The 56,750-nt window shown below is 66.7% G+C and carries 54 protein-coding genes and 1 tRNA gene (2 of these 55 cut by a window edge); 18 read left to right on the forward strand and 37 right to left on the reverse strand.

Features of this window, described 5'->3' with window-relative positions:
- The 4 genes from DFR49_RS18625 to DFR49_RS18640 form a co-directional block, all read right to left on the reverse strand.
- On the reverse strand, window positions 1-572 hold the beginning of the coding sequence (locus DFR49_RS18625; RefSeq protein WP_245968634.1) for a hypothetical protein. 982 nt of this gene lie to the left of the window's left edge; only the first 572 of its 1,554 coding nucleotides appear in the window; its start codon is at window positions 570-572; the stop codon falls past the left edge of the window.
- Window positions 573-642: 70 nt separating this feature from the next.
- Window positions 643-1,863, reverse strand: coding sequence for an argininosuccinate synthase (locus DFR49_RS18630; protein ID WP_119037141.1), 1,221 nt, complete (start codon window positions 1,861-1,863; stop codon window positions 643-645).
- Window positions 1,864-1,899: 36 nt separating this feature from the next.
- Complete coding sequence (locus tag DFR49_RS18635; RefSeq protein WP_245968635.1) at window positions 1,900-3,231, reverse strand: MATE family efflux transporter; 1,332 nt, start codon at window positions 3,229-3,231, stop codon at window positions 1,900-1,902.
- A 105-nt stretch (window positions 3,232-3,336) separates the two neighbouring features.
- A complete protein-coding gene (locus DFR49_RS18640; RefSeq protein WP_119037142.1) occupies window positions 3,337-3,810 on the reverse strand; it encodes a DUF6456 domain-containing protein in 474 nt (157 codons plus the stop codon).
- Window positions 3,811-3,904: 94 nt separating this feature from the next.
- Between DFR49_RS18640 and DFR49_RS18645 the strand changes: the two genes are divergently transcribed.
- Window positions 3,905-4,477, forward strand: coding sequence for a helix-turn-helix domain-containing protein (locus DFR49_RS18645; RefSeq protein WP_119037143.1), 573 nt, complete (start codon window positions 3,905-3,907; stop codon window positions 4,475-4,477).
- A 95-nt stretch (window positions 4,478-4,572) separates the two neighbouring features.
- Here DFR49_RS18645 and DFR49_RS18650 read toward each other — a convergent pair.
- Window positions 4,573-4,648, reverse strand: a tRNA-Val gene (locus DFR49_RS18650).
- Window positions 4,649-4,819: 171 nt separating this feature from the next.
- Here DFR49_RS18650 and sciP point away from each other — a divergent pair.
- A complete protein-coding gene (gene sciP, locus DFR49_RS18655; RefSeq protein WP_119037144.1) occupies window positions 4,820-5,131 on the forward strand; it encodes a CtrA inhibitor SciP in 312 nt (103 codons plus the stop codon).
- Window positions 5,132-5,187: 56 nt separating this feature from the next.
- On the opposite strand, the gene DFR49_RS18660 is transcribed toward sciP, so the two are convergent.
- The 7 genes from DFR49_RS18660 to DFR49_RS18690 form a co-directional block, all read right to left on the reverse strand.
- Window positions 5,188-5,769: a hypothetical protein gene (locus tag DFR49_RS18660; protein WP_119037145.1), complete on the reverse strand. Its 582-nt coding sequence runs from the start codon at window positions 5,767-5,769 to the stop codon at window positions 5,188-5,190.
- Window positions 5,770-5,928: 159 nt separating this feature from the next.
- On the reverse strand, window positions 5,929-6,855 hold the full coding sequence (locus DFR49_RS18665) for a winged helix DNA-binding protein (protein ID WP_119037146.1): 927 nt from the start codon (window positions 6,853-6,855) through the stop codon (window positions 5,929-5,931).
- A gap of 11 nt (window positions 6,856-6,866) precedes the next feature.
- On the reverse strand, window positions 6,867-8,357 hold the full coding sequence (locus DFR49_RS18670; RefSeq protein ID WP_119037147.1) for an NAD(P)(+) transhydrogenase (Re/Si-specific) subunit beta: 1,491 nt from the start codon (window positions 8,355-8,357) through the stop codon (window positions 6,867-6,869).
- 102 nt (window positions 8,358-8,459) lie between these two features.
- Window positions 8,460-8,759 carry an NAD(P) transhydrogenase subunit alpha part 2 gene (locus tag DFR49_RS18675; protein ID WP_119037148.1) on the reverse strand — a complete coding sequence of 100 codons (300 nt, stop codon included), beginning with the start codon at window positions 8,757-8,759 and terminating at the stop codon, window positions 8,460-8,462.
- A 4-nt stretch (window positions 8,760-8,763) separates the two neighbouring features.
- Window positions 8,764-9,153 carry an endonuclease domain-containing protein gene (locus tag DFR49_RS18680; protein ID WP_245968636.1) on the reverse strand — a complete coding sequence of 130 codons (390 nt, stop codon included), beginning with the start codon at window positions 9,151-9,153 and terminating at the stop codon, window positions 8,764-8,766.
- Window positions 9,154-9,224: 71 nt separating this feature from the next.
- Complete coding sequence (locus DFR49_RS18685) at window positions 9,225-10,352, reverse strand: Re/Si-specific NAD(P)(+) transhydrogenase subunit alpha (protein WP_119037150.1); 1,128 nt, start codon at window positions 10,350-10,352, stop codon at window positions 9,225-9,227.
- A 13-nt stretch (window positions 10,353-10,365) separates the two neighbouring features.
- Window positions 10,366-10,488, reverse strand: coding sequence for an aa3-type cytochrome c oxidase subunit IV (locus DFR49_RS18690; protein ID WP_119037151.1), 123 nt, complete (start codon window positions 10,486-10,488; stop codon window positions 10,366-10,368).
- 165 nt (window positions 10,489-10,653) lie between these two features.
- Between DFR49_RS18690 and DFR49_RS18695 the strand changes: the two genes are divergently transcribed.
- Window positions 10,654-12,075, forward strand: coding sequence for a sigma-54-dependent transcriptional regulator (locus DFR49_RS18695; protein WP_119037152.1), 1,422 nt, complete (start codon window positions 10,654-10,656; stop codon window positions 12,073-12,075).
- A gap of 5 nt (window positions 12,076-12,080) precedes the next feature.
- On the opposite strand, the gene DFR49_RS22065 is transcribed toward DFR49_RS18695, so the two are convergent.
- The 5 genes from DFR49_RS22065 to thiD form a co-directional block, all read right to left on the reverse strand.
- Complete coding sequence (locus DFR49_RS22065; RefSeq protein ID WP_170151053.1) at window positions 12,081-12,248, reverse strand: hypothetical protein; 168 nt, start codon at window positions 12,246-12,248, stop codon at window positions 12,081-12,083.
- A gap of 46 nt (window positions 12,249-12,294) precedes the next feature.
- The gene (gene folP / locus DFR49_RS18700; protein ID WP_119037153.1) at window positions 12,295-13,350 is read right to left on the reverse strand and encodes a dihydropteroate synthase; all 1,056 of its coding nucleotides are present in this window, start codon (window positions 13,348-13,350) and stop codon (window positions 12,295-12,297) included.
- Window positions 13,351-13,443: 93 nt separating this feature from the next.
- Complete coding sequence (locus tag DFR49_RS18705) at window positions 13,444-14,568, reverse strand: site-specific DNA-methyltransferase (protein WP_119037154.1); 1,125 nt, start codon at window positions 14,566-14,568, stop codon at window positions 13,444-13,446.
- A 294-nt stretch (window positions 14,569-14,862) separates the two neighbouring features.
- Complete coding sequence (locus tag DFR49_RS18710) at window positions 14,863-15,471, reverse strand: ribonuclease HII (protein ID WP_119037155.1); 609 nt, start codon at window positions 15,469-15,471, stop codon at window positions 14,863-14,865.
- Window positions 15,471-16,349, reverse strand: coding sequence for a bifunctional hydroxymethylpyrimidine kinase/phosphomethylpyrimidine kinase (thiD, locus tag DFR49_RS18715; protein ID WP_211325933.1), 879 nt, complete (start codon window positions 16,347-16,349; stop codon window positions 15,471-15,473). The genes DFR49_RS18710 and thiD overlap by 1 nt, the downstream gene beginning before the upstream one ends.
- Window positions 16,350-16,522: 173 nt before the next feature.
- Between thiD and DFR49_RS18720 the strand changes: the two genes are divergently transcribed.
- On the forward strand, window positions 16,523-17,527 hold the full coding sequence (locus DFR49_RS18720; protein ID WP_119037156.1) for a glycosylasparaginase: 1,005 nt from the start codon (window positions 16,523-16,525) through the stop codon (window positions 17,525-17,527).
- Window positions 17,528-17,647: 120 nt separating this feature from the next.
- On the opposite strand, the gene glmM is transcribed toward DFR49_RS18720, so the two are convergent.
- The gene (glmM, locus tag DFR49_RS18725; protein WP_119037157.1) at window positions 17,648-18,988 is read right to left on the reverse strand and encodes a phosphoglucosamine mutase; all 1,341 of its coding nucleotides are present in this window, start codon (window positions 18,986-18,988) and stop codon (window positions 17,648-17,650) included.
- Window positions 18,989-19,054: 66 nt separating this feature from the next.
- On the opposite strand from glmM, the gene DFR49_RS18730 reads away from it, so the two are divergent.
- The gene (locus tag DFR49_RS18730) at window positions 19,055-20,329 is read left to right on the forward strand and encodes a dicarboxylate/amino acid:cation symporter (protein ID WP_119037158.1); all 1,275 of its coding nucleotides are present in this window, start codon (window positions 19,055-19,057) and stop codon (window positions 20,327-20,329) included.
- Window positions 20,330-20,492: 163 nt separating this feature from the next.
- Here the strand turns inward: DFR49_RS18730 and DFR49_RS18735 are convergent, their stop codons facing one another.
- The 4 genes from DFR49_RS18735 to DFR49_RS18750 form a co-directional block, all read right to left on the reverse strand.
- The gene (locus DFR49_RS18735; protein WP_119037159.1) at window positions 20,493-21,824 is read right to left on the reverse strand and encodes a L,D-transpeptidase scaffold domain-containing protein; all 1,332 of its coding nucleotides are present in this window, start codon (window positions 21,822-21,824) and stop codon (window positions 20,493-20,495) included.
- 17 nt (window positions 21,825-21,841) lie between these two features.
- On the reverse strand, window positions 21,842-22,093 hold the full coding sequence (locus DFR49_RS18740) for a hypothetical protein (RefSeq protein WP_119037160.1): 252 nt from the start codon (window positions 22,091-22,093) through the stop codon (window positions 21,842-21,844).
- Window positions 22,094-22,383: 290 nt separating this feature from the next.
- On the reverse strand, window positions 22,384-23,076 hold the full coding sequence (locus tag DFR49_RS18745; protein ID WP_119037161.1) for an NnrU family protein: 693 nt from the start codon (window positions 23,074-23,076) through the stop codon (window positions 22,384-22,386).
- Between the two features lie 88 nt (window positions 23,077-23,164).
- Window positions 23,165-24,976, reverse strand: coding sequence for a peptide MFS transporter (locus DFR49_RS18750; protein WP_119037162.1), 1,812 nt, complete (start codon window positions 24,974-24,976; stop codon window positions 23,165-23,167).
- A 123-nt stretch (window positions 24,977-25,099) separates the two neighbouring features.
- Between DFR49_RS18750 and DFR49_RS18755 the strand changes: the two genes are divergently transcribed.
- The 3 genes from DFR49_RS18755 (at window position 25,100) to DFR49_RS18765 (ending at window position 26,419) form a co-directional block, all read left to right on the forward strand.
- Window positions 25,100-25,678: a nitroreductase family protein gene (locus tag DFR49_RS18755; protein WP_119037163.1), complete on the forward strand. Its 579-nt coding sequence runs from the start codon at window positions 25,100-25,102 to the stop codon at window positions 25,676-25,678.
- 41 nt (window positions 25,679-25,719) lie between these two features.
- Entirely contained in the window at window positions 25,720-26,076 is a 357-nt protein-coding gene (locus DFR49_RS18760; protein WP_119037164.1) for a GntR family transcriptional regulator, read from the forward strand.
- Window positions 26,077-26,203: 127 nt separating this feature from the next.
- Window positions 26,204-26,419: a hypothetical protein gene (locus DFR49_RS18765; RefSeq protein WP_119037165.1), complete on the forward strand. Its 216-nt coding sequence runs from the start codon at window positions 26,204-26,206 to the stop codon at window positions 26,417-26,419.
- Window positions 26,420-26,513: 94 nt separating this feature from the next.
- On the opposite strand, the gene DFR49_RS18770 is transcribed toward DFR49_RS18765, so the two are convergent.
- From DFR49_RS18770 to DFR49_RS18785, 4 genes are all read right to left on the reverse strand, one after another.
- Window positions 26,514-27,274 (reverse strand): IS5 family transposase gene (locus tag DFR49_RS18770; protein WP_425454964.1). Its coding sequence is split into 2 segments (ribosomal slippage): window positions 26,514-26,927 and window positions 26,930-27,274, totalling 759 coding nucleotides; the frame shifts between segments, so codons are not numbered across the junction.
- Window positions 27,275-27,437: 163 nt separating this feature from the next.
- Window positions 27,438-28,736, reverse strand: coding sequence for an MFS transporter (locus tag DFR49_RS18775; protein ID WP_119037166.1), 1,299 nt, complete (start codon window positions 28,734-28,736; stop codon window positions 27,438-27,440).
- Window positions 28,737-28,971: 235 nt separating this feature from the next.
- A complete protein-coding gene (locus DFR49_RS18780; RefSeq protein WP_119037167.1) occupies window positions 28,972-30,675 on the reverse strand; it encodes a M61 metallopeptidase family protein in 1,704 nt (567 codons plus the stop codon).
- Window positions 30,676-30,714: 39 nt separating this feature from the next.
- The gene (locus DFR49_RS18785) at window positions 30,715-31,131 is read right to left on the reverse strand and encodes a RidA family protein (protein ID WP_119037168.1); all 417 of its coding nucleotides are present in this window, start codon (window positions 31,129-31,131) and stop codon (window positions 30,715-30,717) included.
- Between the two features lie 206 nt (window positions 31,132-31,337).
- Between DFR49_RS18785 and DFR49_RS18790 the strand changes: the two genes are divergently transcribed.
- Window positions 31,338-34,559: a TonB-dependent receptor plug domain-containing protein gene (locus DFR49_RS18790; RefSeq protein ID WP_147373730.1), complete on the forward strand. Its 3,222-nt coding sequence runs from the start codon at window positions 31,338-31,340 to the stop codon at window positions 34,557-34,559.
- Between the two features lie 13 nt (window positions 34,560-34,572).
- The gene (locus DFR49_RS18795; RefSeq protein WP_170151054.1) at window positions 34,573-35,766 is read left to right on the forward strand and encodes an aminotransferase class V-fold PLP-dependent enzyme; all 1,194 of its coding nucleotides are present in this window, start codon (window positions 34,573-34,575) and stop codon (window positions 35,764-35,766) included.
- A gap of 17 nt (window positions 35,767-35,783) precedes the next feature.
- Here the strand turns inward: DFR49_RS18795 and DFR49_RS18800 are convergent, their stop codons facing one another.
- Genes DFR49_RS18800 through DFR49_RS18820 form a run of 5 tightly spaced genes read right to left on the reverse strand, consistent with a single transcriptional unit; the run spans window position 35,784 to window position 41,689 of the window.
- A complete protein-coding gene (locus DFR49_RS18800; protein ID WP_119037171.1) occupies window positions 35,784-36,899 on the reverse strand; it encodes a dipeptidase in 1,116 nt (371 codons plus the stop codon).
- A complete protein-coding gene (locus DFR49_RS18805) occupies window positions 36,896-37,960 on the reverse strand; it encodes a FecR domain-containing protein (RefSeq protein WP_119037172.1) in 1,065 nt (354 codons plus the stop codon). The genes DFR49_RS18800 and DFR49_RS18805 overlap by 4 nt, the downstream gene beginning before the upstream one ends.
- Window positions 37,957-38,514 (reverse strand): RNA polymerase sigma factor, encoded by a 558-nt coding sequence (locus tag DFR49_RS18810; protein WP_119037173.1) that lies wholly within the window; start codon window positions 38,512-38,514, stop codon window positions 37,957-37,959. The genes DFR49_RS18805 and DFR49_RS18810 overlap by 4 nt, the downstream gene beginning before the upstream one ends.
- Before the next feature lie 35 nt (window positions 38,515-38,549).
- Window positions 38,550-39,989, reverse strand: coding sequence for a CapA family protein (locus tag DFR49_RS18815; RefSeq protein ID WP_119037174.1), 1,440 nt, complete (start codon window positions 39,987-39,989; stop codon window positions 38,550-38,552).
- Window positions 39,986-41,689 carry a M61 metallopeptidase family protein gene (locus DFR49_RS18820; protein ID WP_147373731.1) on the reverse strand — a complete coding sequence of 568 codons (1,704 nt, stop codon included), beginning with the start codon at window positions 41,687-41,689 and terminating at the stop codon, window positions 39,986-39,988. The genes DFR49_RS18815 and DFR49_RS18820 overlap by 4 nt, the downstream gene beginning before the upstream one ends.
- 134 nt (window positions 41,690-41,823) lie before the next feature.
- Between DFR49_RS18820 and DFR49_RS18825 the strand changes: the two genes are divergently transcribed.
- The 5 genes from DFR49_RS18825 to DFR49_RS18845 all read left to right on the forward strand — a co-directional run bounded on the left by DFR49_RS18825 (window position 41,824) and on the right by DFR49_RS18845 (window position 47,954).
- Complete coding sequence (locus tag DFR49_RS18825) at window positions 41,824-43,335, forward strand: S10 family serine carboxypeptidase-like protein (RefSeq protein ID WP_119037176.1); 1,512 nt, start codon at window positions 41,824-41,826, stop codon at window positions 43,333-43,335.
- Between the two features lie 11 nt (window positions 43,336-43,346).
- Window positions 43,347-44,570: an MFS transporter gene (locus DFR49_RS18830; RefSeq protein WP_119037177.1), complete on the forward strand. Its 1,224-nt coding sequence runs from the start codon at window positions 43,347-43,349 to the stop codon at window positions 44,568-44,570.
- A gap of 251 nt (window positions 44,571-44,821) precedes the next feature.
- The gene (locus DFR49_RS18835) at window positions 44,822-45,562 is read left to right on the forward strand and encodes a 3-keto-disaccharide hydrolase (RefSeq protein ID WP_170151055.1); all 741 of its coding nucleotides are present in this window, start codon (window positions 44,822-44,824) and stop codon (window positions 45,560-45,562) included.
- On the forward strand, window positions 45,559-47,265 hold the full coding sequence (locus tag DFR49_RS18840; RefSeq protein ID WP_211325934.1) for a GMC family oxidoreductase: 1,707 nt from the start codon (window positions 45,559-45,561) through the stop codon (window positions 47,263-47,265). The genes DFR49_RS18835 and DFR49_RS18840 overlap by 4 nt, the downstream gene beginning before the upstream one ends.
- Complete coding sequence (locus DFR49_RS18845) at window positions 47,262-47,954, forward strand: gluconate 2-dehydrogenase subunit 3 family protein (protein WP_119037179.1); 693 nt, start codon at window positions 47,262-47,264, stop codon at window positions 47,952-47,954. The genes DFR49_RS18840 and DFR49_RS18845 overlap by 4 nt, the downstream gene beginning before the upstream one ends.
- Window positions 47,955-48,023: 69 nt before the next feature.
- Here DFR49_RS18845 and DFR49_RS18850 read toward each other — a convergent pair whose 3' ends face one another.
- From DFR49_RS18850 to DFR49_RS18865, 3 genes are all read right to left on the reverse strand, one after another.
- Window positions 48,024-48,986 (reverse strand): SDR family oxidoreductase, encoded by a 963-nt coding sequence (locus DFR49_RS18850; protein WP_119037180.1) that lies wholly within the window; start codon window positions 48,984-48,986, stop codon window positions 48,024-48,026.
- Window positions 48,987-49,102: 116 nt separating this feature from the next.
- Window positions 49,103-49,702 carry an NADPH-dependent F420 reductase gene (locus DFR49_RS18860; RefSeq protein ID WP_119037181.1) on the reverse strand — a complete coding sequence of 200 codons (600 nt, stop codon included), beginning with the start codon at window positions 49,700-49,702 and terminating at the stop codon, window positions 49,103-49,105.
- Between the two features lie 74 nt (window positions 49,703-49,776).
- Complete coding sequence (locus DFR49_RS18865) at window positions 49,777-50,511, reverse strand: SDR family NAD(P)-dependent oxidoreductase (RefSeq protein WP_119037322.1); 735 nt, start codon at window positions 50,509-50,511, stop codon at window positions 49,777-49,779.
- 265 nt (window positions 50,512-50,776) lie between these two features.
- On the opposite strand from DFR49_RS18865, the gene DFR49_RS18870 reads away from it, so the two are divergent.
- Window positions 50,777-51,685 (forward strand): LysR family transcriptional regulator, encoded by a 909-nt coding sequence (locus tag DFR49_RS18870; RefSeq protein WP_119037182.1) that lies wholly within the window; start codon window positions 50,777-50,779, stop codon window positions 51,683-51,685.
- Between the two features lie 80 nt (window positions 51,686-51,765).
- Here DFR49_RS18870 and DFR49_RS18875 read toward each other — a convergent pair whose 3' ends face one another.
- A complete protein-coding gene (locus tag DFR49_RS18875; protein ID WP_211325935.1) occupies window positions 51,766-52,629 on the reverse strand; it encodes a helix-turn-helix transcriptional regulator in 864 nt (287 codons plus the stop codon).
- Here DFR49_RS18875 and DFR49_RS18880 point away from each other — a divergent pair.
- Window positions 52,628-53,395, forward strand: a complete 768-nt coding sequence (locus tag DFR49_RS18880; protein WP_119037323.1) for a class I SAM-dependent methyltransferase — start codon at window positions 52,628-52,630, stop codon at window positions 53,393-53,395. The genes DFR49_RS18875 and DFR49_RS18880 overlap by 2 nt on opposite strands.
- Before the next feature lie 204 nt (window positions 53,396-53,599).
- Here DFR49_RS18880 and DFR49_RS18885 read toward each other — a convergent pair whose 3' ends face one another.
- Window positions 53,600-55,795, reverse strand: a complete 2,196-nt coding sequence (locus DFR49_RS18885; RefSeq protein WP_119037184.1) for a TonB-dependent receptor — start codon at window positions 55,793-55,795, stop codon at window positions 53,600-53,602.
- A gap of 80 nt (window positions 55,796-55,875) precedes the next feature.
- Complete coding sequence (locus DFR49_RS18890; RefSeq protein ID WP_170151056.1) at window positions 55,876-56,283, reverse strand: nuclear transport factor 2 family protein; 408 nt, start codon at window positions 56,281-56,283, stop codon at window positions 55,876-55,878.
- 380 nt (window positions 56,284-56,663) lie between these two features.
- Here DFR49_RS18890 and DFR49_RS18895 point away from each other — a divergent pair, with 380 nt between their 5' ends.
- Window positions 56,664-56,750, forward strand: the 5' end (the start) of a protein-coding gene (locus DFR49_RS18895; RefSeq protein ID WP_119037186.1) for a LysR family transcriptional regulator. 855 nt of this gene lie beyond the right edge of the window; 87 of the gene's 942 nt are visible here — the first part of the coding sequence; its start codon is at window positions 56,664-56,666; its stop codon lies off the right edge, out of view.

A 56,750-nucleotide genomic window follows, 5' to 3' on the forward strand; every position in this document is an offset into this window, starting at 1 on the left:
GAAAAGGCGAGCACACCGAGCACCCCCCAGCCATAGGTGTGACACAGCCAGATCAGGCACGAGAGCGGGACGAAAATCACCGCGCGCAGGCGAATCCGGTGCTGCCGCCCGAGCCGGAGCCACAGCGCGAATGCATTGAGCGCGAGCGCCATCGACAGCGCGAAATTGGCGAACCCGAAATGGAACGGATACGAATAGGCGATCGGCAGCGCGAACAAGGCGGTCGCGGGGACGTGCCCATGCACCTCCCGCGCGATCCACAACAGCCCGCTGACGGTGAGCACGGGAATCGCGATCACGATCAGCTTGACCGCGAGTTCGAGCCCCAGCAGCCGCCCCAGCGGCTCGATCAGAAGATCGATCCCGAGGTTACCGATCAGCGACCATTTGAACGCGTACCAATCATCGAGCCAACGATAGGTGCTGTAATCGAGTTGTACCCGGTAGCGCGCCATGTGCCCCGGCAGATCGACCAGCGGCGGCACCGTCGGCCAGAGCAGCGGCACCGCCGCAAGCGCCACCAGCGCCGCGAGCAGCCATCGCCGGTTCCACCATTGTCGCTGCTGTTCCATGCGTGTGCCTTACGGGTGGATCACGCTCAACCGCAACAAGGATCGCACGCTCCGGCGGCGCACGCTCCGTTCACCCCCGGTCGCGTCGCCCGAGCAGCCGCAAGCGCAGCGCGTTCAGCTTGATGAAGCCGGCGGCGTCGCGCTGGTCGTAGGCGCCTTCGTCATCCTCGAAAGTGACGACCTTTTCCGAATAGAGGCTGTGGGGCGATTTGCGGCCGATCACGTTGACGCTGCCCTTATAGAGCTTGAGCCGTACGGTGCCCGCCACCTTCTCCTGGCTGTGATCGATCGCGGCCTGGAGCATCTCGCGCTCGGGCGCGAACCAGAAGCCGTTGTAGACCAGTTCGGCATAGCGCACCGCGAGTTCGTCCTTGAGGTGCGCGGCACCGCGATCGAGCGTGAGCTGCTCGATGCCGCGATGCGCGCACGTGTAGATCGTGCCGCCGGGTGTTTCGTACATGCCGCGCGACTTCATGCCGACGAAGCGGTTCTCGACCAGATCGAGTCGGCCGATGCCGTGCTTGCGGCCGAGATCGTTGAGCGCCGCGAGCAGCGTGGCGGGCGACATCGCCTTGCCGTTCAAGGCGATGCCGTCGCCGCGTTCGAAATCGATCGTGATGATCTCCGGCGCATCGGGCGCGTCCTCAGGGTTCGCGGTGCGCGAATAGACGTAATCAGGCACCTCCTCCCACGGATCCTCGAGCACCTTCCCCTCGGACGAGGTGTGGAGGAGGTTGGCGTCGGTCGAGAAGGGCGATTCGCCGCGCTTGTCCTTGGGCACCGAAATCTGGTGCTTCTCGGCGAAGTCGATCAGCGCGGTGCGGCTGTGCAAATCCCATTCGCGCCACGGGGCGATCACCTTGATATCGGGGGCGAGCGCGTAATAGCCGAGTTCGAAGCGCACCTGATCGTTGCCCTTGCCGGTGGCGCCGTGCGCCACCGCATCGGCACCGACCTGACGCGCGATCTCGACCTGACGCTTGGCGATCAGCGGCCGCGCGATCGAGGTGCCCAGCAGGTACAGCCCCTCGTAGAGTGCGTTGGCGCGCATCATCGGGAAGACGTAGTCGCGGACGAATTCCTCGCGCAGATCGTCGATGAAGATGTGTTCAGGCTTGACGCCCGCGGCCTCGGCCTTCTTGCGCGCGGGCTCCAGTTCCTCGCCCTGCCCGAGATCGGCGGTGAAGGTGACGACCTCGCAATTGTAGGTCTGCTGGAGCCATTTGAGGATCACGCTCGTGTCCAGCCCGCCCGAATAGGCAAGGACGACTCGGTTGATCTTCTCGGACATGGTCGGCAGCTCCGTGGAGGGGAATCGAGGCGGGCTCTACGGCGCTGCCTTCGCGAGTGCAACAGAGCGCAGCAGCCCCGGCAGAAACGCGCCCAGCGCGACCGCGCGGTAGAGGTAGCTCAGCACCAGCGCGAGCCAGACGCCCCACACCCCCGCCGGGCGCAACAGCAGATCGGTTGCGACATAGGCCGCAGTGGCGAGGATCGCCGCGTTCCTGAGCGCGCGGCCGCGCGTCGCGCCGATGAAGATGCCGTCGAGCAGCCAGGCGGGCGCACCGATCGCAGGGACGATCGCGGCGAAGGGGAGCAACGCGGCGGCGGTGGCGCGCACCTCGTAGTTGGTCGTCAGCAGATCGATGAACGGGCGCCCGGCCGCCCAGAAGATCAGCGCGAACGCGACGCCCGCGGCAAGGCAGAATTCGCCGGTCAGCCGGATCGCGCGGCGCATCGCCTCCGCCGAGCCGCTGCCGATCGCCTGCCCGATGCGCGATTCGGCGGTGAAGGCGAAGCCGTCGAGCACGAAGGCGGCGACGCTGACGAACTGCATCAGCACCTGATTCGCCGCGAGCGTGGTCTCGCCCAGCCGCGCGCCGGCGTTGGTGAACCAGGTGAACATCAGGAGCAGCGCGATCGTGCGGATCATGATGTCGGCGTTGACCGCGAACAGCCGCCGCATCGCATCGCGCGCGAACAGGCGCTGGTCGCGCAGCCGCCCGAGCACCGCGAGGCCGCCGGTATAGCGGCCCGCGATCAGCAATCCGACGACGAGCGCGGTCCATTCGGCGCACGCGGTGCCGAGCCCGACGCCGCGCGCGCCCATGCCGTAATGCCAGACGAAGAGCACGTTGAGGCCGATGTTGACGAGGTTCATCACGATCTGGAGCACCAGCGCCGCACGCGTCCGCCCCAGCCCAAGCAGCCAGCCGTTGATCGCGAACACGGCGAGCGAGGCGGGCGCGCCGAGGAAGCGCGCGGCGACATAGCCCTGAGCCGCCGCGTCGAGCCGCGCGCCGCCGGCAAGCAGCGCGAAGGCGAGCGGGATCAGCGCGATCTGAAGCGCGAACAAGGCGAGCCCGAGCCCGACACCCAACGCGAGCCCCCGCAGCAGCATCGCCTCGACCTCGGCGGCGTCGGCCGCGCCCTCGGCCTGCGCGGTCATCCCCGTCATCCCCATGCGCAGGAAGCCGAAGGTCCAGAAGATGAGGTTGATGATCGTGGTGCCGAGCGCGACCCCCGCCAGCGCCGCCGCATCGCCGGTGTGCCCGATCACCGCGGTATCGACGAGCCCGACGAGCGGCACCGTCGTCTGGCCGAGCATGATCGGCCAGGCCTGCGCGAAGATCGAGCGGCGGGTGAGCACGTCGGTCACGCCGGCGGCATTGCCCGCGAAGCGGCGGGAATCAAGCGCCCTCTGCGTGGAAGGATCGCGAAAGGTGAGGCTAAGGTGAGGCCAAGAACGCGCCGTCGCCGACCGTCAGGGCAGGCGGTAATGATCGGCGAGGCGATCGAGCGCGAGGGTGAGAACGAGCTTGCCCGCGCGCGCCGGCCAGCCGAGCGCGCGTTCGGCCGCCGGCACCCCCTCGCCCGCGCACACCACGCGCCACAGGATGTCCGAAAGCCCTGAGCCCACGCCGGCGATCGCGACATCGAAGCGGCGCTTGGCGTCGATCTGCGCCGTGGCGGGATCGGAGGCTTGCGGCGTCGCGTGGCGCGCATGCGGCGTGGCATCCCAGCGCATCGTGACCCGCGCGCCGAGCGCGGCGCGTTCGTAATCGGCGCGCAGCCGCTCGCCCGCCTCGACCTGCCGCGCCGAGACGAGCCCGCGCGACGCCAGCCACGACAGCGGCGATTCGGCGAGGTTGACCGTGACGCTGCGCCGCCGCGGCGTGCCGGCGTCGCTACGCACCACGCCGTGCTCGTCGATGCGTCGTTCCGCCAGATCGCGCATATAATGCCTCCGTTCGCCGAGTCGCACGAAGGCCTTGCCACATCGGCATGTTTGTAGGACAGTGAAAAACCAATTCGGTTAAAGGAGCGAGCGAATGATCACCGCGATCCGCGAAGTGCGCCGCGCCAAGGGACTGACGCTCGACGAGGTCGCGCGGGCGTGCGATCCGCCGACGACGGCGCAGACGATCGGACGGCTCGAAACCGGCACGCGCACCGTATCGGTCGACTGGCTCAACCGGATCGCCGCGGCGCTGGGGGTGGCGGCGGCCGATCTCGTCAAGCTGCCCGACCGCGCCGACCTGCCCGTCGCCGCGATCCTTTCCGCCGCCGGCACCCACGCGCCGACGCGGCCCGAGGCGGTGACGCCGCCGCTGCCGGGACCGGGCTCCGTCGCGGTGACGGTGGCCGACAGTGTCGGCGACTATCGCGCGGGCGACGAGATCTGGTGCGAGCAGCTTGGCCCCGAGGCGTTCGGGCACGCGCTCAACCGCGACGTGCTGGTGCCGCGCGCGGGCGGGCGTTTCCTGTTCGGGCGGCTGATCGGGCGCGAGGCCGGCACGCCGGGCAAGCTCCACCTGCTGCCGCCGGGCGCGGGCGCGCGCCAACAGATCGTCGCCGACCCGCCGTGGATCGCGCGTGCGGTGCGGCTGGTGCGGGGGCTGTAGGGGATCATTTCCGGCTGACGCCAGTTCACGCGGAGGCGCGGAGATCGCCGCGGCGTTCGCGTGACCATTTCCGTCGTGCGCGAAAAGCGGTGACGTGGTGGGCGATGACGGGCTCGAACCGCCGACATCCTCGGTGTAAACGAGGCGCTCTACCAACTGAGCTAATCGCCCGTACCAGCGACGGCCGCGTCATAACGGCCTTTTCCCGGCGCGCAAGCATGGCCTGAGGCGTCGATCGGTCGTTAGCGATTTGTTAACCTTTTCGGACCAGCCTGCATTCCGGCTCTGGGGGACCTCGGCACTCGGCGAACGAGCGCCATGTAGCGTAACCTGGAGGTCGGTATGCACACTCATCGCAAGGTTCAGCCGCTCAGCGTCGTCGGCCCGCTCGGCGAGGCGCTGACGCTCCGCACCCTCCCTGCGCGCGACACCAAGCGCTGGATCGTCCGCCGCAAGGCCGAGGTTGTGGCCGCGGTGCGCGGCGGGCTGCTCACCGTCGACGAGGCATGTGCGCGCTATCGGCTGAGCCCGGAGGAACTGGCGAGCTGGCAACACGCGGTCGATGTCGCCGGGATGCCGGGCCTGCGCGTGACGCGCACGCAGCAGTATCGCGACCTGTATGGGGAACGCAATCGGCGAGGGCAAACCGGTTAAGGCAAAGCCCGGTTCGAAATCGTTCTAGACGCGCGCCGCCGCACGCAATCGGGGCTTTATCGCTTGCCGGCCTCAGCGATCGCGGCATTTCCGATGAAGCCGAAGCCTTCGGAATCACCGATCGCGTTTGCATACATGATTGCCGCGATCAGTCCGGAATATTTCTTTGAGAACTCCTTGAAATCCACCTCACGCGGGGGTTGGAATGAAATTCCCTCGCCGTGCGCCTTCAAAGCGGAGCCGGGAATGAGCCCGCAATGGCTTTCGAGAGCGCGGGCATAGTCTGCGAGGCTCTCGTAAGCGGTTCTTTTGGGAAAGTTATCGAGCAGACCCAGCTTTTTCAGGCCGGCTGTCGCATCGGCAATCATTTGCGGCCGGTACAACTCCGCCATGAAATCGGTATAGGCTGATTGCAGTGCATTCTCCCGGAACGTGACGATCTCATGACCTGCTGCCCGATTGATGCACGCGAACTGGTTTTCAGTGGCCCCCGCATCCCGCCCGATGACAATCTCAATGCTCTGCAAATAATCCTCATACTTGACCGTAAAGCCCTGCGCATCGAGCCCGCAATCGACCAATTTCTGCGCGATAACCTGCTCTTGCTGGATTGGCGGCTCTGGCGGCAGATCGATCATCCGACGTCCCCATCAACATTCTCGAACAGGCGGAAGCTACTCGCAAATACAGCCGAGAGCATTCAAAACGTTCGCAATGAGGCGTTCAACGGTGATCCGCTTCACCGATCGCTGTCGCGATGCGCGACGTGGCGGAAAGTCGATGTCTCCGCGACATCCCTACGCGATCGGCAATCCCTGGCGTTTGGCGGCGGTGCAGTAATCGAGCAGCGCCTGGCGCGTCGGGGGCGTCAGCATGACGAAGGCGCGGCGGCGGTCGTCGGGATCGGGGGCGCGGCCCAACAGCCCCGCCTCGGTCATCCGCCCGATCCAACGTAGTGCGGTGGTGGGCGCGACCGCGGCGGCGATGCACAGGCTGGAGACCGACACCCGGCCGCCTTCGAGATCGGCAGCGAACAGATCGAGCAGCATATCCCACGCCGGATCCTCGAACAGCCCGCCGGGGATATATTGATCGCGCAGGCGGCGCGAGCGGATCGCGTCGCGCAGATCACGCGCCTCGACGATCGCGCCGGGAGCGACCTCCGCCGCGCGGTAGCCCGGGCGCCGGTCGCTCACCACATTCTCGCCCGGCGCGGCCGGGCCGCGTTCGGCGAGCCGGGCCAGCGCCTCGGCGATCCGCGCCACCTCTTCATTCATCCGGCGCAGGCGATCGGCCTCGCGGCTGCTCTCGCCGACGACCGCGAGGCGCGACGAGCGCGCGAGCATGATCGCGAGCATGCGCTGCGCCACGTCGGGGGCGCACAGCAGATCGACCTCGCCGCCGAGCAGATGGCGCGAGACCGGATCGATCTGCGCCTGGCCGAGCGCGACGATCACCCGCGCCCGCATCGCGCGCGATCGCTGGGCGAGGCGCGGCAGCAACTCGTCGAGCGTCGCGTCGTCGAGCGCCTCGGCTTCGAGCATGACGAGATCGACTGCGCCGTCGAGCGCGGCCGCGTCACCCGGATCGGCGGTGCCGGCGACGCGCGCGCCCGCAGCGTCGATCGCCTCGCCGGCGAGACGCACGGCGGCCGCGTCGCTGCCGATCACGAGCGCGCGCAGCACGCGGCCGACGGGCGGTTCGTGCGCGAAGGTCGCCGTCATCGCTCAGCGCCTCAATCGAGCGCCTTGACGATCTCCTCGACCATCTTCTTGGCGTCGGACAGGAGCATCATCGTGTTGTCGCGGTAGAAGACCTCGTTGTCGACGCCGGCATAGCCCACGCCACCCATCGAGCGTTTGACGAACAGCACGGTCTTGGCCTTTTCCACGTCGAGCACGGGCATGCCGTAGATCGGCGACGACTTGTCCGTCTTGGCGGCGGGGTTGGTGACGTCGTTGGCGCCGATGACGAAAGCGACGTCGGTCTGCGCGAATTCGCTGTTGATGTCCTCCAGCTCGAACACCTCGTCATAAGGAACGTTGGCCTCGGCGAGCAGCACGTTCATATGGCCGGGCATCCGCCCGGCGACCGGATGGATCGCGTATTTGACGCGCACGCCGGCTTCCTTGAGCTTGTCGCCCATCTCCCGCAGCGCGTGCTGCGCCTGCGCGACCGCCATGCCGTAGCCGGGGACGATGATGACCTGTTCGGCCTGACTCATCAGGAACGCGGCATCCTCGGCCGAGCCGCGCTTCCACGGCCGGTCGATCGCGGCATCGCCGCCGCTTGCCCCCGCACTGTCGCCGCCGAAGCCGCCCGCGATCACCGAGACGAAGCTGCGGTTCATCGCGCGGCACATGATGTAGCTGAGGATCGCGCCCGACGAACCCACCAGCGCGCCGGTGATGATCATCGCGGTGTTGTGGAGCGTGAAGCCCATCGCCGCCGCCGCCCAGCCCGAATAGCTGTTGAGCATCGACACGACGACCGGCATGTCCGCGCCGCCGATCGGCACGATCAACAGGAAACCGATCGCGAACGACAGCGCGGTGATCGTCCAGAAAATCCAGGGCGACTGATCCTGCGTGAAATACGCGACCAACCCGACGATCGCGGCGAGCACGCCGAAGTTGATGACATGGCGGAACGGCAGCAGGATCGGCTTGCCCGACATATTGCCGTTGAGCTTCGCGAACGCGATCACCGAGCCGGAGAAAGTGATCGCGCCGATCGCGACGCCGAGCCCCATTTCGACCCGGCTGACCGGGTGGATCGCCAGGAACGGATCGCCGATCATCGGCGTCACCAGATCGGCGATGCCAAACGCGCCCGGATTGAGATAGGCCGCGCAACCCACCAGCACCGCGGCGAGGCCCACGAGGCTGTGGAACGCCGCGACGAGCTGCGGCATCGCCGTCATCGCGATCCGGCGGGCGATGACGAGGCCGATTCCGCCGCCGATCGCGATGGCGACGAGGATTTCGAGCGCGGCCACCAGATCCATGCCGCCGAAGATGGCGCCATCCGCAACGGTGTCTGCGAAACGCGGGGCGTGCGTGATCAGCGTCGTGATCACAGCAATGCCCATGCCGACCATGCCGAAGCGATTGCCCCGGCGGCTGCTTTCAGGGGACGACAGGCCGCGCAGCGCGAGGATGAAGCACACGCCCGCGATCAGATAGGCCAGCGCGACCCAGGGGTTCACCGTGCTCGCGTGTTCCACTATTCTCTGTCCCCTTCCGTCACCCCGGCCTTGAGCCGGGGTCCCGCTGTTATCCCGCACCCGAAGAAGCGGGACCCCGGCTCAAGGCCGGGGTGACGTAGATTATTTGGCTGGCGCCGCCGGCCGTTCTTTCTTCTTGTACATCGCGAGCATCCGCGCGGTGACGGCGAAGCCGCCGAAGATGTTGACGCTGGCCAGCGCCACCGCGATCAGCCCGAGCCATTTCGAGCCGGTCGAACCCGCCGCCGCGCTCGCGATGAGCGCGCCGACGATGATCACGCTCGAGATCGCGTTGGTCACCGCCATCAGCGGCGTGTGCAGCGCGGGTGTGACCGACCACACGACATAATAGCCGACGAACACCGCCAGCACGAAGATCGACAGGATCGAGATGAAGTCCATCGGTTTACTCCTGATCCTCCCCGGCACGGGGAGGGGGACCGTCGGCCGCAGGCCGATGGTGGAGGGGCGTCGACGCAAGCGCGACGATCGCTTCGGCGGCGGCGCCAGCATCTCGCAATACTTCGGAAGCCGGAATGTGAACCACCGTCAATCCGCGCGAGCGTAGATAGACATCGCGCCGGGCGTCATATGCCGGCGCTCCTTTGGCCGCGTGTATTTCGCCATCGACTTCAACCGCCAATCGCGCGGAGGCACAATAGAAATCGACGCTATAGTCCGGTCCAACCGGATGCTGCCGCCGAAACTTCACGCCCATCGGCGATCCGCGCAACCGCTGCCACAGCAGCACCTCGGGATAGCTCATCTGCCGGCGCAGTTTGCGGGCGCGCTCCACGCTCGGTGGAACTCTTGAGGCGGGCGCCCCTCCACCGCCTTCGGCGGTTCCCCTCCCCGTCCCGGGGAGGATCATGCGAGCAGCCTCTCGTTCACCACCTTGCCGCCCTGGGTCAGGCGGATGGCGGCGGCGATTTCGTCGTCTTCGGGAAGGACCGGCTTGCCTGCCCCCTTGTCCCAGAAGGCGGCGAGGAAATTGTAGAGGTTGCGCGCGAACAGCGCCGAGGCGTCGGCGGCAAGCCGGCTCGGCACGTTCTTGTGGCCGACGATCCTGACGCCGTGCTTCTCGACGATCTCGCCGGCAACCGCGCCTTCGACATTGCCGCCCTGTTCGACCGCGAGATCGACGATCACGCTGCCGGGCTTCATCGTCGCCAATTGCGCGTCCGAAATCAGGCGCGGCGCGGGCCGCCCCGGGATCAGCGCGGTGGTGATGACGATATCCTGTTTGGCGATGTGGCTCGACACGAGGTCGGCCTGCGCCTTTTTATACTCGTCGGACATCTCTCCGGCATAGCCGCCCGAGCCTTCGCCCTCGATGCCCTTCACGTCCTCGACGAAGATCGGCTTGGCGCCGAGGCTCTGGATCTGCTCTTTGGTCGCCGAGCGCACGTCGGTCGCCGAGACCTGCGCGCCGAGGCGCCGCGCGGTCGCGATCGCCTGCAACCCGGCGACACCGACCCCCATCACGAACACGCGCGCGGCCGAGACGGTGCCCGCCGCGGTCATCATCATCGGGAACACGCGATCATAAGCGGCGGCGGCATCGAGCACCGCCTTGTAGCCGGCGAGGTTCGACTGCGACGACAGGATATCCATCGATTGCGCACGCGTGATGCGCGGCATGAATTCCATCGCCAGCGCCTCGATCCCCGCCTTGGCATAAGCGTCGACCCGCGACCGCTCACCGAACGGGTTGAGCCCGGCGACCAGCCACGCGCCCTGCTTCGCCGCGGCGATGCTCGCCGGATCGGGGCCTTGCACGCCAAGGATGATGTCCGCCCCGCGCAACGCCTCGTCGCGGCTGCCGAGCGCGGCGCCCGCGGCTTCATAAGCGGCGTCGGCATAGGACGCGGACGCCCCCGCGCCGCGTTCGATCGCGACCTCGGCGCCGAGGCCGACGAACTTCTTCGCGGTTTCGGGAGTGGCTGCAACGCGCCGCTCGCCCGCGGCGGTTTCCTTGAGGACGGCGATCTTCACGCGGCGTTCCGCCTCACGAAATCAGCCACATGACAATGAGCGCGATCAGGAACAGCGATATCGCGCTCCATTTGAACAGCGCCGTGATCGTCGCATAGGTCGCCTCGTGCGCCTCGATGTTACCGTCGCCGGCCATTGATCCTCGTTCCTTTGAAACCCCGCTTCGCGGCGATCCTTAACCGGCGCCGCACGGCACCTCAAGCCCCAGGGTCAGGACCCTAGGCCGAAACGGGTGCGCTTAAGGCCACCTTTACCCACCGCCGCCTATGATTCGTACCGAACCGGGACCGAGAGGGGTGCAATGACGCGTAACGGCCAGCGTTTGCTGATGCTGATCGATGACGAGCCCGCGCAGCGGCGGCTGGTGTCGGCGCTTGCCGCGCGCGGCGGCTGGCGATCGGTGTTCGCCGCCGACGCCGAAATGGCGATCGCGATGCTCGGCACGCAGGACGGGATGCAGCTCGACGCGATCGTGCTCGACATCTGGTCCCCCGACGACGACGCGGCGGGGCTGATCGCCGAATTGCGCGCGCGCCGCCCCGCGCTACCGATCCTGATGCTGACCGCACACGCCTCGGTCGCGCGCGCGGTCGACGCTATGCGCAGCGGCGCGACCGATTTCCTGGTCAAGCCGATCGCACCCGAACGCCTGCTCGCCGCGCTCGAAACCGCGGTCGGCGGCAAGACCTCGGGCGAGCTGCGCCCGCTGACCGAGAAGATCCCGGCGACATTGGGGTTCGAGGATATCGTCGGCGCCGAGCCGCAGTTCCGCGCCGCGCTGGCGATCGCGGCCAAGGCGGCGCGCGCGCGCGTGCCGGTGCTGCTCGAAGGCGAAAGCGGCGTCGGCAAGGAAGTCGTCGCCGATGCCATCCACGCCGCATCGCCGCGGGGCAAGAAACCGATGGTCGCGGTCAATTGCGGCGCGATCCCCGCCAATCTCGTCGAATCCGAATTGTTCGGGCATGAAAAGGGCGCTTTCACCGGCGCGTTCGAGCGCAAGATCGGGCGGTTTCAGGAAGCCGACGGCGGCACGCTGTTCCTCGACGAGATCGGCGAGATGCCGTTGGACGCGCAGGTCAAGCTGCTGCGCGTATTGCAATCGGGCGAGGTCCAGGCGCTGGGCGCGCGCCACATCCGCGAGGTCGACGTGCGGGTGATCGCGGCGACCAACAAGCGGCTGCTCGACGAAGTCGAAGCCGGGCGGTTCCGCGAGGATCTCTATTACCGGCTCAACGTCGTCCAGGTAACGATCCCGCCGCTGCGCGAGCGCATCGGCGACATTCCCTCGCTCGCGCGCCACCTGCTCGCGCGGATCGCCGAGCAACCGGGGCTGCGCCCGATCGGGATCACCGACGACGCGATCCGGCTGCTGATGAACTACGACTGGCCGGGCAATGTCCGCCAGCTCCAGAACGCGCTGTTCCGCGCCGCCGTGCTGTGCGACGACGCCGCGCTGACCGACGCCGATTTCCCGCAGATCGCCGCGCTCGGCAGCCGCCGGCCGCCGGTCACGCAGACCGCGATGATGGCGTCGAACGGCGGCGTCACGCTCTATCATGCCGACGGCAATCTGCGCGCGCTGGAGGATATCGAGGCCGACGTTATCCGCCTCGCGATCGGCCATTATCGCGGCCGCATGACGGAAGTGGCGCGGCGGCTGGGGATCGGGCGCTCGACGCTCTACCGCAAGCTCGGTGAACTGGGGATCGACAACGCGGCGTGAGGGTTTCAGCGCATCAAAACGATCGCCAACCCGATCGCCGCGCATATGGTGCCCAAAAACAGCATCAAGTTCGCCAGCCAGATTGCCCAGGCTTTCCAGGACTTCCGCCACCGTGGCCCATCTTCCCAAGGTAACAGCAGAAGCTCGATCAGAAAGCCCAGCGCTTCCGCCATTCTATTGGTCTTCCCCGGTTGAACCGTCAGTAAATTTCACGTCAGGTTATCTCCCCACCAGCGCCTGATCCCGGAGACCGCGCCAGACGCGCATCGCCTGCACCGTCTCCGCCACGTCGTGGACGCGCAGGAGTTGGACGCCGGCGTCCATGCCCTTCATCGCCAGCGCGAGCGAGCCGCTAAGGCGGTCGGACGCAGGCGCCTCATTCGACAGCGCGCCGATCATGCGCTTGCGGCTGGCGCCGAGCATGATCGGGCAGCCGAGGCCGTGGAACAGCGAAAGACCGTTGAGGAGCGCGAGATTGTCGGCGAGGCTCTTGCCGAAACCGATGCCGGGATCGGCGATGATTTTCGCGCGATCGACTCCGGCTGCCGTCACAGCGTCGATCCGCGCCTCGAGCCAGTCGAACACCTCGGTGAGCACATCGGTGTAGCCGTTGCCGCCGTGCGGGCCTTTCGCGGGGTCGGGCGAGTGCATCAGGATGACGGGGCAGCCCGCGCGCACCACCAGATCGAGCGCACGATCGTCCCACAGCAGCGCGGAGACGTCGTTGACGAGGTGCGCGCCGGCGGCGAGTGCGGCTTCCATCACGCTCGCCTTGCGGGTGTCGATCGAGATCGGCGTGCCCGCGGCGCGCAGGCGCTCGATGACGGGGACCACGCGCTTGACCTCGTCGCCTTCCCAGACGGGTTTGGCGCCGGGGCGGGTCGATTCGCCGCCCACGTCGATCAGCGCGGCGCCCGCGGCGGCCATGTCGACCCCGGCCGCAGCGGCGGTGGCGGGATCGTCCTGATGCCCGGTGCCGTCGGAGAAGCTGTCCGGCGTGACGTTGAGGATGCCGGCGACGAGCGGCTGATCGAAGCGCAGCGTGCGCGCGCCGAGGGTGAGCGGCGGGCGCGGGCTGGTGATGCGCTGGTGGAGCGTGGCGGCGCGGGCATTGCTGCCCAGCTCGCGGTCGAAATCGGCGATCGGCACGGTGCGGCGGGCGCCGTTCTCGATCACCTCATAGGCGGCGAACCACAGCATCCCGCCCGCCAGCCGCGCCACCGCGCCGTCGTGGCCGACGGGGGTGTCGACGAACTGGGTGGGCTTGAGATGCATTTTCCTCCTCCCCGGCGAAGGCCGGGGTCCAGTTACGACCGGCCCGATGCTGGACCCCGGCCTTCGCCGGGGAGGTGCTTATGTCAGGTGCGGCTAGGGCTGTGTCGCCAGGATATAGGTCTGCCGCAGCGCGTCGATGGGCTTGAGCCCGTCGGCGGCTTCGTAATGCCAGAATGTCCAGCCATTGCACGCCGGCGCGCCTTGCAGCGTCGCGCCGAGCTTGTGGATCGAGCCGGCCTGGCCACAATCGCTGAGCAGCGAGCCGTCGGCGCGGACGGTGGCACGCCAGCGGCGCTTGGTGTCGGTAAGCGTGGCGCCGGGCTTCAGATAGGCATTCTCGACCAGCACCCCGAACGCGACCTTGGGCCGACTCCTGGGGCTCTGCATCGTCGCCAGCGCCGATTCGTCGAGCGGGAGCGCGGCGGCGATCCGATCCTCGGCGGCGGCGATATACTCCCCCTCGCGCTCGATCCCCATCCAGCGGCGGCCGAGCCTCTTCGCCACCGCGCCGGTGGTGCCGGTGCCGAAAAAGGGATCGAGCACAACGTCGCCCGGCTGGGTGCAGGCGAGCAGGATGCGATAGAGCAGCGCCTCGGGCTTCTGCGTCGGGTGGACCTTGTGGCCGTCCTTCTTCAGCCGTTCCTGCCCGCCGCAGATCGGGAATTCCCAATCGCTGCGCATCTGAAGCTCGTCGTTGAGCGTCTTCATCGAGCGGTAGTTGAACGTGTATTTCGCCTTCTCGCCCTTCGACGCCCAGATCAGCGTCTCGTGCGCGTTGGTGAAGCGCGTGCCGCGAAAATTGGGCATCGGATTGGCCTTGCGCCAGACGATGTCGTTGAGGATCCAATAGCCCAGATCCTGCACCGCCGCGCCGACGCGGAAGATATTGTGATAGCTGCCGATCACCCAGATCGTGCCGTCGTCCTTGAGGATGCGGTACGCTTCCTTGAGCCACGCCTTGGTGAAGGCGTCGTAGGCGGCGAAGGTATCGAACTTGTCCCAATCGTCGGTGACGGCGTCGACATGGCTGCCGTCGGGGCGGTGGAGATCGCCGCCGAGTTGGAGGTTGTAGGGCGGATCGGCGAAGATCATGTCGACCGATTTGGCCGGCAGCGCCTTCATCATCGCGATGCAATCGCCGCGCAGGATCGAATCGAGCGGCAGCGCCGGCGTCGCTTCGGGCATCGTCCGTGCCCGGACCTTGTCGAGTACCACCATTCGTAAAACCCCTGTCTTGGACGGGCAAAAGGGCGAACGGGCGCCGAAGCGTCAAGCATAGTTTAGTTAACGATTGCGGTTACCAAATCGTTAACGATGCGGAACATTTCGCGACCGCGGCCAGATGTTGAGTCCAGCAGACGCGGGAGGACTCAAGACCTAGTGGTGTGACTCGAAAGACTCACTTCTTTGCGCTTCCGCGAGGGCCGCACCGGCCCGCTCCCCCACCCGGCCACCCAACGCCAGTATCCTATGGGTGGCCGGGTGGGGGAGTGGGCCGGTGCGGCAATCGAACTAAAACACCAATTCGGCTTGGGCGACCGGCGCGAATGAACGGCGGTGGAGGGGGGACGGGCCGTGTTCGCGAAGGGCGCGCAAATGCGCGGGCGCGGCATAGCCCTTGTTCGAGTGCCAATCGTAATGCGGATAGGCCTCGGCGTGGCGGATCATGATCGTGTCGCGGGTGTGCTTGGCGACGATCGAGGCGGCGGCGATGCACTGGGCGAGCGCGTCGCCGCCGACGATCGGGGTGGCGGCATAGCCCCAGCGCGGCAGGCGGTTGCCATCGACGAGGACGTGGCCGGGCACATGGCCGAGCGCGGCGGCGACGGCATCGACCGCGAGCGTCATCGCCTTCATCGTCGCCCAATAGATGTTGAGCCGATCGATCTCCTCGGCCTCGACGATCCCGACTCCCACCACCGCGCAGGCCATCAGGCGATCGTGGAGACGCGCGCGGGACGCGGCGGTGAGCTTCTTCGAATCGTCGAGCCCGCGCGGACAGCCGCGGTCGGGCAGGATCACCGCAGCGGCCACCACCGGCCCCGCGAGCGGCCCCCTACCCGCTTCGTCGACGCCGCAGACGGGGCCAGGATAGAGCGATTCGTGGCGGCGGCTGGGCATCAGCGCTCGCCTTCGTCGAACGGCGCGCGGCCGAGCGCATGCCCCATCGGCCCCGACCCCTGCCCCAGCCCCGGCGCATGGACGATCGCGGCGCGGACGAAGGCGATCCCGCGCTCGACCGCCCGATCGAGCGGCAGCCCCTGCCCCAGCCCGGTCGCGATCGCGCTGGAGAGCGTGCAGCCGGTGCCGTGGGTGTGGCGCGTATCGATACGGGGATTGGCGAAGATCACGCCGCCGTCCGGGGTGATCAGCGTATCCTCGACCATCGCGCCGGTGGCGTGGCCGCCCTTGGCGAGCAGCGCGCTGCCGCTGTCGAGCACCGCCGCCTCGCCGCCGAGCGCCTCGAGTTCGGGCAGGTTGGGGGTGGTGAGGGTAGCGACGCGCATGAGGCGGCCGAACGCGGCGATCGTGGCGGCATCGGCGAGGACCGAGCCCGAGGTCGCGACCATGACCGGATCGAAGACGATGGGGAGGCGGTCGTCGCTTTTGTCGAAGCGGGCGCCCATCTCGGGCGCTTGTTCGTGCGATTCGGGTTGGGAGATGGGTCCCCGCTTTCGCGAGGATGACAACAGGTGAGCGAACGACGGGGAGGAGAGGTAATCCGCCACGGCATTTGCGACCTCGGCCGAGCCGATCATGCCGATCTTGATCGCATCGACGCCGATGTCGCGCACGACCGAATCGATCTGCGCGACGACCATATCGGCGGGCACGGGCATCACGCGCTGGACCCCGATCGTGTTCTGCGCGGTGAGCGCGGTGATCGCCGTCATCGCGTAACCGCCCAGCATCGTTACGGTTTTTATGTCGGCCTGGATGCCGGCGCCGCCGCCCGAATCGGAGCCGGCGATGATCAGGACGCGCGCCGGGATCGTCACCGCCGCGTTCCCGAAGTGGAGAAAGTGGAGAGTGTCGCGGAGATAGCGACACGGGGCGAACAGGATCGGCAAAAGCGATACGAAGAGGCGGTCGGGACGATCATGGCGCGCATTGTGCCACAGCCCGGCGGTTGTAGGACAGAGGCCATCAACGGGTGCGAAGGGGAAACAGCATGACGACCATTTCTCGACGCGGCGCGATCGGCATGGGCGCGGGCGCGCTCGCGGCGGCGAGCGCGGCGCGCGCCGCGGGGCTCGAGGACGATCCGATCGTGGTGGTCTCGACCTGGGATTTCGGCAAGGCGGCGAACGCGGCGGCGCTCGCCCGGCTGAACGCGGGTGGGACGCCGCTCGATGCGGTCGAGGCAGGCGCGCGCGTGCCCGAGGCCGATCCCGACAACCATTCGGTCGGCTATGGCGGCTATCCCGATCGCGACGGGCATGTGACACTCGATGCGATCATCATGGACGAGGACGGGCGCGTCGGCGCGGTGGCGGCGCTGGAGGATGTCGTCCACGCGATCAGCGTTGCGCGGGCAGTGATGGAGACAACGCCGCACACGATGCTGGTCGGCGAGGGCGCGACGCGGTTCGCGCTCGACCAGGGGATGGAGCGGACCAATCTGCTGACGCCGGCGGCGGAGAATGCCTGGCGCGACTGGCTGAAGACCGCCGACTACAAGCCCATCGCCAATATCGAGAACCGGCTGCCCGGCCCGCCCGGATCGGCGCTGAACCACGATACGATCGGGATCATCGCGCGTGGGGCGGACGGGCACGTGGCGGCGGCGTGCACCACCTCGGGCATGGCGTTCAAGATGCGCGGGCGCGTGGGCGATTCGCCGCAGGCCGGATGCGGGCTGTTCGTCGAACGCGGGGTCGGTGCCGCCGTCTCGACCGGAGTGGGCGAGGAAGTGATCCGCATCGCGGGGACGGCGCGGGTGGTGGCGTCGATGCGCAGCGGGATGACCCCGCAAGTCGCGTGCCGCGAGGCGTGCGAACATATCGCGCGGCTGCGCGGGGAGGCGATCAAGGGGATGCAGGTGGGGTTCCTTGCGCTCGGCAGGGACGGCACGGTGGGGGCCTATGCGCTGATGCCGGGGTTTACCTATGCGGTGACGCGGGCGTCGGGCGCGGCCGAGGTGCTGCCGGCGGGGAGTTTGTTTGCCAAGGGCTGACTTGCACAAATCAGGTCTCTGTTCCGTCACCCCGGACTTGTTCCGGGGTCCAACGTGCCTCAAGCGCTGGCGCTCAAGGATGGTTGGATGCCGGAACAAGTCCGGCATGACGGGAAGAACCTACGCCGCCGCCTGCTCCACGGCCGCGCAGATGCGGTCGACCGCGGCTTCGACCTGCGCCGAATCGTCGCCTTCGGCCATCACGCGGATGACGGGTTCGGTGCCCGAGGGGCGGATGACGAGGCGGCCGGTGCCGTTGAGTTCGGCCTCGGCGGCGGCGATCGCCTCCTGCACGCGGGCGTCGTCGAGCGGCTTGCCGCCCTTGAAGCGGACGTTCTTCAACAATTGCGGCACGGGATCGAAGCGGTGGAGCACTTCGCTGGCAGGCGCGCCGGCCTGGACCAGTTCGCCGAGGATCTGCAAGCTCGCGACGAGGCCATCGCCGGTGGTGGCGTAATCCGACAGGATGATGTGCCCCGATTGCTCGCCGCCGACATTATAGCCGTCGCGGCGCATCGCCTCGAGCACATGGCGATCGCCGACTTTGGTGCGCAGCAGGTTCAGCCCCTCGTCCGCGAGATGGCGTTCGAGCCCGAGGTTGGACATCACCGTCGCGACCAGCCCGCCGCCGCGCAGCAGGCCGCGCCTGGCCCAGTTGGTCGCGATCGTCGCCATCAACTGATCGCCGTCGACGATGCGGCCGGCCTCATCGCACACGATCAGCCGATCGGCATCGCCATCGAGCGCGATGCCGAGATGCGCGCCGGAGGCGACCACGGTTTCGCACATCGTGTCGGGCGCGGTCGAGCCGACGCGCTGGTTGATGTTCTTGCCGTTGGGCTCGACCCCGATCGCGACCACCTGCGCGCCCAATTCCCACAAGGCCGAGGGCGCGACCTGATAGGCGGCGCCGTTGGCGCAATCGACGACGATCTTGAGCCCTTCGAGCGTCAGCGCCTGCGGGAAGGTCATCTTGGCGGCGTGGATGTAGCGCCCGCGCGCATCCTCGACGCGGCGCGCGCGGCCGATATCGGACGCGGCGGCGAGCGACACCTCGCCGTCGATCAGCGCCTCGATCGCGGCTTCGTCTTCGTCCGAGAGTTTGTAGCCGTCGGGACCGAACAGCTTGATGCCGTTATCGGCGAACGGATTGTGGCTCGCCGAGATCATCACGCCGAGATCGGCGCGCATCGAATGCGTCAGCATCGCCACCGCAGGCGTCGGCATCGGGCCGACCAGCACCACATCCATCCCCACCGCGGTGAACCCTGCGACCATCGCGTTTTCGAGCATATAGCCCGACAGGCGCGTGTCCTTGCCGATCACCACGCGATGCTTGTGGCTGCCGCGCACGAAATGCGCGCCCGCCGCCATGCCGACCTTCATCGCCATCGCGGCCGTCATCGGCGAGATATTGGTGAGGCCCCTGATCCCATCGGTGCCGAAATATTTTCTTGCCATCGCGCAATGCTCTATCCGCTATGTCCGTCTCCGCCCTGATAACGGCTCGAGGGAGCAAGCGCGAGCATGTCCAAGACTACCCGTATCCTGCTCGCGCTCGCGATCGGCCTGGCGGCGGGAATCGCGCTCGCCGCGATCCGGCCGGCGCGGGTGCCCGGCGCGATCGCGATCGCGCAGCCGATCGGCACAGCGTGGCTCAACGGCTTGCAGATGACGATCGTGCCGCTGGTCGTCGCGCTGATCGTGACGGGAATCGCCGCCAGCGCCGAGGCCGCGCGCGCCGGGCGGCTGACGGCGCGCGCGCTGGTCACCTTCGTCGCCTTGCTGTGGGCGGCGTCGGCGCTGGCGGCGCTGGTGACGCCGGTGCTGCTCGACCTGTTTCCGATTCCACGCGGGGCGGCGGCGGGGCTGGCCGACGCACTGGCGCACGCGGGGCCGGTGGGCGAGATCGCGCCGTTTTCGCAATTCATCGAGACATTGGTGCCCACCAACGTCGTGACCGCAGCGGCGAACGATGCCTTCCTGCCGCTGATCGTGTTCGCGCTCGTCTTCGGCTTCGCGCTGACGCGGCTGCCCGCCGAACAGCGTGAGCGGATGACGGGGTTCTTCCAGATCATCGCCGACGCGATGGTGGTGGTGATCAACTGGGTGCTGTGGCTGGGGCCGATCGGGGTGTTCGCGCTGGCGCTGGTGTTCGGGGCGAAGGCGGGGACCTCGGCGATCGGGGTGCTGCTCCATTATGTCGCGATCGTCTCGGCGGTGGGGGTGGTGGTGTGGCTGCTCGCCTTTCCGCTGGGGGCGATCGGCGGGCGGATACCGTTCGGGCGCTTCGTGCGCGCGACCGGGCCGGCCCATGCGGTCGCGATCAGCACCCAAAGCTCGCTCGCCTCGCTGCCCGCGATGCTGCGCGCGACCGACGAACTGGGCGTGCCGGTGGCCAAAAGCGGGATCGTGCTGCCGCTGGCGGTCGCGATCTTCCGGGTGACGGGGCCGCCGATGAACCTCGCGGTCGCGATCTATGTCGCACATCTCTACGGCGTCGATCTGGGGCCGGCACAGATCGCCGCAGGGGTAGCGGTGGCGGCGGTGACGACGATGGGCGCGGTGGGGCTGCCCGGCGCGGTGAGCTACATCAGCTCGATCGCGCCGATCTGTATCGCGATGGGCAGCCCGATCACCGCGCTGGGGCTGCTCGTCGCGGTCGAGACGCTGCCCGATCTGGTGCGCACCGTGGGCAATGTGGCGATGGACATCGCGGTGACCGCGACGGTGGGGCGGCGGCGGCCGGACGATCCGGCGCCGGGGGAGACCGATGCGCTGCTGGCGGGGGATGTGCAGTAGGGGCGGCGGGAATCGTCGCCACGGCCGCTGCGCTCGAGTACGGATGGCGAACGATACTCGTCACCCCGGCCTTGAGCCGGGGTCCCGCTGCTTTCTTAGCGCGCGAACGAAAGAAGAAGTGGGACCCCGGGTCGAGCCCGGGGTGACGGGATAGGGGGCGGCCTCAATCCTCCCGGAAATCCCGCCCATAGACGTCGGGCCGGAAGCTGACGCCCTTCTTGGTGTCCTCGGCGGTGATGTAGGTGAGGTAGACGGGGACCGAGAACGGGAGCGCGATCGCTTCCTCAGGTGTTTTGTCCCTGGTCGGCACCGGGCGCTGGAGCAGCCAGCGGCCCAGTTCCATCGCCTTTTCGAGACGAATGCAACCGTTGCTGAAATGACGAACGGGCTTGGCGAGCAGATCCCGTTCCGGCGTGTCGTGAAGGTAGATGCCCTCGTCGTTGGGGAACAGGAACTTGACGCGGCCCATCGAATTGAACGGGCCGGGAAGCTGGCGCAGGCGGATGTCCTCGGCGCCCGAGACCACCGCGGGCCAATCGATCTGCGAGGCGGGGATCACCCGCGCCTCAGGCGTCCAATCCGACAGCGCCTCGATGTGCATCGCCTTGAGCGACCGCCCCGAGGCGACCTTGGCCGCGATGCTGCCGCGCGCGAGATAGGTGGGGACGTTCCAATACGGATTGACGATCGCCCAGGTGAGCGCGCCGACCAGCATCGGCGTCTGCGTTTCCTTCGCACCGACGACGACGCGCATCGTGCCGACCTGCTTGCCCGCCTCGTAATACCACAGCCGTCCCGACGAGGCGTCGACCTCGACATGGCGGACCCACGGGCTGGGCAGGACGCGCGCGCGATCCATGTTGATGCGCAGCCGGGCGATGTCCCGTTCGGGCAGGCGCGCCGCCGCCGCGCGCGCCATCAGGCCGCGCAGCATGACGTATTGGTCGCTCATCCAGCCCATATCGTCGACGTAATCGGCGAAGGATTTGGGGAAGGAGGCGGCGATCAGCACTTGCCCGGGCTTGAGCTTGCCCGGTTTGAGCTTCTTGTCGGCGTAGATGATGTCGACGTCGCGGCTTGGGCGGCGCTGGTCGCGGACATAATCGGCGAAGGTCTTCGACAGCGCGATTTCGGCTCTCGCGAGCGCCTCGGGGTCGCCGCCGCGCGCCTTGGCGATCGCCTCGACGAGATCGTCGGGATCGTAGGATTTGGGCTTGAGGCCATCGAGCCAAGCGGTCGCGAGATAGCTCACCAGCTTGTCGGCCTGCGGGCCCAGTTTGCGGCCCTCCACCCATAATGGCCGGTAGCCGCGGTGGCGGTAGAAGCGTTTGAGATCGCCGCCGGCCTTGTCCCGAATCGCAGCGGCAACGGCGGCGTCAGGCGCGGCGCTGGCGGCGGCTGCGTACAGCGGTGCCGCCGCCCAGGCGGTGCCGGGCGGGGCGAACGAGACGGCGAGTACGGCGAGGAGAAAATGGGGAGCGCGACACCGCCGCACCCCCCGAAGCGGAATGCTCAGCCTCTCTCTCCTACCCCGCTGGGGGCCGGCGGCGGCGGAGGCGGCGGCATCGGCACCGCATTGGCGTGGTACATGCCGTCGGCGGTGTAATAGCCGTCGACGATGCCGTCGCCGTCGCGATCGGCCGCGATGCTGCCCGCGACCGCACCCGGCGGTGGCGGCGGCGCGGCGGCCACCTCTTCCTGCTTGGCGCAGGCGGTGAGCACCATCGCGCCCATTCCCGCCAGCAGAATCGTTCTCAAGCGCATAGCCGTTTTCCTTTCAAACGTGCCCGGCATCGCAAGATACCGGCGCGCCCCCCAACAGCCGGGGTGTGGTTGTAGTGCCGTAACGGTCCAGGATTTAGCGCCGGACGGTGCGACCCGAGAGGCAAACCGCCGAGATCGCGAATCGATCCGTATTTGGAGAGAGCGGCACCGGGCCGCCCCTTGTCGTGAAGCGCGGCACCGGCCCGCTCCCCCACCCGACCACCCATAGGATAATCGCATTGGGTGGTCGGGTGGGGGAGCGGGCCGGTGCCGCGGCCGGAAAACCTCTCTTACATCCAGCGCCAGATGCCCGCCGCCCAGCCCGCGATCGGCAGGTGCGCCCAGGTCGCGACCAGCCACAGGAGGAGGCCGCCTGCCCAATCGTGCGGGCGGAAACCGCCCAGCCGCGCGCGGCCGCCAAGGATCGCGGCGAAGGGCCAGTAGCTCGTCTTCGCTTCCCATGCGCGCCAGATGTCGGGCTGGAGCCGTTCCTTCTTCCGGTCCTGCAACGCGGCACCGACGAGCGCGAGCACGACGATCGCCCCGGCAAGAACGAGGTTCGACGGATCGGGGAAGACCGCGATGTGGCACAAACCCCACAGGCCGAAGCCCCACATCATCGGGTGGCGCGTCACCGCGAAGACGCCGCGCGGATCGCCGGGCATCCGCGTCTGGTTGCGCGGATCGGGAAAGGCCGGATTGCCGACGAGCGAGCCGACGAAGAGCACGCTTGCAATCAGCATCACCGCCGAGACGATGGCCCACAGCGTATCGCCCACCGGCCAGAGCGGCGCCGCCGGGGGCGCGGCATAATAGGCATAGGCAAGCCAGCCCAGCGTCGCGAACGAGACGATGACATAGAGGCCCAGAAAGCCGCGCTCGCCGAGCGCGCGCACAAGGGCCCCGCGCAGCGGATGCGACATCGCGAAATGCGTGCCCACGAAGGCGACCGCGGCCGCCAGCACCATGCCCGTTGCGTCCATCGATAGGCTCCCGGTGGTTCATCGGGAGCCTATCGCAAGCATCGGCGCTTGGAAACGGTGCGGTGCCGGTGCGGGGCCGGTGCGGCGGCTATTCGACGCCGTGCATCCATTTCTTGAGCAGCGGCGAGGCCAGGAGCAGCACAACGCCGATCCCGACCGCGACCCAGCCGATCTTGACGAACACCGCCGTGTAGGTGTCGAGGCTGACCGCGAGGTTGGTAACCTGCCCGCCCACCGTCTCCACGCTCGCCACCTGCGCGACCACGCCGGCGACATATTGCGCGACCGAGATCGACAGGAACCACACCCCCATCATCAACCCGACGATGCGCGCGATCGAGAGCTTGGTGATCATGCTGAGCCCGACCGGCGAGATACACAATTCGGCGAGGCTGTGGATCAGATAGAGCCCGGCGAGCCACCACAGCCCGACCTTGAAATCGGGGCCGGCGAAGGTGGTGCCCCAGACGAGGAACAGGAAGCCCGCGCCCACCCCCATCAGCGCGATCGCGAACTTGACCGGGATCGACGGTTCGAGGTTGCGCCGCGCGAGCCAGCCCCACAGCAGCGTCATGATCGGCGCGAAGATCACGATCGAGAGCGGATTGAAATTCTGCGTCTGCGGCGCCGACAGCGTGAACAGCCCGAACACGCTGAGATCGGTGTTGCGATCGGCGAACAGCGTCAGGCTCGATCCCGCCTGCTCGAACAGCGTCCAGAACACCACGTTGAAGGTGATCAGCACCATCGCGACCACCATCATCTGGAATTCGATCTTGCTACCCTTGGCCCACGACCAGATCAGGATCGCGGGCACCCCGATCAGGAACGACCCGAACAGCAATTTGCCCATCAGCGGCAGCGTGGCGATATAGCCGACGATCCCCGATCCCGGTTCCGGATCGGGCGTGTTCATCAGGTTGACGAACAGGAAATAGAAGACCGGCACCGCGAGCACCGCGAGGATGTAGATCAGCAGCGCGCGATCACTGCCGGTGCACGCCGGCGGCTCACCATAACCGGCCAGCCGCCCGCCGTCGAACTGGATCAGCGTCCACGAGATCAGCATGCCGAGGCCGACGACGAGGAAGCCCGCCCACCAGCCGAACAGATCGGCGAAGATCGGGCAGACGAGCTGCCCCCCGATCGAGCCGCAATTGATCCCCATGTAGAAGATCGTGAACCCCGAATCGCGGCGGCGATCGCCCTTTTCGTAAAGCTCGCCGACCATCGTCGAGATGTTGGGTTTGAAGAAGCCGTTGCCGATCGAGATCGTCGACAGCGCGAGCAGCAGGATCGCGACGTAGAAGGGGCTGCGTTCACCGCCCGATGCGAACGATTCCTTCGCCACCGTGCGGGCCACCGAGCCGTCCGCCGCGACGAGCGCGACGCTGCCGTCGTCATTGCCCCTGATCGCGAGCGCCTGCCCGTCGACGGTGATCGTGCGCGCCTCATCGGCGTTGCTGCTGGGGCCGTCCGAATAGTTGGAGATTTGCACATCGTAGCGCTGGCCGTCGATCTGCGCATAGGGCTGCGCGGTCTGGCCGCCGAAGCACAAGGTGAAATAGCCGATCGCCATCATGATCGCGCCGAATTTCACCGAGCGTTTCGAGCCCAGATACTGATCCGCCAGATAGCCGCCGACGAGCGGCGTCAGATAGACAAGCGCGGTATAGCCGCCATAGAGCCCCGCCGCCGAGCGATCGTCGAAGATGAAATGCTTGGTCAGATACAGCATCAGCAGCGCGCGCATGCCGTAATAGCCGAAGCGTTCCCACGCCTCGGTCGAGAACAGGCGGGCGAGCTGGCGCGGGTGGCCGAACCAGGTTCGCTCCTTCGCCGGATTGACGTGGGTGATATCGGGTTCGCGCGGATTGTCCGCGGTGGGCGTGTCCACCATCAAGTTAACTCCCTGAAATCATGTGCGCCGTCGCATCGCGGCGATATGGCGAGGGAGACTAACGGCGAATCGGGCCGTGTGAAGCCGGTTGTTGACGGGGCTTCCGATGGTTAGCTGGGCGCCATGACGCTCAACGACCGCACTACTCCGCTCGCGCTTCTTTCTTCCCGCCGGTCGGGCAAGCCGCGCGATCTCACGGCCCCCGGCCCCGACGCCGCGCAGCTCGACCGGATCCTGACGATCGCCGCGCGCACGCCCGATCACGGCAAGCTCGCGCCGTGGCGCTTCGTGGTCGTGCCCGACGACCGGCGCGACGCCTTCGCCGCGTTGCTGCGCGAGGCCTATCTCGCCGAGCGGCCCGAGGCGAAGCGGCTCGAACTCGAGGCGGTCGAACAATTCGCGCGGCAGGCGCCGACGCTGGTGATCGCGCTCTCCGCGCCCAGGACCGAAAGCCATATCCCGTTGTGGGAACAGCAATTATCGGCGGGCGCGGCGTGCATGAACCTGCTCCACGCCGCGACCGCGATGGGCTTCGCCGGCGGCTGGCTGACCGGATGGGCGGCCTATTCGGACCGGGTACGCGACGCGTTCGGCGCCGCGCCCGAGCGGATCGCGGGATTCCTGTTCCTCGGCACGCCGTGCAAGCCGCTCGACGAACGGCCTCGTCCGGAACCGGACAGGATCGTCCGATATTGGACATGAATGAGGCTGGACGGCGCGGGCAATTGGTGTATTAAAGCAGCATGACAGCGCTCAAGAGCGACGACAGCCCGGTCTATCTGCGCCTGCGCGCGATGATTGCCGAGGCGATCCTGCGCGGGGATTACCGGGCCGGGGACCAACTGCCCTCGGTGCGCGCCTTCGCCGCCGAACATGGCGCCAATCCGCTGACCGTCGCCAAGGCCTATCAGAGCTTCCAGGACGACGGCTATGTCGAGGTTCGCCGCGGGGTCGGCATGTTCGTGCTACCGGGCGCGGTCGAACGGCTGCGCGTCGCCGAGCGTGAGGAATTCATCACCCAGGTGTGGCCGCGGGTGCGCGCGCATATCGCGCTGCTGGGCCTCGATACCGCCGCATTGCTCGACGCCGAACACGCCTGAACGGGCGATCCGGCCCCTGTTGCCCGCGTGCAACGATCATGCTTCGTTCGCGGCCTTAACCATTCGTCGATGGAACCGACCGACTCGCCGCCGGGTTGTCTGCTGTAGAGTGCACAGGAGACGGTTCATGTTTCGTCCTGACAAGACCAACGGCTATCGCGTGGCGTTCCATGCCGACGAGGTCAACCACTGCCCCGGTTGCGGCGGCACCCAGTGGCTGGTGGGGCGGCTCGTCGCCGAATGCGCGTTCTGCGCGGCCGCGGTGTCGCTGGCGAGCGCGGGCATGACCGGCGCGGGGCTGTTCCGCGCCAACCACGTCACGCCCGACAGCCTCGCCGCCTGAGCGGGGTATCGGGAAATCGCGGAAGGGCGGCCTTTTTTTGAGCGGCACCGGCCCGCTCCCCCACGGGGTCCCCACAAAGTATTAGGGTCGGGACTCAATTGAGCCACCAAGTGACGGTGGCGGCGAGGGCGACGGCGCTGAAGAAGGTATGGAGGTTGCGGTCGAAGCGGGTGGCGATGCGTCGCCAGTCTTTGAGGCGGCAGAACATGCGTTCGATGACATTGCGTTGGCGATAGGCGGTTTTGTTGTAAGGCCAGGGCTTCCGGCTATTCTTGCGCGGCGGGATGACGGGTGTGGTGCCGCGCGCGACGAGCCAGGTTCTAAGCGGCAGGCTGTCATAGGCCTTGTCGGCGACGAGTTCCGCCGATGGCGGGAGTGCGTCGATCACGTGCTGCGCTGGCTTGCAGTCATGGACGTTGCCCGCGGTCAGCAGGAGGACGAGCGGGCGTCCGTGTGCATCGCAGATGGCGTGGAGCTTGGTGTTGCGGCCGCCGTTCGTCCGGCCGATACCATGAGCCAGGGCCCCCCTTTTGCGCCGCCGGCGCAGCGATGTACTTTGATGCAGGTGCTGTCGAGGAACAGCCGGTCCGGCAGGTCCGGGATCGTCGCCACCTCCTTGAATATCCTTTCCCACACGCCGCGCTCGGACCAGCGCACGAAACGGTTGTAGAGCGTCTTCTTCGGCCCGTAGACCTCGCGCGGGCAGTCCGACCAGCGCCCACCCGACTTCAGCGCATGCACGATCCCGCTCAGCACGCGGCGATCGTCAACCCGCCGCGCACCCCGCTCGCCGCGAGGCAGCAACGGTGACAGCCGCGCCCACTGCTCGTCCGAAAACCAAAAATATCCCGACATCGCTACCGCCTCCTCGCAGCAACAATGAATCACATCCCAGCCAAAATGAGAATCCTAATAGGGTCCGGACCCTATTTTGTGGGGTTACACCCCCACCCGGCCACCCATAGGATAATCGCATTGGGTGGCCGGGTGGGAGAGCGGGCCGGTGCCGCCTCCCAAATCAGGCCTCGACGATCTCGACCGACGCGCGGGCGAGTCTCGGGCTGAGCAGGTGGATCACCGCCAGCGCGATCAGATACACGCTGCCCGCGACGAAGAAGATGAGCCGATAGGTGCCGACGGTTTCGAGCACATAGCCCGCGAACTTCGCCATCAACATCCCCCCGAGCGCGCCCGCGGTGCCGCCGATCCCGATCACCGATCCCACCGCCTTGCGCGGGAACATATCCGAGACGAGCGTGAAAAGGTTGGCCGACCACGCCTGATGCGCCGCCGCCGCGAGCCCGATGATCAGCACCGCGATCCATAAATGGCTCACCCATTGCGCGAAGAAGATCGGCGTGACGGCGAGCGCGCAGACGAGCATCGTCGCCTTGCGCGCGCGGTTGACGCTATGGCCGCGCGCGATCAGCCGTGACGATGCCCAGCCGCCCGCGACGCTGCCGACATCCGACAGCAGATAGATCGCGATCAGCGGCGGGCCGAAGCTCATCAGATCGAGATCGTAGCGCTTGGCGAGGAAATCGGGCAGCCAGAACAGGAACATCCACCAGATCGGATCGGTGATGAACTTGCCCAGCGCGAACGCCCAGGTCTCGCGGTACCGCAACAGCCTGAGCCATGCCACCTTGCCGGGGGCGTCGGGCGCGTCGCTTTCGATCAGCGCAAGCTCGGCGGCGCCGAGCCGTTTGGTCTCGCGCGGGGTGCGATAGAAAGCGAGCCAGGCGAACAACCAGACGAAGCTCAACACGCCGGTGATGACGAACGCGGCGCGCCAGCCGTAAGCGACGGTGATGATCGGGACGATGATCGGGGTGACGATCGCGCCGACATTGGCGCCGGCGTTGAAGATGCCGATGGCGAGCGCGCGCTCCCGCGCCGGAAACCACGTCGCCACCGCCTTGAGGCCCGCGGGGAAGCTCCCCGATTCGCCGATGCCGAGCATGAAGCGGACCGCGCCGAACCCGAAGGTCGTGCGCACCGCGCCGTGGAGGATGTGCGCAACCGTCCATAGCGTGAAGGCGACCGCGTAGCCCATCCGCGCGCCGATCCTGTCGACCAGCCGGCCGAAGCCGAGATAGCCGATCGCATAGGCCGCCTGAAACCACAGGACGATGTTGGCATAATCGGTTTCGGACCAGCCGAGATCGGCCTGGAGCGTCGGCTTGAGGATGCCGATCATCTGGCGATCGACATAGTTGATCGCGGTGGCGGCAAAGAGCAGCCCGCAGATCAGCCAGCGATAGCAGCCGACCCGCTCGGCCGCCGCGGCGACGTGCCGCTCGGTGGCGTCAGACATCCTCTTTCTCCCCGCTTCTTTTCATCGCCGCCCGCGTCGATCGCCCCACCGGGCGGCGGCAGGCACAGCCTGCGCGCCCTTACGGTAGCGCTCCCATGCTGCCCGTCGACGCGAATGCGGTCAACAGCCGGTGCGGGATGAAGGATGGGACGCCGCCTCAGGATCAAGCGCGGCCGCAGATCGCCCGATATCGGGGCGGCGCCAAGGTGTCGGTCGCCGGGTGCGTGCGGTCAGATCAATGCCGATCCCCCGCGCGGCAGCGATCGTCTTGCTGCGTGGCGGATTCCGGCGCCAGTTCCCATTGGTAAATTCGCATCGGCGCGCCGCGGGGCAGAAACGACGTCTCGAATGTCCGATCGCCGCGCGTCACCTTGACCGTGAGCTTCATGTCGGGATGGCGCATCGTGCCCTCGGTGCTGTCGGCATAATCGAGCCGGTCGCCGTTGCGCAGCCCCGCCTTGGCCGCTTCGGAACCGGGACGCAGATTTTCGACCACCTTCAGGCGCTTTAGCTGCGGGCCGCCGAAGCCGAGATCGTAACGGCGCACCTCCGCCTCGACCCGGCGAAAACAGGGGCCGAACGCATCCGATCGCGGCACCATGCGCATCGTGCCCGACATCATACCTTCGTGAATTCGCACGCCCTTGTCGCCGAGTTCGCGGCGCAGCATTGCGATCCAGTCCTGCTCGGTCGGTTCCTTGCCCTCGTCGCGCCGGATCGCGACCATCGCACGCACGAGATCGTCGATCGAGCGCGCGCCGCCGGATCGATGGACGATCTCTCCGTTGAGCATCGCGAAATACATCGCCCCGCGATCGTAGGACAGGACGTTGTAGCGCAGATCGTCCCAGAAATTGGGGACGACATCCTTGTCGGGCGCGTCGATCACCTCACTGGTATAATAGCGCGCGGCGGTGAGATTGATGTCGGTGAGATATTCCCCGATCGGGATCAGCCCGGCCTGCCACGGCAAGCGCGCCTGATAATAGACGGCATCGCCCTCGGTGTACCATTTGCCAAGTTCGTTCGCGGTCCAGGTATGCGTCATCTCGTGGCCGAGGATCGTCTTCATCTTCTTCGCGGTGGTGGTCTTGCCGAATCCCATCGCGAAAGCGCCGATGGTCGCGGTGCCGTTGCCCGGATTATAAGGGTTCTCGCGCAGGAAGATGCGATAGCGCGGCTCGACGGGATCGGCGAAGAATCGGCTATAGAAATGATAGGCCTTCGCGGACCAGTCCATCGCTTCGGGCAGGTCGAATTGGGGCGACCCCGTCCACAGCGCCTTGAACCCGCCGCTTTCCTCGCGCGGCGCTTCGTTGATGACGCCGGCCATGAACAAGGTGCGATCGAGCCGCGCGATCGGCCCCGCGGGCAGGGTGAAATCGCCATCGGCATAGGTCGTCGCGGCGCGCGCGCCGGTGGGCAGGCCGGACAGGTCCCACCGAACCGCGATGCGATAATCGCCCTCGAGCTGGGGAATCGCGAGCAGCATGCTGCCGATGCCGCTCACCCCCGGACCGTCGACATAGGGGATCGAGGAGAGGATGCCCCCCACCGAATTGTCGATCACCGTTCGGTAGCGCACCCGCACGTCGCCGTGGACGCCGCGGCCCGCGCGCCAGACCTCCATGCCGTCCTCCATTCCCCGGTCGAGCGGCACCGCGCCCGCCGCATCGGTGACCAGCATGTCGGCGATTCCGATCGGCCGCGTCATGCGGGGGCCGCCCGGCTGATGCGCGAGCAGCACCGCGCCCTGCGCGGCCGAGACCCCGGTGAGGGTCATGCCGATGTCGACCTCACCCGTGCCGGCGGCGGGATCGATGCGCGTCGGCTTGAGCACGATGTCGAGCTGCGGGGCCTGCTGGATGCTCGTGGCGGCGATCGGCGCAGGCGACATCGCGCCGACGAGCACGACCGGGATCAGAAAGAAGGGTTTCACGGCGATCGATCCTGCGTGGTTGGAAAGGCTCATCGATTACTACGCACCGGTGCCGGCTTTCCCGCCCGCCACGGCGCCCGCAACGGCGATCGCCTCCACTTCCACGAGCGCGCCGAACGCCAGCCCGCTGGTGCCGAAAGCGGAGCGCGCGGGGAGCCGATCGCGATCGAAGCAGGTCAGATAAGCCCGGTTGAACTCGGGCCACAGCGCCATGTCGGCGAGCATCACGGTGCATTTGACGACGCGATCGAGGCTGGTGCCGGCACGCGTCGCCGCGTCGGCCAGATTGCGCATCGCCTGATGCGTCTGCCCGGCGATATCATTGGGCAGAGTGCCGTCCTCGCGCACGCCGATCTGGCCGGACAGGTGGACGACATCGCCGACCCGCACCGCCGCCGAGAACGGCAGGCGGGGATCGGGATGCGCGATATAATCGACATCGGAAATCGCGGTCATCGAGCTTGGCTCCTCCCCTTCGCCCCCGCATTGCGGAAATGCAGTGATATGAAGGCAATATGCACGAGCGGCCCGATCCCGAAGGCGGCGCGTCAAGAAATTGTCATCGATCGCCGTTCGGGTTTGCCGCGGCACCACGTAGCACCGTGTGACAAAGGTTGGACGGCCAAAGACGACAAGCCGTCACCAAGAAGGGGGGCCGGGCGATGACTCATCACGGATTAACGAGACTGGCGGCGTTGCTGGCGACCGGTGTCGCGGCGAGTTGCCTCGCGACGGTGCCGGCGCACGCCCAGGAGACCGTCTACAGCTTCGATATTCCGGCGCAGGATCTGGGGGGAGCCCTGCGCGCCTTCGGCCAGGCGACCAATCAGCAGATCATCTTCGCCGACGATGTGGTGCACGGCAAGCGCAGCGGCGCGGTGCGCGGCCGACACTCGGCCGACGACGCGCTACGCCAGCTTCTTGCGGGCACCGGGCTGGTCGCTCGCAAGACGCGCGGCGGAATGTATACGCTCGAAGCCGAGACGGCTGCGATCGCCGATGCCGACGGCGCGGCGGTGGTCGACGATTCGATCGTCGTCACGGGATCGCGCATCCGTCGTTCGGAAACGCAGACGTCGGCGCCGATGACCTCCTTCGGCAAGCAGGACCTGACCGAACGCGGCTACGTCCAGGTCGGCGAACTGCTCAACGACGTCACCTCGAACGTGCCGGACTTTCCGATCAACCCGACCAAAGGCTATCCGGCCGGCTCGGGCCAGACCTATCCCAACCTGCTCAATCTGGGGGCCGGGCGCACGCTGACGCTCGTCAACGGGCGCCGCATGGTCTCCTCGGCCTCGGGGCTGGGCGACCGCATCGTCGACACCAACGTGATCCCCGCCGGGCTGATCGAGCGCGTCGAGATCATCCAGGGCGGCGGCGCGGCGGTATACGGGTCGGACGCGATCGCGGGCGTGGTCAACTATATCCTCAAGGACGATTTCGACGGGCTGGAGATCGACGGCCAGCAATCGATCAGCACCTATGGCGACGATTACAGGCCCTATCTGCGGCTGACCGCCGGCAAGAACTTCGCCGATAACCGCGGCAACATCGCGATCAACCTCGAATATTCGAAGACCGATCCGCTGCTCGATTACGACCGCCCGTGGACCGACCTGTCGCCGATCGCAGTGACGAACCCGAACGATACCGGGCCGAACGACGGCGAGCCGACGCAAATCTACATCACGCACCCGCGCTATCGGTTCCACAATTACAACGGCGTGATCTTCCGTCCCAGCGGATCGCCGCCCTTCTTCGCGACGTTCCTGTCGGACAGCGGCGGCAACCTGTTCCAGTTCAACGACGATGGCTCGCAGGTCGTCAATTACGATCCGGGCATCTATTACGGCGGCTCGGCGAGCGCGATCGGCGGGGACGGGCTCGACTGGCGCGAGGTCTCGACCGCCGTCACCGGGGTCGAACGCTACACCGGCACGGCGAATGGGCATTTCGACATCACCAGCAACGTCAAGGTGATCGGCGAATTCCTCTACGGCCATCAGAAGGGCACCGACCCCTATGGCACGCAGGCGATCTTCCGCACGCTGTTCAACAGCTATGACGGGGGCGCGGGCCTGGTCCCGTTCGATCGCACCAATCCCTATCTGACGCAGGACGCGATCAATTCGCTCGATGCCGTCAGCCCCGCGTTCGCGGCGGGCGACCAGCTCTATCTCGCCCGGATCATGAACATCCTGCCGACGCGCAACCGCGGCAGCGAGCGCGACACCTGGCGGGCGCTGGTCGGGCTGGAAGGCGATTTCGAGGCCGCCGGACGCTCGTTCTACTGGAGCGTGACCGCCAGCCGCGGCAAATCGACCGGCTATGTCGAGGTGTTCGATTCGTACGCGACGCACCTCAACAACGCGCTCGATTCGGTGCGCGCCAACGGCGAGATCGTATGCCGGATCAATGCCGACGCCGATCCGACCAACGACGATGCGGCGTGCGCGCCGATCGATCCGTTCGGCAACGTCAAGGCATCGCAGGCCGCGCTCGATTACGCGACCGTGCTGTCGGGATCGCATTTCGAGAACGTGCAGGACGACGTGCTCGCCACGCTGGGCGGCGACCTGTTCAAGCTCCCGGGCGGTCTGGCCAAATTCTCGGTCGCCTATGAGCATCGCCGCGATTATGCGAACCTCGTGCCCTATGAAGCGGACCAGCTCGGCATCGTCAGCAATTGCTGCGCGTCCGAGCCGATCGAGGCCGAATATAATACCGACGAATTCTCGGCCGAACTGCTCGTCCCGCTGCTGGGCGAGGATTTCAACCTGCCGGCGGTGAAGTCGCTCGTCGCCGACGGGTCGTTTCGCCATGTCGACAATTCGATCGCGGGCAAGGAAAACGTCTGGGGCGCGGGCCTGCTCTGGGATACCGGGTTCGGCGTCACGCTGCGCGGATCGCGTAGTCGCAATTTCCGGGCGCCGTCGCTCGAGCAATTATTCTCGCCGGTCAGCGTCTCCAATGGGCCGATCGGCTATGACCCTTGCGACATGGATACGATCGGACAGGGCCCCAATCCGGCGGTGCGGCTCCAGAACTGTCAGGCGCTGTTCGCGGCCAATCCAGGCTATGGCGACCTCGCGACATTCCAGGATCCGGCCGAGAACACCTCGCTCGCGTTGATTTCCAGCGGCGGTAATCTCAATCTGAAGAACGAGATTTCGAACACCTGGACCTATGGCGTCGTCGTCCAGCCGAGCTTCGTGCCGGGCCTGACCTTCACCGCCGACCGGATCGAGGTGACGCTCGACAACGGGTTGACGGCGTTCAGCCCAGCGAATTTCCTGAGCAGTTGCTTCGATTCCACCGATTATCCGAACAACAACGCCTGCGACAATTTCACGCGCAACGGCCAAGGCTATATCGTCACCGCCAACCAGACGACGTTCAACGCCGCGATCATCAAATATCACGGCGAAATCTACAATCTGAACTATCTGCTCCCGCTGGAGCGGGTGTTCGGCAAGGACATGGGGACGCTCGAATTCAACGTCGAGGCGACCCACACCACGCTGGCGCTTTCGAACGCCACCGGCGCGTCGGAATCGCGCAGCGAAGGCACCATCGCCAATCCCGAATGGCGCGCCCGGTTCGACCTGCGCTATTCGAAGGGGCCGTTCCGTGCCTTCTACCAGATGTATTATCTGCCCAGCGCGCTGCATACCGTGAACGCGACGGTCGAGAACGATCCGATGCCGCACATCTCGGGCAACACGCGGCATTCGGTCTCGATCCAGTATGAATTTCCGAAGCTCACGCTGCGCGCGGGCGTCAACAACCTCACCAACAAGGGGCCGTCCTTCCCGACGCGCAATTACGGCGATCTCTATGGCCGGCAGTTCTATGTCGGGGCCAAGATCCGCTTCTGGTAGCCGCGAACGCGGCGTGATCACGCGCCGGCATTTCGTCGGCGGCGGGGTGGCCGGTTCGATCGCCCCGCCGCTGATCGCGCAGGGGCCACCGGCGCGCGATCCCGCCGGTGATTTCCCGATCACGGCGCGCGGGCGGGCGTTCCTCGACACCGCCTATATCGGGCCGATGTCCACCCGGGCGCAACGCGCCGCGGCCGACTTCGCGAGGGCCAAGGCGGAACGGCCGCTCGAGGTGGGCGAACTGCTGCGCGGTGCCGAGCGGGTGCGCGCGAAATTCGCGCGGCTGATCAACGCGTCGCCCGACGAGATCGGGTTGCTGTTCTCGACGGCGGAGGGCGAGAATGTGATCGCCGCCGGGCTCGATCTGCGCCCGGGCGACAATGTCGTGATCGACGACCTGCATTACGATACGGAGTTCGTCCTCTATCGCGCGCTCGAACGGACCCGCGGCATCGAGCTACGCGTCGCGCGCAACCGCGGCGGCGCGGCGGGGGTGGCGGCGTTCGCGCCGCTGGTGGATCGCAGAACGCGGCTGCTGTCGGTCGCCTGGGTATCCCACCGCAACGGATTCCGGCACGACATGCGCGCCCTCGCCGATCTGGCGCACGCGCACGGCGCGCTGCTCTACGCCGATGCGATCCAGGCTGTCGGCGCGATCGCCATCGACGTCCACGCCACCGGCGTCGATTCGTTATGCGCGGGATCGTACAAATGGCTGTTCGCCGGATGGGGCGTGGCGCCGTTCTTCGTGCGGCGCGAGGTGATCGAGCGATTACGGCTCGATCGCTACGGCGAGATGCACGCGTCGGGCGCGCCGGAGACCGGGTTCACGATCGATCCCAGCGCGCGCCGCTTCGATTATTCGAGCCGCGCCTTCGGTGAGGTGCATGTGCTCGACGCCGCACTCGATCATCTTGCCGCGATCGGTATCGACCGGATCGAGGCGCATGGCGTCGGGCTGGCGCATCGGCTGCACGCGGGTGCCGAGCGGCTGGGGCTGCGCTGTGCGACGCCGGCGGGCAACCGGGCGCCGATCGTCGCGATCGCGCTGCCGGGACCAGAAGATGCCGCGAAGGCCGCGTTCGCGGTGGCGGGAGTCGAGGCGACCGTTCGCGCAGGGCACGTTCGGCTCGCACCGGCGATCTTCAACACCGACGCCGATGTCGATCGGGCGATCGAGGTGCTGGGCAGGCTGGCGCGCAGCTAGAGACCGTCCGGTTCCGATTAGGCCGGGTCGCTCCAGATCCGCCGCGAATAATCGAGGAAATTGAGCCCGAGGATCTTCTCGATCCGGCGCTGGCTGTGCCCGCGCGCGGCGAGCTTGTCGGCGAGGATGCGGAACTGCTCGGGGCCGCGCATGTCGATCGCGAACAGGAAGGAATCGGGGCGTTCGCCCGCCGCCGAGATGCCGGCGGCGCGGCGGCGCCGGATGTCCTCGGCGAACGCGGCAGCCCAGCGCTTCATGTCGTCGATCGCGGTGGTCGACCCGTCGGTGCCGATGCCGACATGATCCTCGCCGCATACGTCGACGGCATGTTCGATATGCGCGATCACGTCCGCCGAGGTGATCTGCCGCTCATGCGCGAGGAACGGCATGAAATAGATGCCGACGAAACCGCCTTTGTCCGCCACCAGCCGCAATTCCTCGTCGGTCTTGTTGCGCGGATAATCGACGAGCGCGCGGCAGCCGGTGTGCGAGATGCAGATCGGCGCCGACGCGGCGCGCGCCGCGTCGAGGCAGGTCTGCCGGCCGCTGTGCGACAGATCGACCATGATCCGCCGCGCGTTGAGCCGTTCGACGACCTCGCGCCCGAACGGCGTCAGCGGCGTATCCTCCGGCGCCAGCGAGCCGCCGCCCAACTGGTTGCGGACGTTGTAGGTGAGCTGGATGATGCGCACGCCCAGATCGTCGAACACGTCGACCCGGCTGGCGTCGCTGCCCATCATCGCGGCGTTCTGGAACCCGAAGATGATGCCGATCTTGCCCAGCCGGTGCGCGGTCTCGATATCGTCGGGGCAATAGACCTTCATCAGCGAGGCGGGGTGACGGCGGATCACCTCGTCCCACCGCGCGATATCGCGCACCGACACTTCGAAAGGATCCTCCTCACCGGACACATAGCCGAGCGTGAGGTTGATCGCGCTCGTTCCCGAGGCGATCGCATCCCGGATCACACGGTCGCTCGCCAGCTCGCCCGTCTCCTCGCCCCAAAAATTGGGGTCGGACAATTCGCCGAGCGTATTGACGATCAGCGGGCGCGACGGCGCCAGCCCGGCGCGCGCCGTGCCCGCGGCGAAAGGAGCGGCCGCCATCGCGCCCAGAACGGTACGTCTCATCATCGGGAATCCGTCTTGGTTGCCGGGCCCAGCACGATCGCCCGCCCGTTGTCATGCGATTGCAGCCCCAGCGTCGCGGTGAGGCCTTCGACCAGCCTTTCGGTGTCGCCGGCGCGGAATACCCCGGAAATACGCATCTGTGCGACCCGGGGGTTCGCCAGTTCGAGCGGCTTGGCCGCGTAGCGATTGGTGCGCTGGGCGACGATCGCAAGCGTTTCGTTGTCGAAGACGAGTTGACCCGATTCCCAATCGGTCGAGGTGTCGAGCGATGCGGGACGCTCGATCGCCATTGTCGACCGATCGTCGATACGCGGCGTCCCCGCGTGATGGACGATGAGTTCGTTGCCGGGATCGAGCATCAGATAATCGGCGCGCGGCGCACGCTTCTCGTCGAACAGCTTGAGCGTGTCGCGCGTCGCCGCACTGCCGTTGAGCACCGCGACATGACCTTCATAGAGGATCACGCGCGTCTCGCGCCCGAGCAGTTCGACACTGAACTCGGTGCCGGTCGCCACCACGATCTTGCCGGCCGCGGCGACCGAGAAGGGGCGTAAGGGATCCTTCGCGACCTCGAACCTGGCGCGCCCTTCCTCGAGCCACAATTGCCGCCCGGCGCGCGAATATTTGACGCGGACGCGCGTGTTGGCGTCGAGCGACAGCCTCGAATCGTCGTCGAGCATGACCACGCGGCGCTCGCCCAGCCCGGTCGCATAGACCTGCGGCTGTTGCGTGCGCCAGATCGTGATGCCGGCGAAGATCAGGCACAAGCACGCCGCCACCAGCAGCCAGAGCGGCGGCGGCGGAATCGTGACGCCGGACGGCTCGTCGCGCCGGCCGCGGGCATAGGCCAGCGCGTCGTTGCGCAGGTCCATCATCGGCGCGGCGGTGGCGTAATGGTCGACCGTCTGCCAGGCGCCGACGATTTCCGACAGCGCGTCGACGTTGCGCGGATCGTCATCCAGCCAGCGCTGGAAAGCGGCCTGCTCCGTCTTGGAGAGGCCGCCCTCGCTGAGCTTGATCGCCCAGCTCGCCGCCGCCTCGTCGCGATGATCGAAACCGTTCATTCCGTCACACCGTTCTCGTCCCTCAGGCTGTCGCGGAGGATCAGGCTGGCGCGCGTCACATGCTGTTCGACCGTGCGAACCGAAACGCCCAGCAGATCCGCGATCTCGCGCTGCTTCATATGTTCAAGCCGGAACAGGACGAAGATCGTCCGCGTGCGTTCCGGCATCGTCCTGATCGCCCCCGTCACCGTAGAAAGCGCCTGCCGCGATTGCAGCGCGCGTTCGGGGTCGATCTCATCCATCCAGGCGCCGCGTACCGACCTGGTTTCCAACTCGTACGACGTCCGCACCTTCGACCGCCGCCAGTGATCGCGCAGCAGGTTGGCGGCGATCTGGAACACGTAGGCGTCTGGCCGCGAGGCATCGATCGTCGCCGCGCGTTCCGAAATCCGCACGATGACATCCTGCGTCAGATCCTCGGCTTCCGCGAAATTATGGATCCGCCTGAGGAAGAACGACATGAGCGCCGGCCGGAAACGCTGGTTCAGCGCTTCCGCCTGCACGCTCGCCTCCGGCGGCAAGACCCGGTCGACTCGCGGACGGGGATCAGACATCGCAAGGCATTACGCGAGGCTTTCGCTTTCCCACATCAGCGAATGTGGATGATTCCAACCGCGCCGTCGATATCGACCTTGGTCCCCAGCGCGGCGGACCATGTCTTGAGGTTGGTGAGGATACGCTTTGCGGTCGCAGGATCGGCGAAATGCGGCATGCCGCGCCGGCTGCGATCGGGGGTGTTGCCGACATCGAGCGGGTAGAGGCGCACCGTCGTCGCGTCGCCGTCGTGATAATCGATCTCGGCGAGCATGCCGTCATACCAACTCGTCGGATTGCCGCCGGGCCGCACCGATTCGGACTCGGGCTCGGGCGGCGGCGCACGGCCCGTCGCGGGATCGGGAAAGACGCTGAACGCGGCCTCCTGCATTCCCTTGATCTCGCCACGGATGAAGAACACGCCGATGCCGTAGAAGACGGGCTTGCCCTTGTAGATCTCGATCCCGCGCAGCGAATGCGGCCCGCCGCCCACCACCACGTCGGCGCCGGCATCGACGACGTCGTGGAACAGCGTCTTCAGGAAATTGGGCGGCGCGGGAGTATCGTCGTCCATCCCCGTCGGGCTTTCATGCGCGTGGATGGTGAAGATCGTCAGATCCGACGCCTGCTTGGCGTCGCGGACCGATTTGAGCAGCCCGGCATGATCGTAGAGATCCATCTCATAGATCACCGGATCGCCGGTGCCGACGCGATAGATTTCCTTGCCGAAGCTGATCTCGTGCGCGTCGGATGCGGGGGCGGGTTCGCGCGGCGAGGCGCGTTCGGTGGCGAGCGCGCGGAGAGCGTCGAATTGCGCCTGCGAGACGATGTTGACCTTGCGCAGCCGCAGCGTGTTGATGCCGGCGCGTGCGTTGAGGCCGCCGAAGGCGTCGTTGGCGCGGGCATATTCCTTGAAGGTCGAGGCGGCGGCCACGAGCGCGACCTTGCCGTGGGGTGACGCGAAGATGCCGGGCGCGCGCGCTTCCGCCAGATCACGCCCGCCGCCGGCATGCGCGAGCCCCGCCGCGTCGAGCAGACGCATCGACTGGCGCAGGCCGTCGGGGCCGAAATCGGTCGAATGGTTGTTGGCGACCGACACCAGATCGAGCCCCATCGCCTTCATGTCGGTGGCGAGCGTGCCTTCGCCCCAGAGTTGGCCGAGGCCGTAGCCGGTGCCGTCGAAGGTCGACAGATCGAGGAACACGCCTTCCTGGTTGCTGACCGCGACGTCGGCCTTGCGGACCTTGTCGATCACCCGTTGCAGCGCCGGATCGGCGTAATCCGCCTTGGGGTGCGAATAGAGCATGTCGCCGATCGCCACGAGCGTGAAGTCGCCCTTCGTCGTCGCGGGCTTGGGCGGCTGGGCGAGGAAATCGTCGGGGTTGTTCGACGGGCGCGGCGGACCGTCCTGCGCGCTCGCCGGGGCGATTGCCACCAGCGCGGCGGCCAACGCCGGCAGCAGGCGCCGGGCGAAACGGGGGGTCGAACGGATCACAGGGCGGCTCCTTGCTGGGAATGGCACGCGCCCGCGGGCGCCGCGGGATCGACTTCCCACTGATAGGCCTCGACCGCCTCGCCGCGCGGCAGATAGGTGATCGGGAACGTCTGGCCGTCGCGCGTCACCTGGATCGTGAACGTCCGGTTCACTTCCGCCTGCACCGCGTCGAGCGCGACGCCGTAGGTGAAGTGATCACCCTCCCGGACGCCCGCTTTGGCGGCCTCCGATTCCGGCTTCAGGCCGCGCACGACCTTGTCGGCGCCGATCAGCGAGGCGAAGTCGAAGCCGACATCGAACCGCCGGATCATCTTCGTCGTGCGGCGGAAGCACGGGCCGAAATCATCCGATTCGGGCACGATCAGCCCGCCCGACAACATCGTCCGGTGCATCTCGACCGCCTTCTCACCAACCTCTCGGCGCAGCATATCCAGCCACACCGCGTCGGTGATGGGCAGGCGCTTCTTCGCGCGATCGATCATCTCGAACACCAGATCGTCGACCGAGCGCTTGCCGCCCGAGGCCCGGCGGATCATGCCGTTCAACTTGGCGAAATACATCGCGCCGCGATCGTAGGGCAGCACGCGCACGCGCGTATCCTCCCAGAAGCGGCGCACGGCCTCCTCCTCGGTCGTGTTGCGCAGCAGGCCCGTGTAATAGCGGCTCGCCGTCTGATTGATGTCAGCGAGATATTCCTCGTCGCTCATCAGGCCGGCACGCCACGGCAGCAGCGCCTGATAATAGACCGCGTCGCCCTCGTCATACCATTTGCCGAGATCGTTGGCGGTCCAGGTGTGCGTCATCTCGTGGCCGAGAATCGACTTCAGCGTCTCGCCCGTCACGCCCTTGCCATAGGTGACGAGGAACGAGTGATAGAGCGCGGCGCCGCCGCCCGCGTTCATCGGGTTGAAGCGCATGAACACGCGATAGGGCGGCGCGGTCTCGTCGCCGAAGAAATCGCTCATCCAGCTATGCAGCTTCGCCGTCCAGCGCATGATCGCGCGCGGATCGAAGCCGGGATCGTCGGCCCAGACGGCGGAGAAATTGTCGATCGTCCCCTGCTCGGGCTCGCGCCAGACGGGGCCGACCATATAGACCGCGTTGCCCAGTCGATCGGGCGCGCCGACGGGCAGATCGATAGCGCCGTCGCCGAAGCTGGAGATGGCCTCAGCGCCGTTGGGCATGCCCTCAAGGTGCCAATCGACCTTGATCGCGATCGGCGTTTCGAGGCTGGGCTGGGCGAACAGCACCTCGCCGATCCCCGAAAACGCCCGGCCGTCGACCCGCACCGCTGTCGGCGGGCCGCCCTGCAACATCGGGATGCTCTCCAGCGCGAGCGTGTAGCGCACATGCACATCGCCCTCGACGTCGCGCGGCGCGTGCCATTCGGCAACCATGCCGGGGGCCGCCTCCAGCGCGATCGGCCCCCGCGAGTCGGTGGCGGTGATCGCGGTAACGCGATGCGGGCGCGCCTGGCCGGGCATGCCGAGGCCGAGCCTGAGCATCACCTCGCCCTTGCGCACGCGCATCGCGGGGATCGTCATCTCGACCGTCATCGCACCCGTCTGGGTCGCCGGGTCGATCGCGGTCGGAGTCACGTCCAGCGTCATGGTCGGCGGGCCGGCATCGGGCGATTGCGCCGCCAGCGGCGCGGCTACCACGGCCGCCGCCGCCAATATTGCCAGATGAATGCTGCGCACGATGCGCCTCCCCCCTCCGCGTCGAAGATGATCTGTCATCACGTGCTACGCGGCACCGGCGAAATCCCGCGAACATCGATGCGGTTCCGCAGCGCCGGTGCGTAGTCCGGTTACTGGCGTCGGCGGGGGGAAGCATGTCAACACGGCTGTGGCGGATCGGGCCGATGATCGCGGCGGCGCTGGGCATCGCCTTATGCGCGGCGGCCGCCGGTGCGCAGGATCAGCCCCCCACCGCGATCACGCGGCATCATGCCGAGCTGCCGGGCGGCGGCATCGACTATACGGCCGAGGCGGGGCGGACCGCCATTCGCGACGTCGCCACCGGCGCGACCCTGGGCCACACCTTCTACCTCGCCTATGCGATCGCCCCCGCGCGCGACGCCGTGCGCCCCATCACCTTCATCTGGAACGGCGGCCCCGGCCTGCCCGCCGCCTCGCTCAATTTCGAGGGTGCGGGGCCGCGGCGGATCGTCGACGGGCGGTTGATCGACAATGCGGACACCTGGCTGACCGACAGCGATCTCGTCTTCGTCGATCCGGTCGGCACCGGTTTTTCGCGGCCCGTCAGTGCCGAGGCGCTTCCTGCCTTCACCAGCGTCGTCGGCGATGTCGCCGCCGTCACCGAGTTCATCCGTGCGTGGCTGATCCAGCATCGCGCGCAGCATCGGCCGCTGATCGTCGCGGGGCAGAGCTATGGCGCCGGGCGGGCGGGGTCGGTCGCCTATCGGTTGCTCGAGCGGGGGTTCGACGTGCGCGGGCTGGCGCTGATCTCGAACACGCAAGGCCTGCCCGATTATCCGGATCAGGCGCTGATCGCCCCAGCGATGCACGTCGCCGATTATGCCGTCACCGCACTCTATTATCACAAGCTGCCCGCCGAATACGGCACGACGCCAGCCGCCGCGCGCGCCGAGGCCGAGCGATGGGCGCGGGAGACCTATCTGCCGGCGCTGCGGCGGATCGCCACCATGCCGATCGCCGAGCGGGATGCGCTGCGCCGCGAGCTGGCCCGGCGGATCGGCCTCGCGCCCGACAAGATCGATCGCGACACGGTGTCGCTGACGCAGGGCACCTTCCTCGGCGGCATCGCGCCGTCGATGCCTTATTATCTCGATTACCGCTTTCTCGAGCCGTACCACTATCCGCCGCTCGACGCGGGCGTGGCCTCGATCCGCGACGACCTCGGCTACAATTCGGATCTGCCCTATCTCGGCGTCGAACCGATCGAATCCGGCTTCGCGCCGACGGGCACCTATCCGCCCTCGATCAATTCCTCATGGCTCCACTCGACGGTCTATGACGCCACCCCGGCGCAGATCGAGCAGGCCAAAAAGGCGTTCGCCGCGACGGGGCGGATCGGCATGTATCGTTATGGCCCGCCGCTGCCCGGCGCGGCCGAGGCGTTCGCGCTCAATCCGAACCTCCATATCCTTGTCGCGCACGGGGCCTACGATCCGGTCGGCGGCTGCTCGATCGACGCCGAGCACGGCCGCCACCTGCCGCCGGCCTATGTCGGCAAGATCGCCTTTCGCTGTTATCTGTCGGGGCACGCCATCTATCGCGATGCCGGCCCCCGCGCGCAGTTTGCCGACGATATGCGCGCGCTGGCGCGCGATGTGCTCGACGCGCCGGCGTTCCGGCCTTGAGGATCTCTCCAATGACATCGCTTCATACCCGCCGGACGCTCCTTCTGTGTTTCCTCGCCGCTGCGCTCGAAGGCGCCGATATCGTCTCGATGGGGCTCGCCGCGCCGATGGTGGCACAGGAAATGGCGTTCTCGGCCGAATTGCTGTCCTACGTCCTGACCGCGGCGATCGTCGGGCTGATGATCGGCGCCGCGATCGGCGGGCGCCTGGGCGATCGCTGGGGGCGCAAGCGCGTGCTGGTGATCTCGTTCACGCTTCTCGGCATCTTTTCGCTGGCAACGATGCTGGCTTACGACGTGGTCAGCTTCGTGCTGATCCGGCTGCTGTGCGGGCTCGGGCTCGGGGCGGCCTTTCCCAACCTCATCGCCATCGCTGCCGAGGCCGCCCCCGCGTCGCGGCGAGCGACCGGCGTCGGGCTGATGTTCAGCGGCACGCCGATCGGGGGCACGCTGCTGGCGCTGTTCGTCGCGTCGCAATCGTCGATGGACTGGCGTGCGATCTTCCTGATCGGCGGCACCCTGCCGATCGCGATCGTGCCGCTGCTCACCGTCCTGCTGCCCGAATCGGAGGAGTTCCGATCGGCGCGCGCGAGCGGGGCGGGGGACGCCGACGTCATTCCCGCGCGCGAGGCGCTGTTCGGCGGCGGGCGCCTGATCGCGACCCTGCTGTTGTGGGTGAGCTATGCCTTCACCCAGGTCGTCGTCTATCTGCTCAACAACTGGCTGCCGACGCTGATGGTGGAAAAGGGATTTTCGCCGCAGCAGGCGGGCTTGATCTCCGCGTTCGAGAATGGGGCCGCGGCGGTCGGCTGCATCGCCCTGACCGCGATCGCCGATCGCGGCTTTCTCGGCCGCGTGCTCGCCGTCACCTATGCCGCGATCGCTTTCTCGCTCTGGGCGTTGGGCGTGATCGACGGGCTGACGGCGACGATCGGCGCGGGCATCATCGTAGGCTTCTTCGCAATTGGCGGCCAGATCGTCCTCTACGGCATGGCGCCCTCGGTCTATCCGACCCTGTCGCGCTCGACCGGTGTTGGCGCCGCGGTGGCGTTCGGCCGGATGGGCGCGATCGCGGGGCCGCTTATGGCCGGACATCTGCTCGCCATCGGCTTTTCCCCCGCCACCGTGCTGATCGCGGCCATCCCCTGCGTGATCCTGGCCGGAACGTGCGCACTGCTGCTCGTGACCACCCGGATGGCATCGAGGCTCGACGAAAACAGCGCGGCCGGGTTGTAGCCCCCTCACGGTTGCCCCTTATCAGGCGCGGCGATGCGAACCGCGCAATCACCGCCATGCCGCCTCACCCGCAGCAGAAAAATGAAATCAATTTAGTTTATTATTGCGGGACGGCGATCTTCATGAGAGTTACGGGAGCGTAGATGCGGGGTGTTTCGCTTCACCGGTACGCTGATCCGGTGAAACGCGGCGGCCTCGTCATCGGGTATGCGATCGCCCGCGTGAGGCGATCGCACCACGGGAGAGACCTGATGCGGAGCTTCTCGATCGCGGGCCTTTGCCTTTTGGCGCTGGTGGCCACGCCGACGCTGGCCGGCCAGAGCGCGACCGCGCCCAACACGCTCACCGCCGGGGAACGCACCGAAGGCTGGCAGCTCCTGTTCAACGGCCACGACCTGAGCGGCTGGCGCTCCTTCGGCGGCGGCGCGCCGTCGCCCCATTGGGCGGTGCGGGACGGCGCGCTGGTTCTGACATCGAAGACCGGCGAGATGAGCGGCGGCGACCTCGTCACCGCCGACAGCTACGGCGCGTTCGACCTGACGCTTGACTGGAAGGTCGAACGCGGCGGCAACAGCGGCGTCTTCTATCTTGCGCGCGACGTCCCCGGGATCGGGAACATCTACGAGACCGGCATCGAGATGCAGGTGATCGACAATGAGGGCCATCCCGACGGCAAGATCCCGTCGCATCGCGCCGGTTCGCTCTATGACATCACGGTGCCGCCGCTGAGCGCGGCGCACCCCGCCGGGCATTGGAACCATGCGCGGCTGCGCGTCGAGCACGGCCGCATCCGCCAATGGCTGAACGGCACGCTCACCGCCGATGTCCCGTTCGGCAACGACGCGTGGCGCAAGCGGGTGGCGGCATCGAAGTTCGCGTCGATGCCGTTGTTCGGCACGTTTCCCAGCGGGGTGGTCGGCTTGCAGGATCACGGCGAGCCGGTCGCGTTCCGCAACATCAAGATCCGCAAGCTCGGCGCGAGCGCGCTGTGACGGCGGCCGCGTTCGATCCGGCGGAAACGACCGCCGATGTCATCATCGTCGGCTCGGGCGCCGCGGGGGGCATGGCGGCCTACAGCCTGACCAAAGCGGGGCTGCGTTGCCTGATGCTCGAGGCGGGGCGTGATTATGATCCCGGCGCCGAAGTCAACATGATGGCGCCCGAAAGCGACGCGCCCCTGCGCGGAGCGGCCACGCCCGACAAGCCGTTCGGCTATTTCGATGCGACCGTAGGCGGCGGCTGGGAGGTCGACGGCGAGCCCTATACGATGCGCGAGGGCACGGACTTTCGCTGGTATCGCGCGAGGATGCTGGGCGGGCGGACCAATCATTGGGGGCGGCACGTGCCGCGCTGGGGCCCGTATGATTTCAAGGCCCATTCGCGCGACGGGCTAGGGGTGGATTGGCCCATCGGCTATGACGATGTCGCGCCCTTCTACGATCGCGTCGAGCGCATGATCGGCGTGAACGGCGGGCGGATCGAGCTGGAGAACCACCCGGACTCCTCGCCGGGCTGCCTGATGCCGCCGCCCAAGCCGCGTATCCCCGAAATGCTCCTCAAGGCCACGTGCGAAAGCATGGGGATCCCGGTGCGGGCCGCCCATACGGCCGTGCTGACCCGCGACATGCCCGACGATGTCGCTCCGCGCAGCGCCTGCTTCAACGCGACGCCGTGCGGCCGCGGCTGCACGATCGGCGCGATGTTCCAGACGACGACCTCGTTCCTGCCGATGGCGAAGGCAACCGGCAAGCTGACGATCGTCACCGACGCGATGGTCTCGAAGGTGGTGATGGCCAGCGCGAACCGCGCGGCAGGCGTCGAATATGTCGATCGAAAGACCGGCGCCCGCCACCGGGTCAGGGCGCGGGCGGTGATCCTGGCGGCAGGAACCTGCGAGACGACGCGGCTGCTGCTCAACTCCGGCGACACACCCGCCGGCCTCGCCAATTCCTCGGGCCAGCTCGGGCGCAACCTCACCGATTCGACCGGCGCGTCGTTCCGCGCCTATGTCCCCGCGCTCGCCGGTCGCCCGCGCTACAATGAGGACGGCATCGGCGGGCAGCACGTCTACATCCCCTTCTGGCTGTACCCGGAGCAGCAACGCGGCGACCTGGATTTTCCCCGCGGCTATCATTTCGAGATCGGCGGCCGCTTCGGTATCCCGCCTGCCGCCGCCCTGCCGCGGGTCTGGGGCGCCGGGCTGAAGCAAGCGGTCCGCAGCGCTTCGGGCGCGACGATCGGGATGACGCTGCGCGGCGAGATGATCCCCAACAAGGACACCTTCTGCGAGATCGATCCGGGCGTGAAGGATCGGTTCGGCATTCCCGTGCTGCGCTTCGCCTTCCGCTGGTCGCAGCACGAACTCAATCAGGTCGCGCACGGGCAGCGGACCGCGCACGCGGTGTTCAGGCGCATGAACGCCACGATCCTCGATCCCGAATTGCCGCCTGAAAAGCTCATCACCGCAGGCGGCGAGATCATCCACGAACTGGGCACCGCGCGGATGGGGTCCGACGCGCGATCATCGGTGGTCGACAGCTATGGCCAGACCTGGGAAGTCGGCAATCTGGTGCTGATGGACGGCGCCATCTTCGCCTCGGGCGCACACAAGAACCCCACGCTCACCATTCTCGCGCTGGCATTGCGCGCCTCCGAGCGGCTTGCCGCCCGGTTCAGGACAGGAGCCCTCGCATGACGCTGTCGCGCCGCGAAACGCTGCAATGGGTGATGGCCGCGGCGGCGCTGCCGCTCGCCCGCTGGACGCCCGCGATGGCGGCAGGAACAGACGCCCGACCACCGTTCGAGGTCGCGGACTGGCCTGATGCGGTGCCCCCACCGCTGCCCGCTAACGGCTATGGGCGCGATCCGGACCTCATGGCGCCCAAAGTGCCTTGGCCGCTGACGCTGAGCAAGGCGCAGCGTGCGACGGTCGATCTGCTGGGCGACCTGATCCTTCCCGCCGACGAACGCTCTTCGGGTGCGGGCAAGCTCGGCGTCGGGGCATTCGTGGACGAGTGGATCAGCGCGCCTTATCCGATCCAGCGACAGAACCGCGAACAGGTGCTCGGCGGGCTGATGTGGCTCGACGCGCAAAGCCGGGCGCTACACGGGGCCGCCTTCGATGCGATCGCGCCGGCCCAGCGCGCCAACCTGCTCGATGCGCTCACCGTCACCACCCCGGCTGCCGGAATGGTGAAGCCGGTCGCATTCATGGACACGCTGCGTAATCTCTTCGTGCTCGGCTTCTACAGCCTGCCCGAAGGCAAGGCGGACATGGGCTTTATCGGCGACCAGCCGACGCCGGGCGACTATCCCGGGCCGACACCGGAGGCGTTGGCGCATTTCGCCGACATGCTCACCGGGCTGGGTTTGGCGGCTTCCTGATTCCGGACGTAGATCGCCTATGTTCGGTCTCTTCGTCGATCGGGGTGTCGCTCGCCTTCTTTGAACGGATCACGCCATCGCGACACGGCTGTCTGCCTGGCGCGGAAAGTAATGGCCGTTGTCCATGTCCTCGAACAGGCCGCGCTCAGCGGGTTGCCAGCCGAGGGTCTGGCGGGTGATGAGGTTGGACGCCGGGAGATCCAGCGTGACCAAATTCGCAAGGAACCCAAAATAGCCCGGCAGCATCAGCGCGTCCGCGGGAATGCTCACCGCGGGCACGCCCAGCCGGCTACCGATAGCCTCGGCGATCTCGCGGAATCGGAAGCCTCCGTCCTCAACCCCGTGCCAATATTTGCCCGCCGGCCCCTTCTCCAGCGCGAGGCGGAACAAGGAGGCGAGGTCGCGGCCGTGCACGGCCGGCCAAACGTTCGCACCCTCTCCGGGGTAGCCGATCACGCCCTTCTCCTTCGCGAGCCCGATCAGCAGCGGGAGGAAGCCGGCGTCGGTCGTGCTGTGCGCGATGGGAGGAATCCGCACGATCGAAGACCGCACGCCCTGCTCCGCGAGGCCGATCACGGTGCGCTCCACGTCGTTCCGAACCCGCAGCGTACCCTTGTGCTCATTCCGTACGGGGAGGGCCGGATCTCTCTCGGTCGCTGGCCGGTGCAAGTCTTCCCACGCAGGCGAGCCTATGCTCCCCGACACGACCAGCGGCTTTCCGGTTCCGGCCAGCGCCTCGCCGTAAGCGAGCATGATCTGGAGTTCCGCGGCGGCCACCGCGTCGATCCCGCCGGACGGAAGCAGATCCTGCCTGTGCGCGACGTGGATGACGCCATCTGACTCCGCAGCCGCCGCCTTGAGCACATCGAGGTCGGAAATATCCCCGCGAACCACCTTGGCACCGAGCGCGGCCACCGCCGCCGCCGACGTGTCCGACCTGGCCAGGCCGGTGACCTCGTGACCGGCGGCGATGAGATCGGGGATGATGTACGAACCGATATGGCCGGTCCCGCCAGTAACCAAAACGTGCATGTCGCAAATCCTTGGGTGAAATGATGTCGCGGGGAAACTCAACCGAGAACCGACAGCAAGCAGGCGCGCTCCAACGTCTGCGCCATGAGCAGCGGACCGGTGTTCATCGGGCGCAGTCAGTCGACCTTGACCAGGTCCTTAAAGATCAGTCGGCCCCAGCTATTTCCGCGCGCCTGAACGAGCAGCCCACCTTCCGACAGCCCGCCAAGTTTGATCGGCGCGAAACCGAGATTTTCCGCGAGCGCACCGATTTCCGTCGCGGCAACTTCATCGTCGCTCGCCAGGAACACGACTCTCCTGCCACCATGTACGGCTGGATCCTGGTCAAGGACGGCGGCGGCCAAATGATTGAAGCCCTTGACCAGCCTCGCACCAGTGAAGGCCTGCGCGACGAACCTGGCAGAGGGTTGTCCTCCCAGTTCCTCGGGAGGCACGCCGTAGGCATTGGTCACATCGACGATGATCTTCCCCTGCCAGTTCGGCAGCGCTTTCGCGACATCCGGGTGCGCCTCGAAACGGACGGCCAGAAAAATGACGTCCGCCTTGACCGCTTCCGCCAGTCTCTTGGGAATGACCGTGGGGCCGATCGCGGCCGCTTCAGATGCGAAGCTTTCCGGGTCGCGCGTGGTTGCAACTGAAACATCGATGCCTTCACGGGCAAACGCCTTGGCCAGCACTTGGCCGATATTGCCGAAGCCGATAATTGCGTAGCTCATACATATTTCCTTGGGTTCATCATACCTTACGGCACTCCGAACAATCGAATGGAGCGTCCGGCCGGCGTGGTGCGTCAGATTTGCGCGAGGCCGCCGTCGACGGCGACCTCGCTGGCGGTCATGAAGCTGCTGTCGGGCGACGCGAGAAAGGCAGCCGCCGCTCCGATCTCCGCCGGATCGGCCATGCGCTGGAGCGGATTCATCGAGGCGAAAGCCTTCAAGCCCTCCTCTCCAACCGCTGCCTTCGCGAGTTCGGTCGCCGTCGGTCCGGGCGACAGCACGTTTACCCGGATGCCGGTGCCCTTCAGGTCCTCGGCCCAGGTCCGGGCGAGGTTGCGCACGGCCGCCTTGCTCGCGCTATAGACGCTGAACGCGGGGGCGCCCGTGGTGCCGGCGCTGGACCCGGTCAGAATGATCGAACCGCCTTCGCCCATCAGCGGCAGCGCCTTCTGGACCGTGAAGATCGTCCCCTTCACATTGGTGTCGAAGGTTTCGTCAATGTGTTCGGCCGTAATCTCGCCGAGCGGACGCAGGCCGCCCGCGCCGGCATTGGCGAAAACGATGTCGAGGGTGCCGCGCTCGGCCTTCACCGCCGCGTAGAGCCGATCGAGATCGGCCGGATCGGAGATCGAGCCCTTCACCGCGCGGGCATTGGGCCCCAGATCGGCCACAGCGGCGTCGAGCGCTTCCTGCCGACGGCCGTAGATGAAGACGAAGGCGCCCTCCTCGATGAAGCGCTTCGCAGCGGCGCGGCCGATGCCGGTAGCGCCGCCCGTGACGACGGCGGTTTTCCCATTCAATCTGGTCATGTCGTGCATCTTTCGTTGTGTCGGACAGCGTCTCTGTTCTCGATGGCCCGGAGATAGGTCCGCCGGCGCTAGGCGCTCAGTGCGAAAGTTCGCACATCGGTGGTGCGAAATTGATCCGGTCGGATGATCGACGCCAGCCGCGACGATCGGTGTCCGCCGTTCGGAATTCGGCTGCGATTATCGGCGTGGGTTATGATGACAGCCCGTGCTATCCTGCGATTGGATATGGCTTTGGACGGCGCACCGCGCGGTGCGAGATTGCACCATGATCGACTGGGATGACGTTCGCTACTTTCTTGCCGTCGCGCGCGGAAGGTCGGTGCGGGCTGCCGCCGAACGGCTTGGCGTGAACCACTCGACCGTGCTGCGACGCATCGCACAGCTCGAGGAGCGGCTGGGAGCGCAGATGTTCGAGAAGCTGCCCTCGGGCTATCGCCTGACGGCTGCGGGCGAGGAAGTCCTCGAATTCGCGGAGCAGATGGAGGCGTCGTCGCATTTGCTGGAGACACGCGTCTTCGGTCGCGACCAGAGCGCGCGCGGGCTGTTGCGAGTGACGCTTCCACCGTTCCTCGCCGCGCACCTGCTCATGCCGGATCTCGCCGACTTCGCGCGTATGCATCCGGACATCGAGATGGAAATCCTGTCCTCCGGCGAGGTGGCGAATCTGACCAACCGGGACGCCGATGTCGCGATCCGTATTGTCACCGACCGCAAGACCCTGCCGCTCAATCTTCACGGTCTGAAGGGACCGGAACTGTTCAGCGGCATCTACATGTCTCGCGATCGACTGGCCGCGTGGCGTGCGGGCGCGCCTGATCCCATCCGGTGGATCGTCATAAACGATCATGGAAATCCGGACTGGGCGCGCGAGGGAGAGGTTCGCACCACCGGAGTTCCGTTCAGAACCCCGGACGCCGAGACGCAGATCGTGGCGGCGCAGCAAGGGATCGGGATGACGAAACTGCCGTGCTTCGTCGGAGATGCCGACCCGCTGCTGGTGCGGGTGCCGGGCACCGACCTGCCCATGCATGGGACGCTCTGGCTTCTCACCCAGGGAGAGGCGCGCAAGACGAAGCGCGTGCGGCTTTTCACCGAGTTTATATCCCGCAGGCTCACCGCGTACGCGCCGCTTCTCGCGGGGCTGTCCATGTCACGGTCCATGTCACGCGACTGACGTCCGACAGGTCGCCAGCGACGCTTGCTTGTTGGCGGAGCGGACCGCCTTGGACACGACAGCGCGTTTGCACTTTATGGTCAGGTCACCTCATTTGGCATCAACGCCACGACTTTATATTCCGGTCGTTCTGCCGGACTGAAGGTGTGCTGGGTGTAGCTGATGAGACCTTCTTCGGGATGCAAGAATGTTCTTTCTCCGCCTTCGCGCGCCATCACGGTCTGGCGGTCCCATTCCTCAGCGAAAAGGCCCGATTCATCGCGCAACCGCCCCATGAGGGTGTCCAGTACGGCATCGTTCAACATCCGCGCACAATCCGCGCGAAACTCTGCCAGTAGGCGCCGTGCCCGCTGTTCCCAGTCGGGTATGAGGGTTCGCGCCTCTGCCGAAGTGAACGTATAGCGCAACAGATTGCGCGGTTCGTCTTCACCAAGCCAGCCGACAAACAGGCGTTCAGCCGGTTCGTTCCAGCAGCACGCGTTCCAGAGCGGATCGAGCCCGTAGGCTGGACAGGGCAGGGCCTGAACGAGTGCAGTGACGCCTTCCGGCGCTTGCGACATTATTGAAGTCGATGCCGGAGCGGCAGGATCGCGCCGCCCGGCAAGCTCGAACATATATGCCCGTTCCGCCGGCGTAAGCGCGAGCGCCATCGCGAGGCGGCCAAGTGCATCGGGCGATACGCTGATCTCGCGCCCTTGTTCAATCCAGGCGCACCAGGTGACACCGATCCCGGCGCGTGCAGCCAGCTCTTCACGCCGCAAACCCGGTGTTCGTCGGCGGCGAACAGCAACGTCCGGTACCGTGCGCTCGCGATGGGAGCGGATAAACTGGCCAAGCATTTTGCGTCGTGCGTTAAGGTTCATGGGTATTCTTATAACAGGATAAATGGATATCTTGTAACAGGGTATTGGATCCTCTTCAGAGGCCATGAAGGAGAAGGTCATGGCCCGTTCACACGATGCGGTTGTCGAGGAGCAGTTCGGCCCCCAAGCCCACGCCTATGCGCAAAGCGCTGTCCACGCCGGTGGCGACGATCTGGATGCCCTGGAGGTGATCGCCGAACGCGACCGGCCGGATCATGCGGTGGATCTCGGCACGGGCGGTGGCCATGTCGCTTACCGGCTGGCGCGCCATGCCCGCACCGTCACCGCGGTCGATCTGTCGGCGGCGATGCTGGATACGGTCCGCAAGACGGCGCTGGCGCGTGGACTGTCAAACATAGCGGCCTGTGCTGCGCCGGCCGAAGATCTGCCGTTTGAGGACGACGCATTTGATATGCTGTGCTGCCGCTTTTCGGCGCATCATTGGCGTGATTTCGAAGGCGGCCTCCGCGAGTCACGGCGTGTCGTGAAGTCCGGCGCGACGGCTGTCTTTATCGATGTGGTTTCGCCGGGGTATGCGCCTTTCGACACTCATTTGCAGGCAGTGGAACTGCTGCGCGATCCATCTCATGTCCGAAACTACACGGAAGCCGAGTGGACATCCGCGCTGGCGCGTAGCGGCTTCCGCGTGCGCGGCACGCAAAAGCGGCGGTTGCGGATGGAATGGCAATCATGGGTCGATCGCATGCGGACAGTCGAAGCGCATCGCTCGGCCATCCGTTCGCTTCAGCAATGCGCATCTGCCGAGACCGCCAGCTATTTCGCCATCGAGCCCAACGGATCGTTCTCCATCGATACCCTGCAGATCGAGGTGACCGCCTGCCGCTGAAGCGAAAATCAACCGCTGATTTCCTGTGGGACCTTATGTGGGGACGGCGAGCCACGCCATCCATGATATCCAGAAAAATCATCTATTTATGGAAGGAATTGGCGGAGACGGAGGGAGCCACATCGACGCCCCTCGACGAGGCGCGCAAAACCGGGATGCTCGTGGTGCCATCACGCCTGATGGCACCACGAACGCCGTCGCAATTCAGTATTTCAACCGCAACTGGAGGCCGATCACGCGCGGCGGATCGATCGAGAAGCTCTCGGTATTCACCGCAAAGGGCGTGCCGAGCGCATAGCTCGACGTCAGCTTGTTGGTCAGATTCTGCCCGACGAGCGCCACGTCCCAGCCACCGTTCAATGTCCCGATCCCCAGCCGCGCGTCGATCTTGGCAAAGCCGCTCTGGTAGGAAGCAGGGTTCAGATTGTCGTCGAGGAAAATCCCCGAACGATAGCTGACGGTGAAATTGCCGGTGACGTGAAGGTTGCCGCCGACCGGCTGATCCAGATCGAGCCCACCCGACGCCGACCATTTGGGTGCGCGCGGAATCCGCGTGCCGCCAATATTCTCAAGGCAGTTCGCGGCCGGTGCGGTCTGACGGTAAAGGCAGAGGGCACCGGGGAAATCGTCATATTTCGCGTCGAGATAGCCGATCGCGCCCCGGAAGGTGAGCGGCGAGGACAGGCGCGCCGTCAGCTCGGCCTCGATCCCCTTGGACGTGGCGTCGGCCGCGTTGCGGGTGAGCGTGGCGTTGGCGATGGGGTCCCAGGCGGAGACCTGAAGGTCGGTGTATTTGGTGCGGAACAGCGCAATGTTGAGTTGCGCGCGCCGGTCGAACAATTCCAGCTTGGCGCCGACCTCGAACGATTGCGACGTCTCGCCGTCATAAGCGAAGCCCGATTGCTGCACCGCCGTCGAGGCGGCGACGAAACCGCCGGCCTTCGATCCCTTGGCGTAAGAGACGTAGAACATGCTCGGCCCGGTCAGATACTGGATCTGCACCGACGGGTCGAACGCGGTTTCGTCGATCTTGCCGGTCAGATCGGTCGCGAGCCAGCTCGCCGGGGGCGACCCGGTGACGTCGCGGATGAAGATCGCGTCCTTCTTCTCGACGGTGCCGCGCAGCCCTGCGGTGACGCGCCACTGTTCGGTCAGGCGGAACGTCCCCTGGACATAGCCCGACAGCGAATCGGTCTTCTGGTCCATCGACCGCCGGCTCGTCCCATCGAGCGCGCCCAGGCTGATCGAGGAGAACGCGAGGATATTGTCGCTTTCGGCGCGGTGGGCATAGACCCCCGCGACCCAGTTGAAGATGCCGTCGCTGGGCGAGGAGATCCGCAATTCCTGCGAAAGCTGCCAGAACGATTCGCCGAATTGCGTGGTGAAGAACGGGTCCACGGCGAAATCGCTGTCGACGGCGCGCAAATAGGTGAACTTCGAATAGCCGGTGATCGAGGTAAGCGAATAGCCGCCGCCCAATTGGATGTCGGTGGTAAGGCCGATATTGGCGCCGTGGCCGCGATCGAATTCATCGACGCCCGGCGTCGTCGCGCGGGTGAACGTCTTTTTGGCGCCGAACGGCGCGGTCGAGAAGAAATCGCCCTGGATGTCATAATCGAACAAATGCGTCCGGAGCACGAACGAGACGGTATCGCTCGGATCATAAGCGAGCGTCAGCCGGCCTTGAATGTTCTCGCGCTTGGGATCGTGATGGTCCTTGGCCGTATTGTACAGCCAGCCTTCGCGATTGTCGTACCGCAGCGCCAGCCGCGCCTTCAGCTTGTCGGTCAACGGCCCCGACGCCACCGCGGTGGCCTCGATCCCCTTATCGCCGGCGACATAGCCGGTCATCGATGCGGAAAGCTCGCGTTCGTCGGTGGGCACGCCGGTGGTGATATTGATCGCGCCGGACGAGGTGTTCTTGCCGAACAGCGCACCCTGCGGCCCGCGCAGCACTTCGATCCGCTCGACATCGAGGAAATCGCCCGAGGTCTGGCGGCCGCGGCCCATGTACAGGCCATCGATGAACAGGCCGACCGAGGGTTCGAAGGCGGGGTTGTTGGGGCCCGATCCGATGCCACGAATATAGAGCGACGGCACCCCTGGCGACGGCTGGATCGTCAGGTTGGGGACATAGTTCGTCATCCGTTCGAGATTGGCGATGCCGCCACGCTCCAGCGCCGCACCGGTCTGGATATTTGCGGAAATCGGCACGTCCTGCAGGCGCTCCTCGCGCTTGCGGGCGGTGACGACGATCTCCTCGAGCTGCAGGCTGCTGTCCGCCTCTTCATGCTGGGCGGCCTGAGCGTCGGGGCTCGTTTGCGCCATCGCGGGCGCAGCCCAGCCGATCATGAGCGCAACACTACCCGCGCCCGCAAGCGATGCGAACCGTTTGGACATATTCTCTCCTGTTGGCCTTGGCGTGATGCGCCCCCGTTGGCCGGTGAGCGCGCTGTTCGGTTATTGACGGGATGATGGAATCATAGCGCAGCCGCCTGATGCTGGACGACGCCGCGCAAGGGCGATTTGCTGCTGTCGAGATATTCGGCGATCCGGGTGATCCGGCCTGTCGCGTCGAGATGGCACAGGAAGCACACCGGCAGCCGCATCGCACTACCGTCGGCCATCGTACCGTGCGTCACATGCTCCTGGACGAAGCCGCCGTCGAAAACGTGCCGCCGAACGACTTCGTACCGACGGTTCGAGACCCGCGAAAAGAAAAGCTGCAACAATTCCTTGCTCTGCTCGATATCGGTGTCGGCTTCGTCGCGCGAATGCCAGATGCGCACGTCAGGCGCATACATGGCGACCACGGCATCGAGATCACCGGCTTCCACTGCGGCGAAGAACCGGTTGGCAATCGCCTCGGTCTGAACGGTATCGAGCATCCTAACCTCCTGCATCTGTGATCGCGCAGCTTGACCTTATGCTGCGTGAGTGCTCCAACTTTGTCAAATGGTCTGACGAGTTTTTTGGACGAACCGGTGATGAGCTTGGCCGAAGGAAGGCGTCCGCCGCGCTGCCAGGCCCGACGATACGCCCGGATTTGCGGCAATAGCGCGGGCAATGGCCGGCGGGATGCGTGGTCGGGCACAGTCGACCCGTTCTGTGCTCGTAAAGAAATTTTCCATCTTACCTGTGGCACGATAGCCACGCTCGACGCCCGCGCGCGCTGCCGATACAGCTTTGATCCTGTGTCACCGCGGGAAGGGACAGGCGTGTTGCTCGGTCGGAAATCACATCGCGGCCCAAAGCCCCTGGCCGGGTTATGAGCCGGGCGCCCACCGGATCGGTCCTCAACGGCATGGACCTCCTGACGCTGCGGCTGCTGCTCGCGGCGCGCGAGGAAGGCAAT

Origin of the sequence: Hephaestia caeni, from assembly GCF_003550065.1 — a bacterium.
Lineage (GTDB): Bacteria > Pseudomonadota > Alphaproteobacteria > Sphingomonadales > Sphingomonadaceae > Sphingomonas > Sphingomonas caeni_A.

Coding starts and splice junctions, on each gene's coding strand:
- DFR49_RS18630 (WP_119037141.1), bottom strand. CDS start 1,863: ATGTCCGAGAAGATCAACCGAGTCGTCCTTGCCTATTCGGGCGGGCTG.
- DFR49_RS18640 (WP_119037142.1), bottom strand. CDS start 3,810: ATGCGCGATCTGGCGGAACGACGCATCGACGAGCACGGCGTGGTGCGT.
- DFR49_RS18645 (WP_119037143.1), top strand. CDS start 3,905: ATGATCACCGCGATCCGCGAAGTGCGCCGCGCCAAGGGACTGACGCTC.
- sciP (WP_119037144.1), top strand. CDS start 4,820: ATGCACACTCATCGCAAGGTTCAGCCGCTCAGCGTCGTCGGCCCGCTC.
- DFR49_RS18660 (WP_119037145.1), bottom strand. CDS start 5,769: ATGATCGATCTGCCGCCAGAGCCGCCAATCCAGCAAGAGCAGGTTATC.
- DFR49_RS18665 (WP_119037146.1), bottom strand. CDS start 6,855: ATGACGGCGACCTTCGCGCACGAACCGCCCGTCGGCCGCGTGCTGCGC.
- DFR49_RS18675 (WP_119037148.1), bottom strand. CDS start 8,759: ATGGACTTCATCTCGATCCTGTCGATCTTCGTGCTGGCGGTGTTCGTC.
- DFR49_RS18690 (WP_119037151.1), bottom strand. CDS start 10,488: ATGGCCGGCGACGGTAACATCGAGGCGCACGAGGCGACCTATGCGACG.
- DFR49_RS18695 (WP_119037152.1), top strand. CDS start 10,654: ATGACGCGTAACGGCCAGCGTTTGCTGATGCTGATCGATGACGAGCCC.
- DFR49_RS22065 (WP_170151053.1), bottom strand. CDS start 12,248: ATGGCGGAAGCGCTGGGCTTTCTGATCGAGCTTCTGCTGTTACCTTGG.
- folP (WP_119037153.1), bottom strand. CDS start 13,350: ATGCATCTCAAGCCCACCCAGTTCGTCGACACCCCCGTCGGCCACGAC.
- DFR49_RS18705 (WP_119037154.1), bottom strand. CDS start 14,568: ATGGTGGTACTCGACAAGGTCCGGGCACGGACGATGCCCGAAGCGACG.
- DFR49_RS18710 (WP_119037155.1), bottom strand. CDS start 15,471: ATGCCCAGCCGCCGCCACGAATCGCTCTATCCTGGCCCCGTCTGCGGC.
- DFR49_RS18720 (WP_119037156.1), top strand. CDS start 16,523: ATGACGACCATTTCTCGACGCGGCGCGATCGGCATGGGCGCGGGCGCG.
- glmM (WP_119037157.1), bottom strand. CDS start 18,988: ATGGCAAGAAAATATTTCGGCACCGATGGGATCAGGGGCCTCACCAAT.
- DFR49_RS18730 (WP_119037158.1), top strand. CDS start 19,055: ATGTCCAAGACTACCCGTATCCTGCTCGCGCTCGCGATCGGCCTGGCG.
- DFR49_RS18740 (WP_119037160.1), bottom strand. CDS start 22,093: ATGCGCTTGAGAACGATTCTGCTGGCGGGAATGGGCGCGATGGTGCTC.
- DFR49_RS18745 (WP_119037161.1), bottom strand. CDS start 23,076: ATGGACGCAACGGGCATGGTGCTGGCGGCCGCGGTCGCCTTCGTGGGC.
- DFR49_RS18750 (WP_119037162.1), bottom strand. CDS start 24,976: ATGGTGGACACGCCCACCGCGGACAATCCGCGCGAACCCGATATCACC.
- DFR49_RS18755 (WP_119037163.1), top strand. CDS start 25,100: ATGACGCTCAACGACCGCACTACTCCGCTCGCGCTTCTTTCTTCCCGC.
- DFR49_RS18760 (WP_119037164.1), top strand. CDS start 25,720: ATGACAGCGCTCAAGAGCGACGACAGCCCGGTCTATCTGCGCCTGCGC.
- DFR49_RS18765 (WP_119037165.1), top strand. CDS start 26,204: ATGTTTCGTCCTGACAAGACCAACGGCTATCGCGTGGCGTTCCATGCC.
- DFR49_RS18775 (WP_119037166.1), bottom strand. CDS start 28,736: ATGTCTGACGCCACCGAGCGGCACGTCGCCGCGGCGGCCGAGCGGGTC.
- DFR49_RS18785 (WP_119037168.1), bottom strand. CDS start 31,131: ATGACCGCGATTTCCGATGTCGATTATATCGCGCATCCCGATCCCCGC.
- DFR49_RS18790 (WP_147373730.1), top strand. CDS start 31,338: ATGACTCATCACGGATTAACGAGACTGGCGGCGTTGCTGGCGACCGGT.
- DFR49_RS18800 (WP_119037171.1), bottom strand. CDS start 36,899: ATGATGAGACGTACCGTTCTGGGCGCGATGGCGGCCGCTCCTTTCGCC.
- DFR49_RS18805 (WP_119037172.1), bottom strand. CDS start 37,960: ATGAACGGTTTCGATCATCGCGACGAGGCGGCGGCGAGCTGGGCGATC.
- DFR49_RS18810 (WP_119037173.1), bottom strand. CDS start 38,514: ATGTCTGATCCCCGTCCGCGAGTCGACCGGGTCTTGCCGCCGGAGGCG.
- DFR49_RS18825 (WP_119037176.1), top strand. CDS start 41,824: ATGTCAACACGGCTGTGGCGGATCGGGCCGATGATCGCGGCGGCGCTG.
- DFR49_RS18830 (WP_119037177.1), top strand. CDS start 43,347: ATGACATCGCTTCATACCCGCCGGACGCTCCTTCTGTGTTTCCTCGCC.
- DFR49_RS18835 (WP_170151055.1), top strand. CDS start 44,822: ATGCGGAGCTTCTCGATCGCGGGCCTTTGCCTTTTGGCGCTGGTGGCC.
- DFR49_RS18845 (WP_119037179.1), top strand. CDS start 47,262: ATGACGCTGTCGCGCCGCGAAACGCTGCAATGGGTGATGGCCGCGGCG.
- DFR49_RS18850 (WP_119037180.1), bottom strand. CDS start 48,986: ATGCACGTTTTGGTTACTGGCGGGACCGGCCATATCGGTTCGTACATC.
- DFR49_RS18860 (WP_119037181.1), bottom strand. CDS start 49,702: ATGAGCTACGCAATTATCGGCTTCGGCAATATCGGCCAAGTGCTGGCC.
- DFR49_RS18865 (WP_119037322.1), bottom strand. CDS start 50,511: ATGACCAGATTGAATGGGAAAACCGCCGTCGTCACGGGCGGCGCTACC.
- DFR49_RS18870 (WP_119037182.1), top strand. CDS start 50,777: ATGATCGACTGGGATGACGTTCGCTACTTTCTTGCCGTCGCGCGCGGA.
- DFR49_RS18880 (WP_119037323.1), top strand. CDS start 52,628: ATGGCCCGTTCACACGATGCGGTTGTCGAGGAGCAGTTCGGCCCCCAA.
- DFR49_RS18875 (WP_211325935.1), bottom strand. CDS start 52,629: ATGACCTTCTCCTTCATGGCCTCTGAAGAGGATCCAATACCCTGTTAC.
- DFR49_RS18885 (WP_119037184.1), bottom strand. CDS start 55,795: ATGTCCAAACGGTTCGCATCGCTTGCGGGCGCGGGTAGTGTTGCGCTC.
- DFR49_RS18890 (WP_170151056.1), bottom strand. CDS start 56,283: ATGCTCGATACCGTTCAGACCGAGGCGATTGCCAACCGGTTCTTCGCC.